The sequence below is a fragment of the Rhodococcus sp. BUPNP1 genome (assembly GCF_002215235.1).
In the GTDB taxonomy this organism is placed as follows: domain Bacteria; phylum Actinomycetota; class Actinomycetes; order Mycobacteriales; family Mycobacteriaceae; genus Rhodococcus.
Map to the genome: position 1 here is coordinate 1 of NZ_NERM01000005.1, position 56,673 is coordinate 56,673.

The window sequence follows — 56,673 nt, forward strand, 5'->3', positions numbered from 1 at the left end:
GCCGGGGACCCGGCCGGGGGGCACCGGGCTTCGGTGCGGGGGTGGGTGCAGCCTTCGCGGCTGCATCGCCTTCGGACTTACCGAACGATTCGCGGAGTCGACGCGCGACCGGCGGTTCGACCGTCGACGACGCGGACTTGACGAACTCGCCCTGTTCCTTCAGGCGTGCGAGTAGTTCCTTGCTGGTGACACCGAGTTCTTTCGCCAACTCGTGCACGCGGGCCTTGCCTGCCACTGCTCTCCTCACTGATGAGGTCGAGCGGCCGACTGCCCGCACGACCTCGGGTTATCTCCGATGGACGTTCATCGCTGGTGCTTCACGGTGTGCTCATGAGTGTTCGTGCCTGTTCTTCTCAGAGTGCGATGTCACTGTTGGTGTTCCTCGTCGTCGTTCCCACGTCCGTCTACCCGGCCGAAGCCGTTTCGATGCGTCCGTGATCACTGTTCCGTGGACCCGACCAGCTGATCCAGCGCTGCGGTGTCCGGTTGTCCGGTCACACGCAGTGCCCTGCCGAATGCTCGACGCCGAACCGCCAGGCCCAGACATTCCGGAGTGGGATGCAACCAAGCACCTCGCCCGGGAAGCCTGCGTCGGGGATCGGGAATCACGGCGAAACCTGACGGTTCCTTCTCGCGCGCCACCACCCGGAGCAGTTCGGCAGCCAGCGTTCGCTGCCGACATCCGACACAGGTTCGCACCGTAGTGGCGCGTTCCCCGCCGGTCGAGGACAGGTCATGCTGAACCATCGACCACTGTACCGCTGATTTGCCCGGAATCCCGCATCCCACTCCTACGCGCCTGTCGAGCCGCCGCGCGAATCGTCGTTCCCCGCCGGTGCCGCGTCGCTGCGGATGTCGATCCGCCAGCCCGTCAGCCGGGCCGCGAGCCGGGCGTTCTGCCCTTCCTTGCCGATCGCGAGGGACAACTGGAAGTCGGGCACGACCACCCGGGCGGCACGCGCGTCGGGGTCGACGACCGTGACCGAAACCACCTTCGACGGCGAGAGTGCGTTGCCCACGAACCTGGCGGGATCCTCGTCGTAGTCGATGATGTCGATCTTCTCCTCGCCGAGCTCACGCATGACGTTGCGCACGCGCTGCCCCATCGGACCGATGCACGCACCCTTGGCGTTGAGGCCCGGGACGGTCGAATGCACGGCGATCTTCGAGCGGTGGCCGGCCTCACGGGCGACGGCGACGATCTCCACCGATTCGTCGGCGATCTCGGGGACCTCGAGGGCGAACAGCTTGCGCACCAGGTTGGGGTGCGTCCGCGACAGGGTGATCTGCGGGCCGCGCTGTCCGCGGGAGACGCCTACGACGTAGCACTTGATGCGATCGCCGTGCTCGTAGGTCTCCCCCGGCACCTGCTCGGCCGGCGGGATCAGTCCCTCGGCGTTGTTGGTCTCGCCACCGATCTTCACGACGACCATGCCGCGGGCGTTGGCACGCGAGTCGCGCTGCACGACGCCGCTGACGATCTCGCCCTCGTGGGTCGCGAACTCACCGAAGCGCTGCTCGTGCTCGGCGTCGCGGATGCGCTGCATGATGACCTGGCGCGCGGTGGTCGCCGCGATCCGGCCGAAGTCCTCGGGAGTGTCGTCCCACTCGGCGATCAGGTTGCCGTCGGCGTCGCGCTCCTCGGCGAGGACCTGGATGGCGCCGGTCTTCGTGTCGACCACGACCCGCGCGTGCGGCTGATGTCCGTCGACGTGCCGGTACGCCGTGAGCAGGGCCGTCTCGAGCGTCGCGATCAGCTCGTCGAACGGGATGTTCTTCTCCGCCTCGAGCATGCGCAGGGCGGCGATCTCGATATTCACTTGTCCACCTTCGTTTCGTTCGTCTCGTCGTGGTCGTCGCTGCCGGTCTCGTCCTCGGGTCCTTCGGCCAGCTCCCCGGCCGCGGCCCGGCCGTCCGGAACCCCACCCGCGAGCTCGAGTTCCCGCGGCGGCGGCGGGGAGAACTCCACCTCCACCACCGCTCTGCGCACCTCCGAGAGCGGGACCGAACGCACGACCGGCCCGGACCGATCGGGCAGGACGAGCCTGATCTCGTCGCCGACGAGCTCGCCGATGCGTGCCACGAGGGTCTCGTCGGCCAGTTCCACCTTCGCCTTGCGACCCTGGGCGCGCCGCCAGTGGCGGGACTCGGTCAGGGGCCGGCCGATCCCGGGGCTGGTGACCTCCAGGACGTAGGGCGACTCGCCGAAGTCCGAGACGCCGTCGAAGGCCTCGGAGACGATCCTGCTCAGGCGGGCCGCTTCGTCGAGACCGAGACCTGCGTCGCTGTCGACGAGGAGGCGCACCGTACTGTGCTTTCCGGCGGCCGTGACCACCACGTCCTCGAGGTCGTATCCCTCTCTGGCGAGCAGATCGGAGACGAGCTCGACGATCCTCTCCGGGGGCGGCACAGGCATGGCGGGCAGGCTCCTCGTTCAGTTGTGGTCGCAGCGGACAGCGGGCCGGAACGGATGCGTACCGGCAGACATCAAGCCTAACCCGCGTTTCGTGCTGCCGTGACCAGGGCGGCGTCCTTCACCGGGCGAGGAGACTGGCAGGATGGTCCGGTGCCGATGTCACTCGACCGTCCCACCCTCTCCCGACGAACCCTCCTGCGATGGTCGTCGGTCGCCGTCGGCGGGTTCGGAATAACGACGATCACCGCGTGCGGCGCCTCCGACGAGGATGCCGCCGAACCCGATCCGCTGGCGGGCCAGGCGACCCGCGCCCGCACCGACGCCGCGATCGCGACCGTGCTGGTCGCGCGGGCGCCGGAGCTGTCCGCGGCGCTCACCACGATCGCGGCCGAACGGACCTCCCACGCCGACGCGCTCGAGGCCGAGATCGCCCGGATGGAGGGCGCCACCACGAGTTTCACTCCCCCGTCGACCACCGTCACCACCCCCACCGGGGAGCTGCCGACCGTCGAGGAGCTCCGTGAGCGGTTGAACCGGTCGCAGCGCGAAGCCGCCGACCTCGCCCGCACGCTCTCGGGCTACCGCGCGGGCCTGCTCGCCTCGATCAGTGCCTCCTGTGCCGTGCAGACGGCGGTGATGTTGCCGTGAGCTCACCCGAACTCGGTTCCGAACAGCAGGCCCTCGTCGACGCGCTCGAGGCGGAACACGCGGCGGTCTACGGATACGGCGTGATCGCGGCCTTCGCGGATCCCGCCCGCGCGGACGCCGTGGCGGAGGACACCGCCGCGCACCGCGCACGACGTGATGCGACGGTCGAGGCTCTTCGTGCCGCGAGCGTCGAGCCGCCGGTCGCGGCACCCGGTTACACCGTCCCGTTCCCGGTGGTCGACGCCGCGTCCGCCGCGCAGCTCGCCGAGCAGATCGAGAGCGACACGGCGGTCGCGTGGCGCTCGGTCGTCGAGCGGGCACGCAGCGAGGCCACCCGGGCCACGGCCGTGGGTGCACTCACCGAGGCGGCGCTGCGGGCGGCACGGTGGCGGCAGAGCCGCGGGGTCGTGCCGTCGGTGGCCTTCCCCGGTCAACCCTGATCCGGTCGGCCCCGATCCGGTCGGCCCCGAAGCACGGGTCACCCGGTCACGACCGCCAGCGCGAAGCCGTCCCAGCCCTTCGTCCCCACGGTCTGCAGCGCCGTCGCGTCGAGACGCGGCTCACGGGCGAGCAGTTCGAGCACGTCGCGCGACGCGCGCACCCGTTCGTCGTCGCTGTCCGGGTCGACGATCGCCCCGGCCCTCACCACGTTGTCGACGACGATGACGGTGCCGGGGCGTGACAACCCGAGGGCCGCGCGCACGTAGTTGCTGTTGTTCTCCTTGTCGGCGTCGATGAACACCAGGTCGAAGGGATCCTCGTCGACCAGGCCCGGCAGCGAGTCCAGGGCGGGGCCGACCCGGATGTCCACGCGGTCACCGACGCCGGCTCGGTCGAGATTGCCGCGGGCCACCTCGGCGTGCTTCGGCTCGTATTCGAGGGTGACCACCCGGCCGGACTCCCCGACCGCCCGGGCGAGCCAGATGGTCGAGTACCCGCCGAGGGTGCCGATCTCCAGGACCCGGCGGGCACCCCGGATCCGTGCGAGCAGGTGCAGGAACTTGCCCTGCGGCGCGGAGACGTCGATGGGCGGCAGTTCCGCTGCGGCGTTCGCCTCGAGCGCCGAGCTCAGCGCAGCATCGTCGCCGATCAGCGTGTCGGTGAGGTAGTTGTCGGTCGCACTCCAGTTGTCGGCCATGCACCTCATTGTGGTTCGGCGCGCAGCGCACCACGGCGTCTTCTGCCACATACGCCGGTGCCCCCGCGACGGCAGGTCGCAGGGGCACCGGAATGCGAGTGTGTCAGCGGTTGACGATGCGCTGGACGACCTCACCGATCGGCAGTTCGTCGGCCTCGCCGGAGAAGCGGTCGCGGACCTCGACCTTACCGTCGGCGAAGCCGCGGCCCACCACCACGACCAGCGGCATACCGAGCAGCTCGGAGTCCTTGAACTTCACGCCGGGCGACGCCTTGCGGTCGTCGAGGAGCACCTCGAGGCCGGCGTTCGAGAGTTCCTCGGCGAGGTTCTCGGCGCCTTCGCGGGCCTGCTCGTCCTTGTTGGCGATCACCAGGTGCACGTCGAACGGCGCGATCTCCGACGGCCAGCGCAGACCCTTCTCGTCGTGCTGCTGTTCGGCGACCACCGCGACGAGACGCGACACACCGACGCCGTAGGACCCCATGGTCGGACGGACGGGCTTGCCGTTCTCGCCGAGGACGTCCACCGCGAAGGCGTCGGTGTACTTGCGGCCGAGCTGGAAGACGTGGCCGATCTCGATGCCGCGGGCGGAGACGAGCGCGCCGGCTCCGTCGGGCGACGGATCGCCGTCGCGGACCTCGGCGGCCTCGATCGTGCCGTCCGGGGTGAAGTCGCGCCCGGCGACCAACCCGAAGACGTGCTTGCCCTGCTCGTCGGCGCCGGTGATCCAGCTCGTGCCGTCGACCACGCGGGGGTCGACGAGGTAACGGACACCGTTGGCGAGCAGCGCCTTCGGGCCGATGTACCCCTTGACGAGAAAGGGATTGGCCTCGAAGTCGGCGTCGGTGAGCAGTTCCACCTCGGCGGGTTCGAGCGACGCCTCGAGGCGCTTGTCGTCGACCTCGCGGTCGCCGGGGATGCCGATGCCGAGCAGTTCCCAGTCGCCACCGGGCTGCCGGACCTTGACCATGACGTTCTTGAGCGTCTCGGCCGCGGTGACCTCCCGGCCGAGGACCTCCGACGCCACAGCGACGAGCGAGGCGATCGTCGGGGTGTCGGGGGTGTCGTGCACGACCGCCTCGGGCTGTCCGTCGATCGGCAGCGGTTCGGGCGCGAGGGTCTTCACCGCTTCGACGTTCGCGGCGTAGCCGGACTCGAGGCACCGCACGTAGGTGTCCTCGCCGGCGGGCGAGTCGGCCAGGAACTCCTCGGAGGCGCTGCCGCCCATCGCGCCGGAGGTGGCCGAGACGATCACGTACTTCACGCCGAGGCGCGCGAAGATGCGCTCGTAGGCATCGCGGTGCGCCTTGTACGACTGGGACAGGCCCTCGTCGGTGAGGTCGAAGCTGTAGGAGTCCTTCATGACGAACTCGCGACCGCGGAGGATGCCGGCGCGGGGACGCTCCTCGTCGCGGTACTTCGTCTGGATCTGGTAGAGGGTGACCGGGAAGTCCTTGTAGGAGTTGTACTCACCCTTCACGGTGAGCGCGAAGAGCTCCTCGTGGGTGGGGCCGAGGAGGTAGTCGCCACCCTTGCGGTCCTTCAGCCGGAACAGGCTGTCGCCGTATTCCGTCCACCGGTTGGTGGCCTCGTAGGGCTCGCGCGGCAGCAACGCGGGAAGAGCGATCTCCTGCGCACCGATGGAGTTCATCTCCTCGCGCACGACCCGCTCGATCTGCCGCAGCACCCGCAGGCCCAGAGGCAGCCACGAGTACACACCCGGCGCGATACGTCGCACGTATCCGGCTCGGACCAGCAACTTGTGGCTCGCGACCTCGGCGTCGGCCGGGTCGTCTCGGAGGGTGCGGAGGAACAGGTGCGACATGCGGGTGATCACGACCCTGCAGCCTACCGTGGCCGCCTCGAGTGACGTCGGTACGGTTACCGGTTGTGCTGGTGCTTCTCCCCCCATCCGAAACCAAGTCCGACGGCGGCGACGGCGGTCCGCTCGATCTCACCGACCTGTCGATGCCGCAGTTGACGGAGACGCGGGAGATGCTCGTGCAGGCCCTCGTCGACCTCGCCGCCGACCCCGAGGAGTCGAGCCGCGCACTCGGGCTGGGCGCGAAGGGCGCCGACGAGATCGAACGCAACGCGAAGCTGTGGGTCTCCCCCACCCGCCCGGCACTCGAGCGATACACCGGCGTGCTGTACGACGCGCTCGACGCGGGAGCGTTCACGAAGGCGCAGCGCGACAAGGCCTACCGGCGCCTGGGCATCGGGTCGGCGTTGTTCGGCGCGGTGCGGGCCGTGGATCCGATCCCCGCCTACCGTCTCTCCGGAGGGTCGAAACTGCCCGGCTTCGGCACGTTGAAGTCCGTATGGCGGAACGAACTCACCGACGCGCTGGTGACCGAGGCCGACGGCGACCTCGTGGTCGATCTCCGCTCCGGTGTCTATCAGCAGCTCGGTCCCGTGCCGGGCGCGGTGACCGCGACCGTGCTCACCGAGCAGCCCGACGGCACCCGGAAGGTCGTCAGTCACTTCAACAAGCACCATAAGGGCCTGCTGGCCCGCGCGCTGGTCCTTACCCGCGCGGAGCCGAGCGACATCGGCGCACTCGCCCGGGTGGCCTCGAAGGCGGGACTGCGAGTCGAGGTGGAGTCGCCGACCGAGCTGGTCGTGCTCACCTGACCTCGAGTCCCATCGCCGCGACGATCCGGCGGGCCGTGTGCAGGACGGCGCCGAGTCGCGCGGTCAGGACCAGGTCGTCCGATTCGGTGGCGAACCGCTCGAGCTCGGTGAGGTTGCTGCGGCACGCCCCGTCGGGGTCGACCTCGCGGCCCGCCCCCACGGCGTCGACCATCTCGGCGAGGGCGTCGAGCATCGCTGCGATCCCCGTCCGCAGGCGGTCGCGGTCGGCTTCGGCGAGGTCGTCGCCGAGCACCGGGTCCAGCGCGTGCGCGAGTTCCTCGACGGCGCTGGACACCGACGAGAGGTCGTCGAGCGTCCGGTCCCAGCGACGTGCCCATTCCCCGGCCCGCGCGGCGGCGGGGCGCGGGTTCATCCGGGCACTCTCGTGCGCCCACCGCGATTCGTCGAAGGCCCGCTGCACGAGACTGTCGATGCCCCGCGCGCGCTGCACCCAGTCCCGCACCCCCGACGATCCCTCACGGCATCCGGACGCCATGTCCCGCAGCAGGTCGCGCAGCTCACCGGTGAGTTCGCCGGCCTCCTTGCCCGCCGAGTACACCGGCGGGAAGACCAGCGCCGTCACGGCCACGCCGATCGCCGCGCCGATCATCGTCTCCGCGAGTCGCTCACCGAGCAGGATCGGACTGTCCGAGGCGCCCGTCGCGATCACCAGCAGCGCGGTGATCGCCACCCAGATGCCGCTGGCCCCGAACCGCCGCCAACGACCCGCGAAGTAGCCGACCGCCACGGCGATTCCGATCGCAGCGGTCGTCGACTCCACGAGCCGTGTCACCACGACCGCGACCAGCAGACCCGCAACCACCGCCCCGACCTGCACCACCGCCTGTTGGAGCGAGCGCACGAGCGTCGCCTCGACGAGGAAGACCGCGACGTAGGGCGCGAGGAAGGCCTGCTGGAAGTGGAAGACCTCGGTCACGACCAGCCACGCGACGACCGCGGCGAGCGTGGACCGGAACGCCTGGAGGGCGACGTACCGCTCGTGTCCGGCCTCGCGTACGGCCCGGACGATCCACGATCCGACGAACCTGCCCCGTTCGAGAACACCGACCTGCATGAGTGCCGGGTACCCGGGGTTCGGGTACGGCAGGCGTGAGCAAGCTCATCCGCCGCAGCAGTCGCTTTGTCCGCCGAGCGCCGGTCCGGCGGTCAGGAGGTCTGTGCGGCCTTCTCGGCTTCCTGCGCCTGCGCGACCTCTTCGGGCGTGAAGCGGATGAACAACGCCGCGACGCCGGCGATCACCGCGCAGACCGCGCAGCCGACGAGCGCGAACATGTATCCCTCGCCCTGGGCGACGAGCTGGGCGTCGGTCATGTCGGCGACGGCTCCGGAGACACCGCCGAGCGACATCGTCCGCGAGGTGGCCATCGCGCCGATCACGCCGAGGCCGACCGGACCTCCGAGGGTCTGGGCGACCTGCGCGATCGCCGAGAGCGGTCCGATCTCGTGCGGTCCCACCCCGGAGATCGCGCACAGCGGCAGCGGAACGACGGCCAGACCGACACCGAAGCCGACGACGAGCACCAGCACGAACAGGGTCGGGAAGTAGCGGACGCTGCCGTCCATGGTCGAGCCGTAGAGCAGGCTGACAGTCATGATCGCCGAGCCGGTGACCACGAGCCAGCGCGGTTCGATCCGGGCGACCAGCTTCGACGACACCGCGGCCGCGCCACCGAGACCGAAGGCGAACGGCACGAAGGCCAGACCCGCGGCGAGCGGGCTGTAGCCGAGAATGTCCTGCACGAACAGGGCGACGAAGGCCGCGAGGCTGAACATCACGGCGCCCGCGAAGAAGATCGCCACGAAGGTCGCGACGCGGTCCTTGTTGCGGAACAGCACGAACGGCAGCAGCGGGTTCTCGGCCCGTCGCTCGACGAGCAGGAACACTCCGAGCAGCACGAAGCCGGCGACGATCGCGCCGATCACGGAGGGGCTCGCCCAGCCCAGTTCGGGACCCTCGGTGAGACCGAAGACCAGACCGGTGCAGCCGAGCGTCGCGAGAACGGCTCCGGGCACGTCGAGCGCGAGGCGTTCGGAGACTGTCTCACGCAGCGCGATCGCGGCGAGCACGACGATGAGAACGCCGATGGGGACGTTGATGAGGAAGATCCAGCGCCACGACACCTGGGTGAGCGCACCACCGAGGATCAGTCCGGCGATGGACCCGACACCGGTCATGGCGGCGAAGACCGCGATGGCGCGGTTACGTGCCGGACCTGCGGCGAAGGTCGTCGCGACGAGCGCGAGGGCGGTCGGTGACGCGACCGCGGCGCCGACACCCTGCAGCGCGCGGGCGCCGATGAGCATCGCTTCGCCGGTCGCCAGACCGCACAGCAGTGACGCCAGGGTGAACAGACCGACCCCGCCCATGAACATGCGTTTGCGCCCGTAGCTGTCGCCGAGACGACCGCCGAGGAGCATCAGCCCGCCGAAGGCGAGGGCGTAGGAGGTGAGGACCCAGTTGCGACCGGCGTCCGAGAGTCCCAGATCGCTCTGCAGCGGCGCGAGCGCGAGGTTCGCGACCGTTCCGTCGAGCACGACCATCAACTGGAGGCCGCTGAGGACCAGCATGGCCAGAGCGACCGCGCGGGTGGCCGACGGATGCGAGGTGGCTGACACGTGACCCAACGTTACCCACCGTCCGAGTCGGAGCCGGTCTGCGGATCGAGTCCGAATCCGGCCACCGGCCCGATCACGATGATCGCGGGCGGGCGCACGGCCTCGTCCCGGACGCGCTGCGCGACGGTCGACAGGTCGGCACGCACCACTCGCTGGCTGCTCAGAGTGCCCTCCTGCACGACGACCACGGGGGTGTCGGTGGGGCGCCCGCCGGCGATCAGGGCGTCGGCGAACTGCTCGATGCGTTCGACGGCCATGAGCAGGACCAGGGTGCCGCGCAGCTTGGCGAGCGCGTCCCAGTCGGTGAGCGAATCGGGGTGCCCGGGTGCGACGTGACCACTGACCACGACGAACTCGTGGGTGACCCCGCGGTGGGTGACGGGGATCCCGGCCGCGGACGGCACGGAGATCGCGCTGGTGATGCCGGGGACGACGGTCACCGGGATGCCGGCCGCAGTGCAGGCTTCGAGTTCCTCGTAGCCGCGTCCGAAGACGTACGGGTCGCCGCCCTTGAGCCGGACGACGAACTTGCCGGCCTTCGCGCGGTCGATGAGGGTGTCGTTGATGACCTGCTGGGCCATGGCCCGCCCGTACGGGAGCTTCGCCGCGTCGATCACCTCGACGTGCGAGTCGAGTTCCGCGAGCAGCTCCTGGGGGGCGAGATGGTCTGCGACGACCACGTCGGCGCGGGCGAGGAGACGGCGGCCGCGCACGGTGATCAGATCGGGATCGCCCGGTCCTCCGCCGACGAGGGCGACACCGACCGGCTTCGGCGCGGTCTCCGCGAACTCGGTGACGGCTGCTCCGGCGAGGGCGTCGCGGATCGAGGTGCGCACCGCGGCGGACCGGCGGTGGTCGCCACCGGCGAGCACGCCGACGGTCAGTCCCTCGTAGCGGGCCGTGGCGGGGGTGACGGCGCTGCCGTGGCGGGCGTTGTCGGCGCGGACGCAGAAGATCCTGTTGCGTTCGGCCTCGGCGACGACCGCGGCGTTGGTCTCGGGTTCGTCGGTGCAGGCCATGGCGTACCACGCACCGTCGAGGTCGCCGTCGCGGTAGTCGCGCAGGTCGAGGGAGATGCGGCCCTTCGTCGCCATGCTCTCGACCACGGGGGTCGCGGCCCGGGCGACGACGTGGACATCGGCACCGGACGCGACGAGCAGACCGAGACGCCGCTGCGCGACGCTGCCTCCTCCGACGATCACGACGCGGCGTCCACGAAGATCGAGTCCGACCAGGTAACTGGTCTCGTCCTCAGCGGCAGCGGACACGGGCATCTCCCCATCTCTCGTGTCGGGGCGAATCCGATCGGACCCACCTTCAGGACACCTGTGGCCCGGGCATCGCCTCGGGCCACAGGTGCAGTGATCGGATCAGACCGCGGCGGCCTCTGCGGGCGCCTCGGCGACGGTGTCGGAGACGACGTCGAGCTGCAGCGATTTCGTGCTGTGGTCCCAGACCTGGCGGAACAGGTCGGGGTTGTCGGACAGCTTCACGCCGAGCGACGGGACCATCTCGCGGAGCTTGGACTGCCAGCCCGCCCACTGCTGCGGGAAGCAGCGCTCGAGGACGTCGAGCATGGCCGGAACGGCCGTCGAGGCACCCGGTGACGCACCGAGCAGACCGGCGATCGATCCGTCGCCCGCGTTGACCACGGCGGTACCGAACTCGAGGACGCCGCCCGCACCCTTGCGGCGGATGACCTGCACGCGCTGACCGGCGACGATGAGCTCCCAGTCCTCGAGGCGCGCCTCGGGCACGAACTCGGCGAGGGTGCCGATGCGGTCGGCGGGCGACTGCATGAGCTCACCGACGAGGTACTTGACCAGGCCGAGCTCGGTGACGCCGACGCCGAGCATCGACATCAGGTTGCCGGGCTTGACCGACTTGGGCAGGTCCATGATGCCGCCCTGCTTGAGGAACTTGGGCGACCAGCCGGCGTAGGGACCGAAGAGCAGGCCCTGCTTGCCACCGATGACGCGGGTGTCGAGGTGCGGCACCGACATCGGAGGGGCACCGACTGCGGCCTTGCCGTAGACCTTGGCGCTGTGCTGCGCGATGACCTCGGGATTGGTGCAGCGCAGGAAGGCACCGGAGACGGGGAAGCCGCCGAAGCCCTTGATCTCCTTGATGCCCGACTTCTGCAGCAGGTGCAGCGCGCCACCGCCGGCGCCGACGAAGACGAACTTCGCCTGGACCTTGCGCGACTCGCCGGTGCGGCGGTTGCGGACCTTCACGATCCAGCTGCCGTCGGACTGCTTGGACACGTCGGTGACCTCGTGGCCGAAGAAGACGGTGCCGCCGGAGGCCGCGACGTGGTTGATGAGCTGCTTGGTGAGGGCGCCGAAGTCGACGTCGGTGCCGGTCTGCGTCCAGTTCAGGGCGACCGGGTCGGAGAAGTCGCGGCCCTTGCCCATCAGCGGCAGGCGCTCGGAGAAGACCTCGGGGTTCTCGGTGTACTCCATGCCCTCGAAGAGGGGGTGGCCGGCGAGGGCGTCGTAGCGGGCGCGCAGGTACTTCACGTTCTCGGCGCCGTGCACGAAGCTGACGTGCGGGACCGGGTTGATGAAGTTCTTCGGGTCGGACAGGATGCCGTTGTCGACGGCGTACGCCCAGAACTGACGCGAGACCTGGAACTGCTCGTTGACGTTGACGGCCTTCGCGATGTCGACCGAACCGTCCGGCTTCCCGGGGGTGTAGTTGAGCTCACACAGCGCGGAGTGGCCCGTACCGGCGTTGTTCCAGGGGTCGCTGCTCTCGGCGGCCGCTGCGTCGAGGCGCTCGAACGCGGTGATCGACCAGTCGGGCTGCACCTGACGCAACAACGCACCGAGGGTTGCGCTCATGATGCCCGCGCCCACGAGCACGACGTCGGTTTTCGCTACTACGTTCTCTGACACTGGGAAATCGACTTCCTTGTCTGGTTCGCACGCGCCGCCGAAGTACGGAGGTACCGTCTCGCGTGGGTGTCCCGTCAACGCGGCGCGCGAATGCGACCGACAGGTTACCCGCGCGTGGTCCGGCGTTTCATTTCACCTCATTGTGTACCCATGAGCGCTGGTCGGCGAACACACCTAGGGTGTGATAGTGACTACTTGGCGTCCTGACGTCCTCGGAGACGGCTACGAGCAGCTCGAACTGCCGCTGGGCACCGACCCCGACGGCGAAGGCGAGATCTCGGCGACCCTCGTGCGCTACCAGCCGACGACCACCGATCTCCCCGACCGTGCGGTGCTCTACGTCCACGGCTTCACCGACTACTTCTTCCAGCAGCACCTGGCCGAGCACTTCGCGGCGCGCGGCTACCGCTTCTTCGCGCTGGACCTGCGCAAGTGCGGCCGATCCCGGGCACCCGGGCACACTCCTCACTTCGTCACCGATCTCTCCCACTACGACGCCGAGCTCGACGAGGCGCTGCGCGTGGTCCGCGAGGAGGTCGGTGGCGGTGTGCTGCTGGCGGCCCACTCGACGGGCGGACTGGTCCTTCCGCTGTGGCTCGACCGGCTCCGTCGCCGTCCCGGGGGTGTGGCCGCGACGGGCATCGTGGGTCTCGTCCTGAACAGTCCGTGGTTCGACCTGCAGGGGCCGTCCTACCTGCGCAATGTCGGCACGGCAGCCATCGACGTCGTCGGCCGCCTGCGGCCCCGCGCGCTCATCCCGCTGCCGAAGACCGAGGCCTACGGACGCAGTCTGCAATCCGACGGCTGGCGCTACGACCTCGACTGGAAGCCCCTGGCCGGCTTCCCCGTCCGGTTCGGCTGGTTGCGTGCCGTGCGGCGGGGCCAGGCCGTCCTGCACCGCGGGCTCGACATCGGGGTGCCGTCGCTGATCCTGCGATCCGGTGCGTCGCGCTCCGCTCCGCGGTACGACGCGAGCGTCGACACCCTCGACGCCGTCCTCGATGTCCGCCAGATAGCCCGATGGGCGGGTTGCCTGGGCAACCGCACGACGATCGTGCCGATCGACGGTGCCCGTCACGACGTGTTCCTGTCCACACCCGGTCCCCTGGCGGAGGCCTTCCGGGAATTGGACCTGTGGCTGGAATGGTTGGACGGAGCGGACGAGGCGGACACCTCCGGTTCCCGAACCGAGACCGACGACTCCGCCGGCTCCGCCACCGTTTCCGTACTGCACCGACCCATGGGAGAGCACGCGTGACCCACTACGACCTCGCGATCATCGGCACAGGATCGGGGAACTCGATCCTCGACGAGCGGTACGACGGAAAGCGCGTCGCTCTCCTCGAAGAAGGCACCTTCGGGGGCACCTGCCTCAACGTGGGCTGCATCCCCACGAAGATGTACGTCTACGCCGCAGAGGTCGCCCACACGGTCCGCACCGCGTCGAAGTACGGTGTCGACGCGTCGATCGACGGGGTGCGGTGGAACGACATCGTCGACCGGGTGTTCGGTCGCATCGATCCCATCGCTGCGGGCGGTGAGCGCTACCGCCGCGAGGACTGCGCGAACGTCACCGTCTACGACGGTCACGCGCGGTTCGTCGGCGAACGCCGCATCGACACCGGAACCGGCGAGGTGATCACCGCGGATCAGGTGGTCGTCGCGGCCGGTTCGCGACCTGCGATCCCGCAGGACGTCCTCGATTCCGGTGTGAGATATCACACGAGTGACGACGTCATGCGGCTGCCGAAACTGCCCGAGTCCCTCGTGATCCTCGGGACGGGCTTCATCGCGATGGAGTTCGCCCACGTCTTCTCGGCGCTCGGCACGCGGGTGTCGGTGGTCGCGCGGACCGACCGGTTGCTGCGGCACCTCGACGCCGACGTCTCCGAGCGGTTCACGGCGCTCGCCGCGGCCAAGTGGGACGTCCACCTCGCCAACCCGGCCCGGGCGTTCCGTCCGGTCGGTGACGGAGTGGAGGTCGAACTCGCCGACGGCACCGTCGTGAGCGGCGACGCCCTGCTCGTCGCGACGGGCCGGCAGCCCAACGGAGACCTGCTCGACGCAGCGGCGGCCGGCATCGAACTCGATGCGAAGGGCCGGATCGTGGTCGACGAGTTCCAGCGCACGTCCGCTGCGGGCGTGTTCGCGCTCGGCGACGTGTCGTCGCCCTACCAGCTCAAGCACGTCGCCAACCACGAGGCGCGGGTCGTCCAGCACAACCTGCTGCACGACGCGTGGAGCGGCGGCACCGCGGGTCTGCAGCGGACGGATCACCGCTACGTCCCGTCCGCGGTGTTCACCGATCCGCAGATCGCGTCGGTCGGTCTCACCGAGGCCGAGGCCCGGCAGGCGGGATACGACATCTCCGTCAAGATCCAGGACTACGGGAACGTCGCCTACGGCTGGGCGATGGAGGACACCGAAGGCTTCTGCAAGCTGATCGCCGACCGGTCGACGGGTCTGTTGCTCGGCGCCCACATCATCGGGGCGCAGGCGTCGACGGTCATCCAGCCGCTCATCCAGGCGATGTCGTTCGGTCTGCCCGCGCGGGAGATGGCGACGGGCCAGTACTGGATCCACCCGGCGCTGCCCGAACTCGTCGAGAACGCCTTGCTGGGTCTCTGAACTTCGGGGTCTCCGAACTTCGGGGTCTCTGAGCACTTCCATCAGCGCCGTGTGGCCTGCTGCCCTCTCCGGGCCGCAGGCCACACCCGTCTCACCAGCTTCCGGTGCGCAGCGCGATCGCGGACGCGAAGTCGGTGGGCGCCTCGGCGGGCACGTTGGCGACACCGGCGAGTTCGACCACCCGGAACTCCCCCGTCACGTAGCGCATCGATGCGTCCGCTTCGGGTCGGCGCGATGCATCGCCCACGACGACCGTGGTGGGCACCTCCGCGGGCGGCGCCGACTCGTCGCGCACCGTGCCGTCACGATCCGGGACCGCGGGATGGCCGCGGTCGGCGACCACCAGGCTCGCGAACCGTCCGAAGCGCCCTGCGGCGACGGCCCATGCCAGCTCGGCTCCCGCGCCGCTGCCCGCCAGATGAACCCAGGGCAGGGCGAGCGCGTCCAGTAGGGCGAACACGTCGGCGGGCGCGAGCCCGTCGATCTTCTCGACCACGATCGTCCGCAGGTCGGAGGTGTGCAGCCGCTCGCACACGACGTCGTACACACCTGCGTCCTCCCCCGCGTCGGGGAAGAGCAGCACCGTGTAACGACTTTCGGGGCCGCCGATCCGAACCTGCACGTCCCCACCGGGCGTGGTCACCGTCCTCGATTCCATGGGCAAACGCTACATGGCCGCGCTACGCGCCCTGCCTCTTGCCGTATCGACGACGAGGTCCTATGGTTCATTACATGAGTAATGAACCGATGCACCCGCCCTCGGGCCCCGGGGCGTCGTGCTGAACGACGAGGGCAAGCCCCTCTTCCAACAGATCGCCGAGCTCATCGAGAACTCGATCGTCGACGGCAGCCTCGCGGAGGAATCGCAGGTTCCCTCGACGAACGAGCTCGCGGCCTTCCACCGCATCAACCCGGCCACGGCCGCGAAGGGCCTCAACGCACTGGTAGCCGACGGAATCCTCTACAAGAAGCGAGGAATCGGCATGTTCGTCACCACCGGCGCCCGCGACAAACTGATCGCCCGCCGACGGGATCGGTTCGCCCAGCAGTACGTCGTCCCGCTCGTCCTCGAGGCCGAGAAACTCGGAATCGGCATCGACGAGCTCAAGTCCATGCTCGACACACGGGAGCACGTATGACCATCACTCCGCCCGTCGTCCGCGCACGTCACCTCGGCATGCGGTTCGGGGACGTCGCCGCCCTCACCGACGCCGACTTCACACTCCGCCGGAACACGATCTACGGCCTGCTCGGCCGCAACGGCGCCGGCAAGACCACCCTGATGCAACTGCTCGCAGGCCACATGCGCCCCACGACCGGCAGCGTCGAGGTGTTCGACGCCGATCCGTACGAGAACACCGCGGTGCTCCAGCAGTTGTGCTTCGTCGCCGACACCCAGCGCTATCCCGACGACATGCGCGTCGGGCACGTGCTCGCCTCGGCGGAACTGCTTCTGCCGCTGTGGGATCGGGAATACGCGCAGCGGCTGGCCGAGAAGTTCGCGCTGCCCTGCGGACGCAAGGTCAAGAAGCTCTCCCGCGGCATGAGTTCCGCACTGGGCATCGTGGTGGGTCTCGCGTCGCGCGCACCGGTGACGATCTTCGACGAACCGTATCTCGGTCTCGACGCCGTGGCCCGGCAGATGTTCTACGACGAACTTCTGCTCGACTACGCGGAGCGGCCGCGCACGATCGTGTTGTCGACCCACCTGATCGACGAGGCCGCCGACCTGCTCGAACACATCCTCGTGCTCGACCGCGGACATCTCGTCGTCGACGAGGACACCGATACGCTGCGCACCCGCGCCGCACAGGCGACCGGCCCGGCGGACGAGGTGGCGCGAATCGTCGGCGACAGCACCGTCCTGCACGCGGAGAGCCTCGGTGGTATCGCCCGCACGGCCTTCCTCCGCAACGACGCGGACGAACTCCCCCACGCCTCCGGACGTGTGGACGTGCAACCGATCTCGCTCCAGGACCTCGTGGTCCACCTCCACCGGACACCCGAGACCGTCACGACGAACGAGGAGGCATCGCTGTGACCACCGCGATCCCGTTGCCCGCTCCGGTCGTCACCGGGTCGGCACGTGTCCTGTCCGTCGCCCGCCTGCAACTCGTCTCGTGGCCGCTGCTCGTCGCGTGGCCCGTCGGGCTGCTGATCACCTCGGCTCTCATCCCGTGGGTGATCTTCTCTCTCGTCGACACGGGTGCGGAGTACAACGTCACCGGCAGCATACTGTCGGTCTACGGCTTCGTCGTCGCGTTCTACATCCTGGCGATGACCCAGATGTTCTCGTTCGCACTGCGTCTCGGCTCCACGCGATCGCACTACATGCAGTCGATGGTCGCGATCGCGGTGGCCCAGTCGGCGGTGTTCGCGGTCGCCTTCCAGATCCTCTCGGTGCTCGAGGCCGCGACCGGGGGCTGGGGTGTGGACATGCGGATGTTCGGGATCCTGCGTTTCGTCACCGACAGTTCCGTGGTGCAGTTCCTTGGCTTCTTCGCCACGATGCTCCTGATCGTCGCGTTGTCGATGCTCACCGGCGCGATCCAGCACCGTTGGCGTGCAACGGGTCTGCTCACGGCTGCCGCGTCCGTCGTCGTGATCGGCGGTCTCGCCGCGATCCTCGTCACGTGGACCCGGTCGTGGTCGTCGCTGTGGTCGTGGATCGTCGACACGTCGCCGACGACGACCCTGGTGGTCCTTCCCCTGCTGGTCGCCGCGGTGTGGGTGGGTGCGACCTGTCAGGTCGTCCGCAACGCGGCACCCTAGGCCGGCCGCCTTCCGGAACAGGTTCGGCCCCGACCCTTTCCGGGTCGGGGCCGAACTCCGTGCTCGCTCCAGCGAGCGGAGGTCACGGCAGGGTGAGGATCTCGGCGCCGGTATCGGTGACGACGATGGTGTGCTCGAACTGCGCGGTCCACTTGCGGTCCTTGGTGACGACCGTCCAACCGTCGTCCCAGATCTCGTAGTCGGGCGTACCGAGGTTGATCATCGGTTCGATGGTGAACACCATGCCGGGCTCGATGATCGTGTCGATGTCGGGCCGGTCGTAGTGCAGGATCACCAGGCCGTTGTGGAAGGTCTCGCCGATGCCGTGGCCGGTGAAGTCGCGGACGACGCCGTAGCCGAAGCGGTTGGCGTAGGACTCGATGACCCGGCCGATGACGTTGAGGGCGCGGCCCGGCTTGACCGCCTTGATGCCGCGCATCGTCGCCTCGCGGGTGCGATCGACGAGCAGGCGGACCTCCTCGGAGACGTCGCCGGCCAGGAAGGTCGCGTTGGTGTCGCCGTGGACCCCGTCGATGTAGGCGGTGACGTCGATGTTGACGATGTCGCCGTCCTCGACGACGGTCGAGTCGGGGATGCCGTGGCAGATGACCTCGTTGAGCGAGGTGCAGCACGACTTGGTGAAGCCGCGGTAGCCGAGCGTCGACGGGTAGGCGCCGTGATCGCACATGTACTCGTGCGCGATGCGGTCGATCTCGTCGGTGGTCACGCCCGGCGCGACGGCCTTACCGGCCTCCACGAGGGCCTGCGCGGCGATCTTCGAGGCGAGTCGCATCTTCTCGATCGTCTCGGGTGTCTGCACCCACGGCTCGTTGCCTTCCTTCGCCGTGGGCTTCCACACGTACTCCGGCCGTTCGATCGATGCGGGCACCTCCCGGACGGGAGTCGGAGTGCCGGGGACGAGCGGAGCGCGGGTAGCCATGACTTCCAGATTAGCTGCCGCGCCCCGCTCCCCCGTCATCCACCGATCGGGCCGTCGTGCATCGATCAGCCGACGGCGCCCGCCTGGCGCAGCTTGAAACGCTGGACCTTGCCGCTCGGCGTCTTGGGCAGATGCGGAACGAAGTGCACCGCGCGCGGGTAGGCGTGGGCGGCGTACTTCTGCTTCACGAGCTTCTGGAGTTCCGCCTCGAGCGCGTCGTCGCCCTCGACACCTTCCCGCAGCACCACGAACGCCTCGAGGACCTCACCCCGCAGTTCGTCCGGCAGACCCACCACGGCGGCCTCGATCACGTCGGGATGCATCACGAGCACCGACTCGACGTCGAACGGACCGATGCGGTAGCCGGCCATGATGATCACATCGTCGTCGCGGGACGAGAAGAAGAAGAATCCGTTCTCGTCGACCTTGCCGGCGTCACCGGTCAGGTACCAGCGGCCGTCCTCGCTGAACCGGTCGGCGGTCTTCTCGGGTGCGTCGACGTAGCCGGTGAACCACACGAGCGGGCTCGCGTGCACGTCGATCGCGACGCGTCCGACCTCACCCGGCTCGGCGATCTCGTCGCTGTCCTCGCGCAGCACCGCGCAACTCCAGCCCGGCAGCGGCTTGCCCATCGAACGCGCCGGGGTGTCCTCGCGCAGTTCGTCCGCCCACGCGTCGACGACGAACATGCCGTGTTCGGTCTGTCCGTACTGGTCGCGCACCACGACACCGAGGGTCTCCTGCGACCACTCGAGGACGTCCGGGGTCAGCGGCTCACCGGCCGAGGAGGCACGACGCAGCCGGACCGGCGGGTGCTCGGCGGTGTCGGCCTTGAGGCTGCGGTAGACCGTCGGGGCCGCCGCGAAGTTGGTCACCCCGAAGGTGTCGAGGATCTGCCAGGTGAGCGCGGGCGAGAAACCGGCGTGCAGCAGGAGGCTGCGCCGACCGGCCGCGAGCGGCCCGAGCAGCGCGTAGTAGAGCCCGTACGCCCATCCCGGATCGGCCGCGTTCCAGAAGACGTCGTCCTCGCGCACGTCGAGGCCGAACTCCAGGTAGGCGTGGAAGGACGCCAGCGCCTTCACCGGGACGGGGACACCCTTGGGAGTGCCGGTCGTGCCGGAGGTGAACAGCTGGACCAGACGCCCCTCGGCGCCGACGGCGACGGCCTCGCCACGCGGGTCGTCGGCCGACTGCGCGGCGATCAGTTCGCCGAAGTCGCGGCCCTCACGACCGGACGCGTCTGCGTCGCCCTGGCCGGCCACGACGACCTGCCACGGCACCTCGGCTGGAAGATCCGATCCGGCGGCGAGCTTGCCGGCCTGATCCCGATCGGCCACGACCACCTTGGTGCCGCTCGCGTCGAGCCGGAAGGCGATCGCCGGCGGGGCGAAGGCGGTGAAGAGCGGCACGTGCACGGCGCCGCGACGCCAGATACCGAGAACCGCGACCACCAGGTCTGCCGACTTGCCCATGAGCGTCGCGACGTGGTCGCCGGGTTCGACACCGAGATCCGCCAGCGCCGCGGCGAAGCGGGCCGACCGTTCGCGGAGCTCACCGTAGGTGAGATCCGTCGAGCTCAGGTCGGCATCGACGACGGTGAACGCCACCGCGTCGGCGGGATGGTCGTCGCACAGCAGTCGGGCTGCGCAGGCGTCTGCCGTGTCGTACCGCTCGAGCAGTGTCCGCACGCGGCTCGCTGTGTCGCCCATTGTGGTCCTTTCGTCCGTACCGGCCAGGGTGTTCCCGATCTGGGGAGCACACCCGTTCGACGTCTATGATTCGAGTCACACCATGTTCCCCGATACCCCCGGAAAGGGGTGGCGTTCGTGTCGTCCTCCTCGTCGGCGCTGCTGCGTCCCCGCGACGGTGATGCCCTGCGCGGTGAACTCCGCCGCACCGCGGCGCAGGCCCAGCTGCCGGTGGTCTTCGCCGGCGAGGTCCAGCAGGGATCGCTGCAACTCAGCGAATTCTTCGGCACCCGCACCAACAGCCTGGCCGGGGTCGTGGTGCCTCCGCGGGCGGGTCTCGGCGGTCGCGTCCTCGCGGAGTCGCGGGTGGTGACGGTGTCGGACTACGGTCGCTCCGCGTCGATCACGCACCACTTCGACCGTCCCGTTCTGTACGAGGGATTGCGGTCCATCCTCGCGGTGCCGGTACTCGTCGAGGGCAAGGCCCGCGCGGTGTTGTACGGCGCCGCGCGCGAGTGCGCGCCCGTCGGCGATCGGGCTGTGACGGCGTTCGCGCAGGCGGCGGCTCGTCTCGCGCACGAGATCGAGGTGCGCGACGAGGTCGATCGGCGACTCGCGATGCTCGAGCGGTCGTCCGGCGACCGCGATCCCGTCGCGACTGCGCAGGTCCGCGAGGTCCATGCCGATCTGCGGGTGCTCGCGCAGGGCACGACCGATCCGGCGCTGCAGGAGAAGCTCCGCTCGTTGTCCGACCGTCTCGCCGGGGTGCTCGACGGAACGGAACCGGAACCGACGGACGTCGTGCTGTCCCCCCGCGAGACCGACGTGCTGTCCCATGTGGCGCTGGGGTGCAGCAACGCCGAGATCGCCCAGCGCCTGTCGGTCGGCGCCGAGACGGTCAAGAGCTACCTGCGCAGCGCCATGAGCAAGCTCGACGTCCATTCCCGCCACGAGGCCGTCGTCGCCGCGCGAAAATCGGGTCTGCTGCCCTGAATCCGGTCGGTCCCCGCCGGCGGTGGACAGGGTGCGCGGAAGGGGGCCTGCGGTGGCCGAGACGACCGACTCACCCCAGCTCGTCCGCGTTCTCGGGCCGGGTCTGCTCCTGCTGTTCGTCATCGGCGACATCCTGGGCACCGGCATCTACGCCCTCACCGGGGAGGTCGCGAACGAGGTCGGTGGCGTGGTGTGGCTGCCGTTCCTCGTCGCGTTCGCCGTCGCGACGGTGACGGCGTTCAGCTATCTGGAGCTGGTCACGAAGTATCCGCGGGCGGCCGGAGCGGCGCTCTACACGCACAAGGCGTTCGGCGTGCACTTCCTGACCTTCCTGGTGGCCTTCGCCGTGATGTCCTCGGGCATCACCTCTGCCGCCACGGCTGCGCGGGCGTTCGCCGCGAACTTCGCCGAGGCCTTCGGACTCGACCTGGCCGGCACGGCCGGGATCACCGTGATCGCGCTGGTCTTCGTCCTCGTCCTGGCGGTGATCAACTTCCGCGGGGTCGCCGAGAGCGTGAAGACCAATGTGGTGCTCACGATGATCGAGTTGGGCGGCCTGCTCATCATCGTCGCGATCGGCATGTGGGCGTTGGGTTTCGGCGGCGGCGATTTCTCGCGTGTGGTCGAGATCGATCCCGGCGACCGGTCCGTCTTCTCCGCGGTGGTCGCGGGGACAGCCCTGGCTTTTTTCGCGATGGTGGGATTCGAGGACTCGGTGAACATGGCCGAGGAATGCAAGGAGCCCACCCGGATCTTCCCCCGGATGCTGCTGCTCGGCCTGGGTCTCGCTGCGCTGGTGTACGTGCTCGTGTCGATCACCGCGATCGCGCTCGTCCCGCCCGACGAACTCGGGGCGGGCGAGACGCCCTTGCTGCGGGTGGTCGAGGTCGGCGCCCCGGCGTTCCCGGTCGGGATCTTCGCCTTCGTCACGATGTTCGCGGTGGCCAACACCGCGCTGATCAACATGCTGATGGCGAGCCGGCTGATCTACGGCATCGCCCGCGAGGACGTCCTGCCCGCCGTCCTGGGGCGGGTGCACCCGACCCGCCGCACGCCCTATGTCGCGATCGTGTTCACGACGCTGCTCGCGGTCGGTCTCGTCGTCTTCGTCGGCGGGGTGCCCGAACTCGGGGGTACGACGGCGCTGCTCCTGCTGGGGGTGTTCGCGATCGTCAACGTCGCGGCCCTGGTCCTGCGCCGGGACCACGTGGAGCACCGGCACTTCCGCGCGCCGACGATCCTTCCGGTGCTCGGGGCGGCCAGTTGCCTGTTCCTCGTCCTGCCGTGGGTCGACCGGCCTGCGACCCAGTACCGGACGGCCGGGGTTCTGATCGGGATCGGCGTGGTGCTGTGGCTGGTGACGCGACTCGCGGGCCGGCGCGACGGCCGGCCCGCGAGTACGACGGATCGTGAGGAGAGCTGAGGGTCCGTCAGCGGTTGCGGACCAACGCCATCGAGCCGAGGCCGAGGACGGCGGTGACGAGCATGGCGAGGGACATGGGGACCGCGGTGTCCTCACCCCAGGCGCCGACGATCGGAGCGACTACGGCCGCCAGCAGGAACTGGAGGGCGCCGAGGAGCGCCGAGCCGGTGCCGGCAGCGTGCCGGACCTGACCGAGAGCGAGGGTCGCGGCGTTGGCGAGCACCAGCCCGAGGCTCGCGACGCCGAACCACAACGCCACTATGGTCACTCCGAGGACGGGTCCCGCGAGGGCGTTGACGGTGAGCACGGCGGACCAGAAGACGAGCAGCGCCGACCCGATGCCGAGCAGCCGGTGCGGGGTCGTGCGCTGGAGCAGCTTCTGGTTCACCACATTACCGAGGCTGATGCCCACGGCGTTGAACGCGAACAGCAGGGTGAACCAGCCGGTCGACAGGCCGTGGATCTTCTGCATGACGAACGGCGACGCGGAGATGTACGCGAAGAGCACACCGAACGCGAAGGTGTGGGCCAGCAGGTAGCCGAGATAGGTGCGGTCGCGGACGACGACGGCGATCCCGCTCGCCAGGCCGCCGAGGCCACCTGCCGAGCGACGGTCGGCCGGGAGGCTCTCGGGCAGGAAGAAGACGATCGCCGCGAGCATCACGAGGCTCAGCGCGGCCAGGAACCAGAAGACGGCGCGCCAGCCGACGGACAGGATGATGCCGCCGCCGACGAGCGGCGCCGCGATGGGGGCCACTGCGCTGACGAGCACGAGCAGGCCGAACAACTTCGCCGCCGCCGCGCCCTCGGCACGGTCGGAGACGACGGCTCGACCCACGACGATGCCGGCGGCGCCGGCGAAGCCCTGAGCGAAGCGGGAGACCGCGAGCAGTTCGATGCTGGGCGCCAGGGCGCACGCGACGCTCGCGAGGGCGCACACGGCCGTGCCGATGAGCATCGACGAGCGGCGACCGAACCGGTCGGACAGCGGGCCGATGATCAGGTTGCCGAGGGCCATACCGATGAGGAAGGCCGTCAGCGTGAACTGCACCGCGGACGCGGTACTGCCGAATTCCTCGGCGATGTCGGGGAAGCCGGGCAGGTACATGTCCACGGCGAGAGGGGCCAGGGCGGCCAGCAGGCCGAGCGACGCCACGGACATGCCGGACAGCGAACGGCCGCCGGATCCGTGCTCGTCGGTCTTCACTCCGGTTGCGGCCTCGGAGGGTCGGTTCATCACACCTCGATCGATAAGTTCGAATTCATATATAAATATATATATAGATTCTAGCCTACGATCGAGGCATGTCCGAGGACCCGAGGATCAGCGACGCCGATATCGACCGCCTGGCCGACAGCGTGCGCACGCTCGTGTGGAACCTGCAGCGCGTCGGCGAACGCGAGGCGGGCCTGGTCGGGATCCCCCAGTCGGAGATCGAGGTCCTGCGGGTGCTCTCCGACCACCCCGGCGTCACCGTGTCCGATCTCGCACGCATGCTCGGACTGCAGAGCAGCAACGTCAGTGCCACGGTGCGCAGCCTCGTCGCCCGCGGCCTCGTCTCCCGCACGACCAACCCGAACGACGGGCGGTCGCACCACCTGCACCGCACTCCCCTGGCCGAGCACAACGGGAACCTCATCCGACGGATGTGGATCTCACGGATGCAGGAGGTGCTCGCAGCGATGGATCCGGCCGACGCCGCCGAACTCGTCGCGGCGGCACCGCTGCTCGAACAGCTCGCCGCCCTCGCCGAGGATCCGGCCCCGGCCTGATCTCAGGCTCCCTCGTCGTATTCCGGCGGCAGGGCGGCGAACATGTCGCGGGTGACCGCGACCGCGTTGTCGGAGCTGCCGCCGCGCACGACGAGCGTCGCGAACGCCAGATCACCGCGGTAGCCGACGAACCACGAGTGCGACCCGCCCTCGACCTCGGCCTCACCGGTCTTGCCGTAGACGTCGCCCTGGTCCCGGATGCGGTCGGCGGTACCGCTCGTGATCACCAGGCGCATCATCTCGCGCAGACCCTCCACCATCTCCGGCGTCACCGGCGGCGGCGAACCGTTCACGACCGTCTCGCGACCCGCAATGAGATAGGGCACCGGGGTACTGCCGGCGGCGACCGTCGCCGCGGTGAGCGCCATCCCGAACGGGCTCACGACGACCTTGCCCTGACCGAAGCCGTCCTCGGTCCGTTCGACGAGATCCTCCGCGGGCGGAACCGATCCGGTGAAGGTCGGCATCCCGACCACCTCGTAGTCCACACCGATACCGAACTGCGAGGCGGCGACGGTCAGCGCGTCCGGGGCCATCTCGGAGGCGAGCTTGGCGAAGGAGGTGTTGCAGGACCGGGCGAAAGCGGTGGCGAGAGAGACCGTCCCGAGCTCGAATTCGTTGTAGTTCGGCACGCTGCGCTCGCCGATCGTGATACGGCCCGGGCACGGCACCATCGTGTTCGGGGTCGCGCTCCCCTCGGCGATCGCCGCACCGGAGGTGACGATCTTGAACGTCGAGCCCGGCGGGTACTGGCCGGCCAGCGCGACCGGGCCGTCCCGGTCGGCGGCCTTGTTCTGGGCCACCGCGAGCACCGCACCCGTGGACGCCTCGATCACGACCGTCATCGCCTGCTCGGTGCGCGCGTCGACTGCCGCCTGGGCCGCGAGCTGGAGGGGACGGTCGAGGCTGACCGAGAACGATGGCACCGGTTGCGGCGGCGTCTCGGTGAGCACCCCGGTGTCCACGCCGTACTGGTTCACCACGACGACGCTCCACCCGGCCGTGCCGTCGACCTCGTCGATGACGGTCTTCTTGATCTGACCCACCAGATCGGGCGCGAAGTTGCGGTCGGTCGCGACGAGGTCGGCCTGTTCGGTCACCACGACACCGTCGATCCCGGCGAGCCGCGGGGCGACGCGCTCGTAGTCGTCCTCGCGCAGTCGCAGCACCGACCGCGGCCCGGACGACGCCGTCACCGATTCCGCGATCGCCTGGGCCGTGAGCGAGGAATCGAACTCCGACAACGTCGACGCGAGCTGTCGTGCCGCACCGGCGACGTCGGTGGTCTGCGCGGCGTCGAAGGCGATGCCGTAGACCGTGCCGGGGACGAGGATGTCGCTGCCGGCGTGCTCGTTGACCCGGGCGCGCGGCGCCGGGCTGCTGCGGAGCTGCATGGTCTGCCGTTCACCGAGCTGCGGGTGCAGTGCGGACTTCGCCCACCGCACGATCCAGTCGTTCCCGCTGCGACCCATGTTGAGCTCACCGGTGTACTGCCACACCCGTTCCTTCGGCAGGTGCCACTCGTAGCTGTATCCCACGGTCGCGGAGTCGCCGCTGATCCGGGTGGATGTCGTGGTGGCGGTGAGGGATTCGGCCTGAAGTCCGTCCAGGACCTCCTGCATCGCGACGGCCGCGTCGTCGGGACGGTCGGTGCGGTCCGCCGCCGATCCGACGTCCTGAGCGGCGAACGAGTCGAGAAACGCCTGGGCGGCGGCCTCCGGCCCGGCCGGGCGCGGCGTGCACGCGACCGCCAGGCCGAGGAGCACGACGGCCGCCGACAACGCAGCGCCGATCCGGAGTGCGCGTGCGTACGGGGATGCCGGGGTGGAACTTCGAGGTCTCATCGCCCGTCATCGTAGGCAGAGCCGACGGGAAATCAGTCGAGCAGCACCGTGGAGAACGTCGCGACCTGACGGAAACCCGCGCGGGCGTAGGCTCCGCGGGCCGGGGCGTTGAAGCTGTTGACGTAGAGGCTCGGCAGGCGGCCGCTGCGAGCGACCGCGCAGGCCACGGCGGCCGTACCGATCGTGCCGAGGCCCGAGCCGCGATGTGCGGGATCGACCCAGACGCCCTGGATCTGGCCCACCGTGGACGACTGCGAACCCACCTCCGCCTTGAACACGACCTGTCCGTCCTCGAAACGCGCCCAGGCGCGTCCCGCTGCGATCAGGCTCGCGACGCGGCGCCGGTAACCGGCACCGCCGTCGCCGGTGCGCGGGTCGATGCCGACCTCCTCGATGAACATCGAGATTGCGGCCGGCAGATAGATGTCGAGTTCGTCGGGCCGCACGGGACGGACCTGCGGATCGGGTTCGACGAGGGGCTCGCGGTCGAGAACGAGGAGGGGTTGTTCGGCCCTCACCTCGCGGGGGGCGCCCCACACCGATTCGAGCCGCTCCCACATGGGCAGCGCGTACTCGGCGCGGCCGACGATGGACGAGCACAGTCGCGGTCCGCGACTCGCGCGCTCGGCGAACGCCTGGATGTCGTCCGGGCTGCCCAGCAGCGGAATGAGGTTCGCGCCCGAGAAGCACAACGAGGTCTCGGGGCCGCCGCGGCTCCACATCTCGCCGCCGACGGCACGCCCGTCGAGTCCGTACTCCTCGACGCGGCCGGCCACCATGCACGCGGCCACGGGGTCGCGGGAGAGCACCCGGAGCACCGCGGCGGTGTCACGTCCACCCAACGACCGGACACCCAGAAGCTTGAGCACTCGCTCACCACCCGTCGACAAGCCGATACGAGATCAGAGTGCCATGTCGGACGGCGACGTGGAAACCTGAGTCCCCGAAAGTGAGAGAACGCAGTCCCGTGCGTCCCACCTGTATCAGCCGACCGACACCACGGGGCCGCCGCCCGAGGCGTTGCCTTCCATCTCGTCGGCGATGCGCATCGCTTCCTCGATGAGGGTCTCGACGATCTGCGCCTCGGGCACGGTCTTGATGACCTTGCCCTTGACGAAGATCTGACCCTTGCCGTTGCCGGAGGCCACACCGAGATCCGCTTCGCGGGCCTCACCGGGGCCGTTGACGACGCAGCCCATCACCGCGACCCGCAGCGGCACCTCCATGCCCTCGAGGCCGGCGGTGACCTCGTTGGCGAGGGAGTAGACGTCCACCTGGGCGCGCCCACAGGACGGGCAGGAGACGATCTCGAGCTTGCGGGGACGCAGGTTCAGCGACTGCAGGATCTGCGTGCCGACCTTGATCTCCTCGGCGGGCGGCGCGGACAGCGACACGCGGATGGTGTCGCCGATGCCCTCGCTCAGCAGCGCACCGAAGGCGACGGCCGACTTGATGGTGCCCTGGAAGGCGGGGCCGGCCTCGGTCACACCGAGGTGCAGCGGGTAGTCGCACTGCGCGGCGAGCTGCCGGTAGGCCTCGACCATCACGACGGGGTCGTTGTGCTTGACGGAGATCTTGATGTCGCCGAAGCCGTGTTCCTCGAACAGGCTCGCCTCCCACAGGGCGGACTCGACGAGCGCCTCCGGGGTGGCCTTGCCGTACTTGGCGAGGAGCCGGGGGTCGAGCGAGCCGGCGTTGACGCCGATGCGGATGGGGATCCCGGCGTCTCCGGCCGCCTTGGCGACCTCCTTGACGCGACCGTCGAACTCCTTGATGTTGCCGGGATTGACGCGCACGGCCGCGCAGCCGGCGTCGATCGCGGCGAAGATGTACCGCGGCTGGAAGTGGATGTCGGCGATCACCGGGATCTTGCTCTTCTTCGCGATGATCGGGAGCGCGTCGGCGTCCTCCTGACGCGGGCACGCGACACGCACGATGTCGCAGCCGGACGCCGTGAGCTCCGCGATCTGCTGGAGGGTGGCGTTCACGTCGTGCGTCTTCGTGGTGGTCATCGACTGCACGGACACCGGATGATCGCTGCCGACGCCGACATTTCCGACCATGAGCTGGCGGGTCTTGCGTCGGGGTGCGAGGACCGCAGGAATTTCGGGCATGCCCAATCCGACGGGGCTGGTCACAGTTCGCCTTCTTTCGTCGCTACTCGGCAAGTCTACCGGCGCAGATCAGAACAGCTTGATGGGGTTGACGATGTCTGCTGTGAGGGTGAGCACCATGTAGGCGCCACCGATGACCACCGCCACATAGGTCAGCGGCAGCAGTTTCACGTAGTCCACGGGCGGGCCGACCGGCAGTCCGCGCAGGCCGCGCAGCCAGTTGCGGGCCTTCTCGTAGATCGCGACGGCCATGTGCCCACCGTCGAGCGGCAGCAGCGGGAGGAGGTTGAACGCACCGAGGAAGAAGTTCAGCTGAGCGAGCAACAACACGAACGATTCCCAGATGCCGCGCTCGGCGAACTGACCGCCGATGACGCTGGCGCCCACGACGCTGACCGGGGTGTCGACCGCGCGCTCTCCCCCGGTGACGGCCGTCCACAGGTCGGCGACCTTGCTCGGCAGGCTCACGAGCGCCTCGGCGGTGCGGACCGCGAGGTAGCCGGTGAAGTCGAAGGTCGCGGGGATCGCCGAGAGCGGCGTGTACTCGATGATGCCCGGCTCTCCCCCGACACCGATCGCACCGACGGTGCGGGAGACGGGTTCGGCGTCGGGCGACTCGCTCTCGTAGACCCAGCGCTGGACCTGCTGGACCGTGACCGGCACGGTGAGGGTCTCCTCGCCGCGTTCGACGGTGAACGGCACGGTGCCCGACAGGGGCTGCGTGGCCCGGACGAGGTCGCCGAAGGTCTCGACGGACTGCCCGTCCACGGCGACGATCACGTCGCCCGGTTCGATACCGGCCTGCTCGGCCGGGCCGGGGCCCGAGCAGTCGGCCGGGGTGTAGTCGGGCGGGCCGTCCTGGGTCGGCGCGGCACAGCCGACGGTGCCGACCACCGCGCGGTTGTCGGTGTTGGGCAGCCCCGCGCTGGCGGCGAGGCCGTAGATGAGCACGATGCCGAGCAGGAAGTTCATCGCGATGCCACCCGACATCACGACGAGGCGTTTCCACGTCTTCTGCTTGTACATCGCGCGCTCGACCTCGTCGGGCGCGAGTTCGTCCAGAGCCGTCATGCCGGCGATGTCGCAGAACCCGCCGGCCGGAACCGCCTTGAGACCGTACTCGGTCTCGCCGCGGCGGAAGGCGAACACACGGGGACCGAACCCGATGTAGTAGCGCCGGACCTTCATGCCCAGCTTCTGCGCCGTCCACATGTGGCCGGCCTCGTGCAGGGCGATGGAGATGGCGATGCCGAGGGCGAACACCACCACGCCCAGTGCGAACATCATGAGTGGCCGATCCTCCTATACGAGTGTGCGCGCCCGGTCGCGGGCCCAGCCGTCGGCGGCGAGCACGTCGTCCACGGTACTGGGTTCGGCGGACCACTCGTGTGCGTCGTTCAGCACGGCCTCGACGGTCTGCACGATCCGTGGGAACGACAGCGTCCCCGCGAGGAACGCCTCGGCGGCGACCTCGTTGGCCGCGTTGTAGACGGCGGTGAGGCATCCGCCACCCACGCCCGCCTGGCGTGCGAGCCGCACGGCGGGGAAGACGTCGTCGTCGAGGGGTTCGAACTCCCAGGTGGACGCCGTCGAGAAGTCGAGTGCCGGGGCGGCATGCGGAACGCGGTGCGGCCAGCCGAGGGCCAGCGCGATCGGCAGCTTCATCGACGGCGGCGACGCCTGGGCCAGGGTCGACCCGTCGACGAAGGTGACCATCGAGTGCACGATCGACTGCGGGTGCACCGTCACGTCGATCCGGTCGTAGTCCACGCCGAAGAGCAGGTGGGTCTCGATGAGTTCGAGTCCCTTGTTGACGAGGGTCGCCGAGTTGAGGGTGTTCATCGGCCCCATCGACCAGGTGGGGTGGGCGCCGGCCTGTTCGGGCGTCACCGATTCGAGGCGATCGGCGGTCCAGCCGCGGAACGGACCGCCCGAGGCGGTGAGCACGAGGCGCGCCACCTCGTCGCCGGTGCCGCCGCGCAGGCACTGCGCGAGCGCGGAGTGCTCCGAGTCGACGGGCACGATCTGGCCCGGCGCCGCCGCCTTCGTGACGAGCGAGCCGCCCGCGACCAGCGACTCCTTGTTCGCCAACGCGAGTCGCGCGCCGGTGTCGAGCGCCGCGAGGGTCGGTTCGAGACCGAGGGAACCGACCAGGGCGTTGAGCACGACGTCGGCCTCGACCTCGCGCACGAGTTCGGTGACGGCGGTCGGGCCGCTGCGGACCGGCAGGTCGAGACGTGCGGCGGCGTCGGGGTCGGCCACGGCCACCTCGCGGACGCCGGTCGCGCGGATCTGTTCGGCGAGCAGGTCCGTCTTGCCTCCGCCCGCGGCGAGACCGACGACTTCGAAGTCGTCGGGATTGGCGGCGATCACCTCAAGTGCCTGGGTACCGATGGAACCGGTACTGCCCAGCAGGAGCACCCGGGTGCGGGAAGAAGATCGAGTGTCGGCCACGCGAGCATTGTTCCCCACGCACCTGAACAGTTCCTGAACCGCCCGGCTTCCCCCCGCGGAACGCACCACACGCATGCCCCGCTTCGTACGACGCGGGGTCGTATGTCACGATAAGCAGCAACAGCAGCATCTGGTGAGCAGGAGGAAACCGTGGCCGGTACCGAGTTGCAGTCCACTCGTGGTGATGTGGCGGCGGAAGTGCCGTCCGCCGAGTGGGGTTGGAGCGGGGAAGCCCCCAAGTTCTTCCGCGTCATGGCCCTGATCGTGGCGGTGTTCCTGCTGCTGATGCTGATCGGCAACCACGAAGGCCACGTCGAGAGCCTGTACCTCATCGGTTCGTCGGCTCTGCTGATCTTCATCGTCGCGCGCGATGCGGTGCGTCGCCGCCGGTTGCGCTAGGTCCATCGACGAAGGGCCCGTCCGGAATTCTCCGGCCGGGCCCTTCGTGTCTGTCGAGTGTGCAACGGTCGAGGGGTCGACTGGCCCTGCTGTCACATCTGTCGGCTCAGCCCTGCTGTCGCATCTCTCGGCTCAGCCTTCCGCGGCGAGCTGGCCGCAGGCCGCGGCGATCTCCTGGCCGCGGGTGTCGCGCACGGTGCACGACACACCCTGGGCCTGCACGCGCCGCACGAACTCGCGTTCGACGTCCTTCGGGCTGGCGTCCCACTCACTACCCGGCGTGGGGTTGAGCGGGATGAGGTTCACGTGCACGAGCGATCCGAGAGCCTTGTGGAGCTTCTTGCCGAGCATGTCGGCGCGCCACGGCTGGTCGTTGACGTCGCGGATGAGGGCGTACTCGATCGAGACGCGCCGGCCGGTCTTGTCGGCGTAGTACCGCGCCGCCTCGAGGACCTCGGCGACCGACCACCGGTTGTTGACCGGAACGAGGGTGTCGCGCAGTTCGTCGTCCGGGGTGTGCAGCGACACCGCGAGGGTGACGCTGAGTCCTTCGTCGGCGAGGCGACGGATGGCCGGAGCGAGTCCCACGGTGGAGACGGTGACCGAGCGCTGCGACAGACCGAGGCCTTCGGGGGCGGGTGAGGTGATGCGCCGCACCGCCGCGACCACGCGCTTGTAGTTCGCGAGCGGCTCGCCCATGCCCATGAACACGACGTTCGACAACCGTCCCGGTCCGCCGGCGACGTCGCCGTCGCGCAGGGCAGCGGCGGCCGCGCGCACCTGGTCGACGATCTCGGCGGTGGACAGGTTGCGGTCGAGACCGCCCTGGCCGGTCGCGCAGAACGGGCACGCCATGCCGCATCCGGCCTGGCTGGAGATGCACAGCGTGGCGCGGTCGGGATAGCGCATGAGGACGCTCTCGAGCAGGGTGCCGTCGTGGGCACGCCACAGGGTCTTGCGGGTCTCGCCACCGTCGCACGCGATGTGCCGGACCGCGCTGAGCAGCGGCGGGAACAACGCCTCCCCCACTTTGTCGCGGACGGCGGCGGGCAGATCGGTCATCTTCGCCGGATCGGCCTCGAGCCGCCCGTAGTACTGGCGGGCGAGCTGGTCGGCGCGGAAGGCCGGAAGCCCCAGTTCGCGCACCGCATCACGACGCTGATCTGCGTCGAGGTCGGCGAGATGGCGCGGCGGAAGACCGCGCTTGGGTGCATCGAAGACCAGGGGCAGGGAAGAAGCCATAATCACCTATTGTCCCATGATCCGGGACGGATGGGTCCGGCCGTCGCTGTGATACTCGCCCCCATTCCCGGGCCGGTGTCACCGGTCGGTCTCCCTCACGCCGAGTCGCCCGGGCGCGGAGGGGGAATACGGGAGCATGGACATCATGACCGGTCTCGTCGCTCCCGAAGTCGCACGCTCGTGGTTGCTCGTTCCGGGCCGCTCCCCCGATCTCTTCGACGCCGCCGCCGACTCACCGGCGGACGCGGTGGTGCTCGACCTCGAGGACGCCGTACCCGCCGCGGCCAAACCCGCTGCTCGCGACGATATCGTGGCGTGGCTGCGCGGGGGTGGGAAGGCCTGGGTGCGGGTCAACGACGCCACCACGTCGTTCTGGGCCGACGACCTCGCCGCGCTCGCCGGCCTCCCGGGCCTGCAGGGCGTCATGCTCGCGAAGGCGGAGAGCGGTCACCAGGTCGAGGCCACCGCCGACCTGCTGCCGGAGGGCACGCGCATCCTCGTGCTGATCGAATCGGCGATGGGCCTCGAGGCGGCTCCCGAGATCGCCCGCGCGGAAGGCACCTTCCGCCTGGTCTTCGGCAGCGGCGACTTCCGGCGCGACACCGGCATGAGCGACAGCCCGATGGCAATGGCGTACGCACGGTCGAGGTTGGTCATCACGAGCCGCGCCGCGCGCCTGCCGGGACCCATCGACGGCCCCACGCTCAGCGACGACCCCGAGGTCCTCGAACGGGAAGCCGAGCTGACCCGCTCGATGGGGATGACCGGCAAGTTGTGCATGACCGGCGAACGCGCGTCGTACGCGAACGTGGCTCTGAGCCCGAACAGCACCGACGTGGACTGGGCGGAAGGCATCATCGACAAGCTCGGTGAGGACGGGCGCAACGTCCGCGACGGCAGCGACCTGCCGAACCTCGCGAAGGCGAAGAAGATCACCGAGCTGGCGCGGATGTTCGGTATCGGCCGGTCGCGCTGACCGGTCTCAACTCAGTTCCAGCCCGAGGGGTCTGCGGCGCACGTGCAGCCGGTAGCGGACTTCGAGCGTCGTGCCGGATGTCTCCCGGATCGCCCGGGCCGCGACGCGCGGTGCGAACTCGATGCCGAGCACCCGTTCGAGGGTCGCGCGGTCCGGGAACTCCCACAGCGTGTCGATGCGGCGCAGATCGAATCCCTGCGCCTCGAAGAACGCCTCGACCGCGGTCGGGTCGTAGTGCGGCAGGTCGTCGCGCATCCAGTCGCCGTAGGGATGGGCGGTGGCGTCGAGGTCGACGACGGCGAGCGCGCCGCCCGGACGCAGCACGCGCATCGCCTCGAGGATTCCGGCGCCGCACCCGGGGCCGAAGAAGTAGGCGGTGCGGGCGTGGACGAGATCGACCGAGGCGTCGGGCAGCGGCATGTCCGCGGCGGAGCCTTCCGTCACGGTGACCGACGGAAGATCCGCCACACGGGTGCGGGCCGCGGCGACCAGCGGCGGATGCGGTTCGATCCCCGTCACCGTGCGCGCGCCGGCCGCGAACATCGGAAGGTGGAAACCCGATCCGCACCCGACGTCGACGACGTCGCGGCCGGTCCAGTCCGCGGCCTCCCGCAGCGCCGCGTACACGGCGCCGCGGGGGTCCTGCGCGCGGTTCTCCTCCTCGTACACCTCGGGCCAGTGCCAGATGTTGGGGCTGGCGATCACACCACTCCCCGACTTCGGCGTTCCGGGCTTCGGTGCACTGAACTTCGACGAACGCACCATCGGCCGATTACACGAAGGCCGTGAGGATCAGCCACGTGACGAAGGCCGACGGCAGGATCGAGTCGAGTCGATCCATGATGCCGCCGTGACCGGGCAGCAGAGTGCCCATATCCTTGATGCCGAGATCCCGCTTGACCTGCGACTCGATGAGATCGCCGGCCGTCGCCGTCACCACTAGCACGACGCCGAGCAGCAGACCCGCCCACCACGGGCCGTCCAGCAGGAACATGACCGTGAGGACACCGACCGCGATGCAGGCCACCAGCGACCCGGCGAAGCCTTCCCACGACTTCTTCGGGCTGATCGCCGGCACCATCGGGTGCTTGCCGAACAGGACACCCGAGGCGTAACCACCGATGTCCGACGCCACGCACACGAGCATCAGGCAGAACACGCGCTGGGCACCCTGATCCTCGAGGACCATGAGGGTCGCGAACGACGCCAGCAACGGCAGCCAGGCCGCAACGAAGACTGCGACCGCGGTGTCGCGCAGGTAGTTGCGTGGTTGCGCGACGAGACCGTGGTCGAACAGCCGCCACAGCATCGTCACGACGACCGTGCCCGCGAACGCACCGAGCACACCGGACGTGCCGTACGGCCAGCCGAGCCAGATCATCGCCTGGCCACCGGCCAGCAACGGCAGTCTGGGGACGAGCACGTCCGCCTCACGCAGCCGCTTGGTGACCTCCCAGGTCGCGATGCCGATGGCGATCGCGACCACGGCGAGCCACGCCTTCGGGGCGAACAGCAGAATCCCGATGACGAGCGCGCCGAGACCCCCGCCGACCGCGAAAGCGGCCGGCAGGTCGCGTCCCGCCCGTGAGGGTTTCTTCACCGGCTCCGACGCGGGGTCGGGGGCCGGTGCCGGGTCTGCAGGGGTGGCACCGGAGTCGGCTCCGGCACCGAGTGGAAGCTGCGGGTCGGAGGACCCGTCGGCTCGACCCACTGTCAGACCTCCATCAGTTCGGCTTCCTTGTGCTTCATCAACTCGTCGATCTGACCGACGTACTTGGCGGTCGTCTTGTCGAGTTCCTTCTCGGCGCGGTTCACGTCGTCCTCGCCGGCCTCGCCGTCCTTCTGGATGCGGCCGAGTTCCTCCATCGCCTTGCGGCGGACGTTGCGCACGGCGACCTTGGCGTCCTCACCCTTGGCCTTGGCCTGCTTGACGAGTTCGCGACGACGCTCCTCGGTGAGCTGCGGGACCGAGATGCGGATGATGTTGCCGTCGTTGGTGGGGTTGACGCCGAGATCCGAGTTGCGGATCGCGGTCTCGATCGCGTTCAGCTGCGAAGCCTCGTACGGCTTGACGATGACCATGCGCGCTTCGGGAACATTGATGCTGGCGATCTGCGTGATCGGCGTGGGAGCCCCGTAGTAGTCGACGACGATGCGGTTGAACATGCCCGGGTTCGCGCGACCGGTCCGGATGCCACCCAGATCGTCCCGGGCCACCGTGACGGCCTTCTCCATCTTCTCTTCGGCTTCGAAGAGGGCTTCATCGATCACGGCAGTTCCTCCATGTTCCGTTGTCCGTTCATGACCGTACGAGTGTTCCGATCTTCTCACCGGCGATGGCTCGGGCGATATTGCCCTTGGTCAGCAGATTGAAGACCATGATCGGCATGGCGTTGTCCATGCACAGGCTGAAGGCGGTCGCGTCGGCGACCTTGAGGCCCTGCTCGATGACCTCGCGATGGGTGATCTCCTCGAACAGCACCGCATCCGGGTTCGTGCGCGGATCGTCGGAGTAGACGCCGTCCACGGCCTTCGCCATGAGGACGACCTCGGCGCCGATCTCGAGGGCGCGCTGCGCGGCGGTGGTGTCGGTGGAGAAGTACGGCATGCCCATGCCCGCACCGAAGATGACCACGCGCCCCTTCTCGAGGTGGCGGCGCGCACGCAGCGGCAGGTAGGGCTCGGCGACCTGACCCATCGTGATGGCGGTCTGCACGCGGGTGTCGATGCCTTCCTTCTCCAGGAAGTCCTGCAGCGCAAGGGAGTTCATGACCGTGCCGAGCATGCCCATGTAGTCGGACCGCGCGCGTTCGAGACCGCGCTGCTGGAGTTCGGCGCCGCGGAAGAAGTTGCCGCCACCGATCACGACCGCGACCTCGGCGCCGCCGCGCACGACCTCTGCGATCTGCTGGGCCACCGTGGTCACCACGTCCGGGTCGAGTCCGACCTTGCCGCCGCCGAACATCTCGCCGCCGAGCTTGAGCAGTACCCGGCGGAATCCGGGCCGATCGTGGGCGTGGTCGGACATGACTCTCCTCTGGTTGCGCATGAATCGGCCCTTATCATCCTGCCTCATCCGCTCGAGGGAACCGAGATCGGGCGGATAGACACGCCACACCTGTCACCGCGCGGCACGCGCGGGCGCCTCCGGGCCCCGAGGCGGCGTGGCCCGACACACCTCGACCCCGCCGGTAGCAGCACCGACGGGGTCGTGGAGTGGAAGAACTAGCTGGCGCCGACCTCGAAACGCACGAAGCGAACGACGTTCGCGCCGGCCTCGTCGAGGATCGCCTTGACGGTCTTCTTCGAGTCCGTCACGGACGCCTGCTCGAGCAGGACGACGTCCTTGAAGTAGCCGTTGACGCGGCCTTCGACGATCTTCGGGAGAGCCTGCTCCGGCTTGCCCTCGGCCTTGGCGGTCTCCTCGGCGATACGACGCTCGTTGGCGACGATGTCCTCGGGAACCTCGTCACGGGTGACGTACTTGGCCTTCAGAGCGGCGATCTGCATGGCGGCAGCGCGAGCGGCCTCGGCGGCAGCGTCGCCCTCACCGGTGTACTCGACGAGCACGCCGACGGACGGCGGCAGGTCGGAAGCACGCTTGTGCAGGTAGACGGCGGTCTGACCGTCGAAAGCGGCGACGCGACGCAGCTCGAGCTTCTCGCCGATCTTCGCGGACAGCTCCTGGACGAGGGCGTCGACGGTCTTGCCGTCGGCCTCGACGGCCTTGAGTGCCTCGACGTCGTTCGCGCGTGCCTGTGCGGCAGCGGTGACGACCTTGTCGGCGAGAGCCTGGAACTCGTCGTTCTTGGCGACGAAGTCGGTCTCGGAGTTCAGCTCGACGAGCACGCCGTCCTTGGCGACGACGAGGCCCTCGGCGGTGGAGCGCTCGGCGCGCTTGCCCACGTCCTTGGCACCCTTGATGCGCAGCTGCTCGACGGCCTTGTCGAAGTCGCCGTCGTTGTCGGCGAGCGCGTTCTTGCAGTCCAGCATTCCGGAGCCGGTGAGCTCACGGAGACGCTTGACGTCGGCGGCGGTGTAGTTCGCCATGGAAGCGAGCCTCCTGTGTCTGTGGTGGAAAAGTCTCTGGGGGCGGCCCTACCGCGCGGATGGGCTCGGGCCGCGATGCGACGGCCCCGACCAGGATCTCTCGATCGGAAGGTCGGGGCCGGGCAACGAATCAGGCCTCGGGGGCTGCGTCTGCTGCGGGGGCTGCGTCCGCTGCGGGCGCCTCGGCGTCGGCGGCGGGGGTGGCCTGCGCGAGCAGTTCCTGCTCCCACTCGGCGAGAGGCTCGGCACCGGCCTCGGGCTTGGCCTCGGCGTCGCCGCTCTTGCCGGCGCGGGCCTGCAGGCCCTCGGCGACGGCAGAGGCGACGACCTTGGTCAGCAGCGCCGCGGAACGGATCGCGTCGTCGTTACCCGGGATCGGGTAGTCGACGAGGTCCGGATCGCAGTTGGTGTCGAGGATCGCGATGACCGGGATGTTCAGCTTGCGGGCCTCACCGACGGCGATGTGCTCCTTGTTGGTGTCGACGACCCAGATCGCCGACGGAACCTTCGCCATGTCGCGGATGCCGCCGAGGGTGCGCTCCAGCTTGTTCTTCTCACGCGTGAGCATGAGGATTTCCTTCTTGGTGCGTCCCTCGAAGCCGCCGGTCTGCTCCATCGACTCGAGCTCCTTCAGGCGCTGCAGGCGCTTGTGGACGGTCGAGAAGTTGGTGAGCATGCCGCCGAGCCAGCGCTGGTTCACGTAGGGCATGCCCACGCGGGTGGCCTCTTCGGCGATGGACTCCTGAGCCTGCTTCTTGGTGCCGACGAACAGCACGGTTCCACCGTGAGCGACGGTCTCCTTGACGAACTCGTACGCCTTGTCGATGTACGTCAGGGTCTGCTGCAGGTCGATGATGTAGATGCCGTTGCGGTCGGTGAAGATGAACCGCTTCATCTTCGGGTTCCAGCGACGGGTCTGGTGTCCGAAGTGGGCGCCGCTGTCGAGCAGCTGCCGCATAGTCACAACAGGCATGCCTGTTTCTCTCTTTCGTGTCGGTTTCCGCGGTGGATCTTCCGATCCCCGCCCTGGCGTCCACATGCCCGTCGAACCCTTGCGGGACCGGCCGACGGCCATTTCCGATGCGGCCCGGAGAAACGGGTCGGCATCGATGCGCGGACGCGCGAAGTCGATCTGCGTATACAGACCGCCCGACAAGTGTACGCGGAGCAGGCGCGGATCCCTAACCGGGAGTCGCCGGGCCTGTGGACGGATCCGGGGCTGTCCACAGATCGCGTCGCCCCCTGGTGCGCAGCGACTCCGATTCACGAGACTGGCGGGCATGCTCCTCGCCGCTCCCCTCCGGTCGCTCGCCGTCGTGATCGCCACGTTCGTCGTGCTCACCGCTGCGCCGGGAACCGGATCGGCCGACTCCGGACGGTTCGTGTGGCCGCTCGATCCCCGGCCGGTCGTGAGCCGGGAGTTCGACCTGCCCGAGCAGAACTGGCTCCCCGGTCACCGCGGTGTCGATCTCGACGCACACGTGGGGCAGACCGTCGTGGCCGCCGGTGACGGCGTCGTCGCGTTCGCCGGTGTCGTAGCCGGGAAGCCTGTGGTCTCCATCGATCACGAGGGCGGGCTGCGCACCACCTACGAGCCGGTGGAGGCGGCGGTCGCCGCGGGTCGCCGGGTGACGAGGGGCGATCCCATCGGCACCGTCGTCGCCGGTCACGAGGAATGCGTCTCCCCCGCATGCCTGCATTGGGGACTCCGACGCGGCCGCGACGACTATCTCGATCCGCTGCCGCTCGTCGAGCGCCCGGTGATCCGCCTGCTGCCGGTATGACGCCCTGGTGGCCCGTGCGCCCGCCTAATGCACTGCGTGTCGACCCGACAGTACGGGGAAGTCGTCGGCGACCATCGCGGCGAGTTCGACGAACGCCGTGCGTGTCGCGGGGCGGAGCCGTTCGAGATCGATCTCGGCTCCCTCCGCGAGGTGCTCGTCGAAAGGCAGCACCTTCACCGCGCGGCACCGCGCGAGGAAATGCGCGGTCAGCGCGTCCATGTCGATGCTCGCCGCACCCGGGCGCGGCGAACTGATCACCACGACCGTGCGTTCGACCAGGTCGGAGTAGCCGTGCGCCTGCAGCCAGTCGAGGGTCGCCGCCGCACTGCGCGCCGCATCGACTGCGGGCGACGCGACGAGCACGAGGGTGTTCGCCAGGTCCAGCACGCCGCGCATGACCGAATGCATGATCCCGGTGCCGCAGTCGGTGAGGATCACGTTGTAGTAGACCTGCAGGAGGTCGACGACGCGGCGGTAGTCCTCCTCGCTGAACGCTTCCGAGGCAGCGGGATCGCGTTCGCTCGCGAGCACTTCGAGCCGACTCGGCGCCTGCGAGGTGTGGGCACGCACGTCCGAGTACCGGCGGATGCCCGACGCGTTCGCGAGCAGGTCCCGCACGGTCGAGGTGGTCTGCTGCGGGATCCTCTGCCCGAGGGTGCCGAAGTCCGGATTCGCGTCGACGGCGATGACGCAGTCGCCGCGCAGTGACGCGAACGTCGACCCCAGTCCGACGGTCGTGGTGGTCTTGCCCACCCCGCCCTTCAGCGACAGCACCGCGATCCGGTAGTCGCCCGGGATCGGCTGGCGGATCCGGGCGACGAGATCCTCCCGGCGCTCGCTGCCTCCTCCGTCGAGCCTGCCGCCGGTCAGCCGGTCGACCCGCTCCCGCCACCGTCGCGTGGAACGTCGTGACCTGCGGACCAGCACTCCCGAGGCGAGGTCGACATTGGACGGCTGATGGTCGAAACGACGGGCCTCGTGTTGCAGGTCGTCGACCGTAGCGTCTGCCGTTGCCGGTAGCGGGGCCTGGACCGAGGCGGGCTCGGGGTCGACCGGATCGGGTGCGACCTCCGTGGCCTCCGGACTCGACACGTCCGACTCCGGTGCAGGTGCAGGTGCAGGTGCAGGTGCCACAGTCTCGGGCTGCATCTCCACGAGTTCGGGCACCGGATCCACGGAGACGGGCGCAGGCCCGGGTTCGGTCGCGGCTGCCGGGACCGTCACCTCGGGCACTGCGGGAAACGTCGCCTCGGGCACTGCCGGGACCGTCGCCTCCGGCACTGCCGGGACCGTCGCCTCGCGCTCCGCGGGCGGGAGAACACGCCTTTCCGGTCGCGCCGGTTCGTGCGCGAGGGCCGGTTCGGATGCCTCCGGCTCCGGGCCGTCGTCGGCGCTGATCCGGGGCCGCAACGCCATGCCGAGAGGCACGGAGGCCGTCATCTCGATCGGAGCGGAGGCAGTGGGCGGAATCGCACCGTCGCCGGGCGAAGTGGAGGGACCGGGCGTCTCGGTGCCTCTGGCCGCGCGGCGGAGGCCGCGTCGCGCGTGGTCGGTTCCGGATTCCGGTGGGTCCTGCAGCCAGGCGGGCACGGCAGGACCCGGTTCGTTGCGTCTCATCTGTTCCCCCGATTCGATGGTGCCGGCGCACGCTATCAAACCGGGACGGCTTCTCGGGCAAGCCGATCAGGCGCGGGGATGGGCCTGATCGTGCGCGGCGCGCAGACGCGCCACCGAGACGTGGGTGTAGAGCTGCGTGGTGGCCAGACTCGAATGGCCCAGCACCTCCTGGACCACCCGCAGGTCCGCTCCCCCTTCGAGCAGGTGCGTCGCAGCGCTGTGCCGCAGACCGTGCGGCGCGAGGTCGGGTGCGCCCGGCACCGACGAGACGGCGTCGTGCACCACCGACCGGACCTGCCGTTGGTCGATCCGACCACCACGCTTGCCCAGCAGCAGCGCCGCACCCGACGACGGTCGTGCGAGATGCGGGCGTCCGTGACGCAGCCACGCGTCGAGCGCCTCTGCCGCGGGACCTCCGTAGGGAACGATCCGTTCCTTGTCGCCCTTACCGAGAACCCGGACGGCCCGCCGCTCGGCGTCGACGTCGTCGATGTCGACCGCGCACAGCTCACCGACCCGGATTCCGGTCGCATACAGCAGCTCGACGATCGCCCGGTCACGCAGTGCGACGGGATCGAGTTCACGCGCACCGGATTTCGCGGCCTCCATGATCTCCAGTGCCTGGTCGTCGCGGAGCACGGCGGGCAGTGAGCGGTGCGGACGCGGTGAGACGAGACGCGTCGCCGGGTCGGCGTCGAGTCGCCGGGTGCGCACGAGCCATGCCGTGAAGACGCGTGCCGACGAGGTGCGCCGCGCGAGCGTGGTGCGGGCCGCTCCCGCCGCCACCATCCCGGCGAGCCAGGACCGCAGCAGATCGAGATCGAGGTCGGTGATGCGCGCATCGGGATTCCGGTCGGCGAGGTGCTGCAACAGCGAGCGGGTGTCGGTGCGATAGGCGCGAATCGTGTGTTCCGAGCGGTTGCCTTCGAGGCGCAGGTGGTCGACGAAGTCCCCGAGGTGCACGTCCAGCGTCGCCGGGAGCATGTCGGATTCGTTGCCTCGCATGGGTCTACCGTGCGGCACGACCGGCTCGGGTGCAACGACCCGCGCCGACTAAGGTGCTTTCGTGAACAAAACGATCCCGGTACCGATGTTGTGCGCCCTGGCGTTGCTGTCGGCGATCGCGCCGCTCGCTACGGACATGTACCTCCCGGGACTTCCCGTCATGGCGGAGAGCCTGGGCAGTTCGACCGTCGGCGTCCAGCTCACACTCACGACCTTCATGGCGGGTCTCGGGCTCGGCCAGTTGCTCGTGGGTCCCCTGTCGGATGGCTGGGGCCGTCGACGGCTGATCCTCGCCGGCACGATCGTCCTGGCGGTGAGCAGCGCGATCTGCGCGATGGCGCCCACCGTCGAGATCCTGATCGCTGCGCGTCTGGTCCAGGGCTTCAGCGGCGGCACCGGCATCGTCCTCGCCCGGGCGGTCATCGCCGACCGGGCTCGAGGCAATCAGGCTGCCAAGCTGTTCAGCCTGATGATGATCATCGGTGGCATCGCGCCCGTCGCCGCTCCTCTGCTCGGTGGTGTGCTGCTGGGTCCGATCGGATGGCGCGGCATCTTCTGGGTGCTCACGGGCCTGGCCGTCCTGATGGCCGTCGGTGCCTTCGCGTTCGTCCCGGAGACCCTGCCGCCGGAGAAGCGGCACGGTGGCGGTCTGAAGACGATGGCCGGCAACTTCGGATACGTTCTCCGGCAGCGACGCTTCGTCGGTTACGCCGCCGCGATGGCCCTGGGCTTCGGCGCGATGTTCTCGTACATCTCCGCCTCACCCTTCGTCACCCAGAACATCCTCGGTCTGAGCCCGGGCCAGTTCTCTCTGGTCTTCGCCGTGAACTCGGCCGGTCTCGTGCTGGCCAATGCCGTCAACACCCGCCTCATCGGCCGGTTCGAGGTGCGGACACTGCTGCTCTTCGGAGTGACCACCATGTTCACGGCAGGTGCGCTGCTGTTGCTGACGATGGTCGTCGTCGGCTACGTCGCGGCGCTGATCCTGCCGCTGCTGTTCGTCGCGATCAGCATGATGGGCCTGACGCTGGGCAACGCCACCGCGCTGGCCCAGTCGCAGGTCCCGAAGGCGGCCGGTACGGGCTCCGCCGTGATCGGCGCCTCCCAGTTCGGTCTCGCTGCCGTGGTCTCCCCGCTCGTCGGGCTCGGCGGCGAAGGCACCGGTATCCCGATGGCCGTCGCCATCGTGGTCTGCTCGGGACTCGCGCTCACCTCCGCCGCGGTGCTGGCGCGTGACTCCGCCGCGGTGCTGGCGCGTGACTCCGCCGCGGTGCCGGCGCGCGAGTCCGCGAGCTGACGTGAACGACCGGCCGTCAGTTGCTCTCGACGGCCGCCAGTTCGCTCTTCCACACGCGGAAACCCTCCTCGGTGCGTCCGCGACGCCAGTAACCCGAGATCGACGCGCGTGCCGGCGGCACGGCCCGTTCCTTCCGCAGGTACGGCCGGATGTGCTTCATGACGGCCTCGGCCTCACCGTGCACGAAGACCTGCACGTCGCCGCCCGGCCAGGGCAAGGCCTTCACCGCGGCGACGAGCGGCGAGTTGCCGTCGATCAGGTCGGCACCGGCGTCACCGGCCGCGACACCGCGATGGAGCCACGTGATGTCCACACCCGCCGGGGCGTCGAGTTTCAGTTCGTCGCCGGGACCGATGACCTCCAGGAAGACCGCACCCCGCGCGTCGGCGGGCAGGTCCTCGAGCGCAGCCGCGATCGCGGGGATCGCGGTCTCGTCGCCGGCGAGCAGATGGAAGTCGGCGGAGCGATCGGGCCGGTATCCGGCGCCGGGTCCTCGCACCACGACCTGCGTGCCCGGCTGTACCGAGCGGGCCCACGGCCCCGCAACGCCCTCGTCGCCGTGCACGACGAAGTCGATCCAGATCTCCCGGGCGTCCGGGTCCACACGCCGGACGGTGTAGGTGCGGACGACCGTCTCGTCCCCCGCGGGCAGCTCGATCTTCACGTAGCTGTCGGTCTCCGCGCGGGCCTGGAACTCTCCGAAGCCGTCTCCGCCGAGCACGACGCGGACGAAGTGCTCGCCGATCGTTTCGGTCCGCAGAACCGTGAGTGTCGTCCCCATGGGCGCTTTCCGTGCCACCGAACCTCCTATTAGGGTTACCTATTCTCGCGTCACCGTACTCTGTCGCGGGATGCGGCGGGGAGGTCACGATCGGCGAGGCTCTAGGCTCGAGAACATGAGCACCACCGCGGCCGACATCGCCACCTGGATGACCGACATCATCACCACCGAACGCAGGGTCACCCAGACCGACATGGTCGACGCGATCGAGGCCAAGTTCGGTTCCGAGTGGATCTACGTGAACGACAACGGCCACCCGTCGATCGACCGCGCCGTCCTCAAGGAGTTCCGGAAGGCCCACCGCGGTGCCGTGAAGTGGGACCGCGAGGACCGCGCCTGGTACGTCGAGGACGAGCCGACCGCCGACACCTCGGCCGAGTAGGCGGTCCTCCGAATTCACCCTCGCGCGTCCCGGCGAAACGTCTCGGAGTCTGTGAACATACGGTCACGACTCCTTCGCGCGACCGTCTCCGGCACCGCCGGGCGGATCGGCGCGTCGGCGGCAGGTCGGAGGGCGCCGGGTGGACATCGAGAACGTGCGGGAACCTTCCGTTCCCGCTCGCGAACTGGCGACGATCTGTGTGCTGGCGATCGTGGCCGGCGCCGTCATCGGCGTCGTCGGCGGGGCCTTCCGCTGGTGTCTGGAACGGCTCGAGCGATGGCGGATCCACACCGTCGAATGGGCGCACGAACTCCCCGGTCCGGGATGGCTCGTGCCGGTGGGAATCACGATCCTCGGCGCTCTGCTCACGGCGCTGATCGTCCGGATGGTCCCTCTTGCCTCGGGTAGCGGAATCCAGCACGTCGAAGCCGTCGACCGCGGGCAGGCCGAGCCACCACCGCTGTCGGTGCTGCCCTCCAGATTCGTCGGGGCGCTCCTGTCGATCGGGTCGGGTCTCGTCCTGGGACGGGAGGGCCCGATCGTGCACATGGGTGCCGCGGTGGGCGCCGAGACCGCACGCCGTGCCCGGCGTCCCGAGCACGAACGTCTGTTGCAGACCTCGGTGTCCGGTGCCGGACTCGCCGTCGCGTTCAATGCGCCGATCGGTGGTGCGCTGTTCGTCGTCGAGGAGGTCACCGGCAGCTTCCGGTTCCGCACCGTCGTGCCCGTCGTCCTGTCGGTGGCCGCCGCGGTCGCGTGCTCGCGGACGATCGTCGGCGACACCCCCGACTTCGCCGTGGACCCCATCGCTCCCCCGTCCATCGTCCTGCTGCCCGTCTTCGTGGTGTTCGGTCTGCTCACCGGACTGCTCGGCGCGGCCTACAACCGGATGGTCCTGGGATCGCTGAGCGTGGTGGAGTCGGTCCGGTCGCTCTCCCCGGTGACGAAGGCCGCGATCATCGGCGGGCTCATCGGGTTGTTGTCGGTGGTCGCACCGTGGGCGGGTGGGGGCGGCGACTCCCTCGTCCAGCACGTGGTGAGCGGTGGTGCGCTCGCACTGCCGGTGGTCGCCTGGTACGTCCTGCTGCGGTTCGTCGCTGGTCCGCTGTCGTACGCGGCCGGGACACCGGGCGGACTGTTCGCGCCACTTCTCGCACTGGGTGCTCTCTGGGGCCTGTTGTGCGCCGGGATCTGCACCGCGATCGTCCCCGGGATCGGGTCGTCCCTGGCCGTGCCGATGGCGATCGCGGGGATGGCCGCTCTCTTCGGTGCGTCGGTGCGGGCCCCGATCACCGGAGTCGTCCTCGTCGTGGAGATGACCGCGGCGACGGGAGTGACGGTCCCGATGCTCGCCGCGACGATCTGCGCCGTCGTCGTGGCGTATTCCACGCGGGTCCCGCCCATCTACGACAGCCTGCGCGACCGCATGTTCGGCGCCCTTCCTCACCGCGGGTAGACCGGTCCGGCGTCGGGCCACCATCACGTCCGCTGCCACCCTCCGTCAGTCGCCACCACCAGACCGTCGAGTTCGAGCAGGGGCAGCGCCGCCCGCACCCGCTCGATCGGCAGCCCCGCCGACTCGGCCACCGTCGCCGGATCACAGACGTCCGACGCCGGAAGCGCCTCGTAGACCAGCGCCATGTCGCCCGACAGTCCGTCCAGGTCGCGGCGAAACAGGCCGTCGCGGTCGTCGTCCCCGCACGCCAGGAGCGGACCGCACTCCTCGACGACGTCGCGCGCCGCACCCACCAACCGGGCCTCCCCCTCCCTGATCATGCGGTGACAACCCTGCGAGGCCGCCGAGGTCACCGGTCCGGGGACCGCCATGACCGGCCGGCCGAGTCGTCGCGCCCACGCCGCGGTGTTGCGCGCCCCGCTGCGCCAACCCGCCTCGACGACGACCGTGCCCGCGGACAACGCCGCGATCAGGCGGTTGCGGGCGAGGAACCGGTACCGCGCCGGAGTCGTGCCCGGTGGATATTCGCTGACCACGAGGCCGGATTCGGAGATCCGCCGCAGCATCGTCGCATGTGCTGCCGGATACGCCCGATCGACACCGCAGGCCAGGATCGCGACGGTGGTGCCGCCCACCCCGAGCGCCGCGCGGTGTGCGGCAGCATCGACGCCGAAGGCCGCACCGGACACGACCGTCCATCCGTCGGCGGCGAGATCCCCGGCGATCTCGGCGGTGACGTGCTCCCCGTAACCACTCGCGGCGCGAGTTCCGACGATGCCGATCGCGCGTTCGGCGAGGTCGTCGATCCGCCGGCTCCCCCACACCCACAGGGCGAGGGGTGGCCCCTCGGCGTCGGTGGCGGTGTCGAGGGCGCCGAAGCCGAGCATCTGCCAGGCGGGCCATTCGTCGTCGTCGGGGGTCACCAGTCGCCCGCCGGCCCGCCCCAGGCGGTCGAGATCCCGCGCCGCGGTGTCGAGGTGCGCCCGCACCGAGTACCGCGACGAGAGTTCGCCGAGGCCCGAACCCGACCGGATGGCGGCGGCCACCTCGAGTACACCCTCGGCCTCGACCGCCGCCGCCAACGATCGTGACGCACCCTGCGCGACAGTGGACAGATAGGCCCAGGCCAGGCGCCGTTCGTCGTCGTGTCCGTTCATGCGACACCCCGATCCCGGAAGTCGAGTGCGGCAGCGACATGGGTCGCCGACGGTGAATCGGAACCGTCGAGGTCGCTCAGCGTCCACGCGACCCGCAGTGCGCGATCCGCTCCTCGCGCGGTGATCGCGCCCTTGCGCAGCGCCCATTCGACGGGTTCGAGCGCAGCACGCGGAAGGCGGAACTTCTGCCGGAGGGCCGGTCCGGGCACCTCGGCGTTGGTGGCCCAGCCGTGGTCGGCCCACCGTTCGCGTGCCGCGGCTCTCGCCCGGGCGACGCGCGCCCGCACCTCGTCGGTGCTCTCGCCCGTCTCCCCCATCAAGGCGCTCGTCGCGACGGCCTGCATCCGGACCCGCAGGTCGACGCGGTCGAGGAGCGGACCCGACAGGCGTCCCAGATAGCGGCGACGTGCGGTCGGCGCACACACGCAGTCGGCGTCGCGTGGAGGTGCGCACGGGCACGGGTTGGCGGCGAGGATCAGCTGGAAACGGGCCGGATATCGCGCGACACCGTCCCGTCTGGCGATGCGCACTTCCCCGTCCTCGAGCGGTGTCCGCAGCGCTTCGAGTGTCTTCGTCCCCATCTCGGCGACCTCGTCGAGGAACAGCACGCCGCGGTGCGCCCGGCTCACCGCACCGGGTTTCGCCATGCCGGTGCCGCCTCCGATCAGCGAACTCACCGACGCGGTGTGGTGGGGCGCGATGAAGGGTGGTTCCGTCACGAGCGGCCGGTCGCTGGTGAGGGTGCCCGCCACCGAATGGATGGCCGTCACCTCGAGGGCATGATTTTCGCTCAGGTCCGGCAGGATCCCCGGAAGTCGCTGCGCAAGCATCGTTTTCCCGATTCCCGGCGGACCGGTCAACATCAGGTGGTGTGCACCGGCCGCAGCGACCTCGATCGCGCGTCGCGCTTCGTGCTGACCGACCACTTCGCTGAGATCGCCGCGCACCGCCCGCGGTGGCAGCGCACGCGGATCGGGCCGTTCGAGCGGACCGTCGCCCTGGAGCCAGAGCACCAACTCCCGCAGCGTCTCGGCGCCGTAGACGTCGATGCCGTCGACGAGCGCCGCTTCGGTCATCGTCGCGGTCGGCACCACCACGCGCGACCAGCCGTGTTTCTTCGCCGTGAGCACGGCGGGCAGCACCCCGCGCACCGGGCGGACGCGCCCGTCGAGCGCAAGTTCGCCGAGCAGCACCGTCCGGGAGACGGCTTCGGTCGGCACGACATCCGCCGCGTCGAGCACCGCGCACGCCAGTCCGAGATCGTAGACGCTGCCGACCTTCGGCAGCGTGGCCGGCGACAGTGCGAGCACGACCTTCGAATCCGGCCACTTGGCACCGGAATTCGACACGGCGGCGCGCACCCGGTCGCGCGACTCCTGAAGCGCGGTGTCGGGCAGCCCGACCATCGTCACACCCGGCAGACCTCGCCCGATGTCGGCTTCGATCTCGACGACCTGCCCGTCGATTCCGGAGACCGCGACCGACCAGGCGCGTCCGAGCGCCATCAGAGGACCTGCTTGCGGTGGGTGATCTCCGGAGCGTGCCCCCGTGCGAGCAGGACGGTGACCACATCGACGCGGATGTGCGACCAGCGGCGCGTCTGCTCGGACAACCACTGTCCGGCGAGGCGACGGATGCGTTCGGCCTTCGCGGGCGTCACCGCTTCGGCGGGAGTGCCGTAGCCGGTGCCGGTGCGGGTCTTGACCTCGACGAAGACGACGGACGCGCCGTCCTGTGCGATGAGATCGAGTTCGCCGTATCGACTGCGCCAGTTGCGTTCGAGCACGACCATGCCGGTCGACTCGAGGTATTCGGCGGCGAGGTCCTCGCCTCGCGCGCCCAGATCCCGGTTGTGTGATGTCCGATTCGTCCCCTGCATGCTCCCACTGTGGAGGACCGGGGCACGCGGAATCGGGGTCCGAGCACGGAGATCGGGGAATCTGTGGATGAGTACGATGCCTGTGCACAACGGCGGGCGACGAGCCACGGAGAACGGCTCGGTGTCGGCGCTCCGATTAGGATGCGGCCGCTGTGCGCAGGGTCATCCCCGAGGGCGTCAGCCCAGCTTGTCGGGCAGTCTCAGTTCGGGCTTGTCGAGCTCTTCGATGTTGACGTCCTTGAACGTGATGACACGGACGTGCTTGACGAAGCGTGCGGGGCGGTACATGTCCCACACCCAGGCGTCGGACATACGCACCTCGAAGTACACCTCGCCGTTGGCGTTGTGCGGCAGCAATTCGACCGCGTTCGCCAGGTAGAACCGGCGCTCGGTCTCCACGACGTACGCGAACTGACCGACGATGTCCCGGTACTCCCTGTACAGCGAGAGTTCCATCTCGGTTTCGTACTTCTCGAGATCCTCGGCACTCATCGGTCTCGGTGTCCTCCCAGTCTGGTGTGTCCTGCAATCATCCCGCATCCGCCTCGTCGGTGAACAATCGACGCTCCAGGTCGTCTGCATACGAGCGACGAACCAGGTCGTCGGCGAACAGCCGACGTCGCACCGCGGGCACTCCGCACACCGAGCGCACATTGGCCCACGACCGCCGGTGCTGCGGTGACGGGCCGTGCTCGGCCAACGCCGCCATGTGCGTCGGAGTGCTGTAGCCCTTGTGTACTGCGAAACCGTACTCCGGTAGCTCGCCGTCGAGGTCGACCATCATGCGATCGCGTGTGACCTTCGCGAGCACGCTGGCCGCCGCGATGCACGCGGCCGCCGCGTCGCCGCCGATCACGGGCAGGGACGGTGCGGGTAGTCCGGGCACCCGGAAGCCGTCGGTGAGCACGTAGCCGGGCGGAGTCGACAGGCCTGCCACCGCGCGTCGCATACCTTCGATGTTGGCGACGTGGATGCCGATCGCGTCGACCTCCTCCGCGGGGATCACCACCACGCTCCACGCCCGGGCGCGTTTCACGATCACCGAGTACAGCTCCTCGCGGGTGCGTTCGGTGAGTTTCTTCGAATCGTCGAGCCGGTCGAGCGACGCGTGCGGCCGGTCACCGAGCACGCACGCGGCGACGACGAGCGGCCCGGCGCAGGCACCGCGGCCGGCTTCGTCGACTCCCGCGACCGGACCGAGACCGCACCGCGCGAGCGCGGACTCCATGGTGCGCAGTCCCGAGGAGCGACGGATCACGGGTCGAGGTGGCCAAGCAGTCACGAGGGAAGGATCTCCGGTGAGTCGATCAGGCCCCATCGGCCGGGAGGCAGCACGATGAAGCGGGCTTTTCCGATGACATTGTCCAGCGGAATCGAGCCCTGATGCTCGTCCCCGACGTGGTAGCGCGAGTCGGCCGAGTTGCTGCGGTTGTCGCCCATCACCCAGACGTGGCCCTCGGGCACGGTGACGGGCCCGAAGCAACGCCCGGAGGGCACCTCGGTCTCGCACGTGACGACACCCGGGGTGAACGGGAAGTCCATGGTCACGTACGGCTCGTCGAGCGGGACACCGTCGACGAGGACACGGCCCTCGTCGTCGCAGCATTCCACCGTCTGCCCGCCGGTCGCGATCACGCGCTTGACGAGGTCGTTCTCATCCGGCGGCACGACGCCGACGAGCGAACCGATCTCCTGCAGTCCCCGCACGACGACGTTGTCGGAACGGGTCGAGGTGTAGCCGGCCGACCACGATTCGGGGCCTTCGAAGACGATGACGTCGCCGGGGCGCGGGTCGGTGAAGCGGTATCCCACCTTCTCGACGACGATGCGGTCGCCGGTGCAGCCCGGGCAGCCGTGCAGTGTCGGCTCCATCGATTCCGAGGGGATGAGGTAGACCCGCGCCACGAAGGTCTGCAGCAGGAAGCTCAGGGCCAGTGCGACGACGACCAGGATCGGCAGTTCACGCCAGAACGACTTCTGCTTCTTCGCCTTGGGGGCGGTGTCGTTCGCTGCGGGGTCCTCGCGCCGGTGGTGTGCACCGTCGGCTCGATCGCTCCGAGCCGAACCTCGAACATCGTTGCGGTTCACATCCGGTCGAGCCGGATCGTGCGGGGAATCTGCCACCTCGACAGACTAGCGTCTGCGGCACGGCGGCCCGCCGAGGACGACCGTCGACCGGACGGGTGGGCGACGGACCGCTGCCCACAACGACGACGACCCGGCCGGGACGGAAGTCCGGGCCGGGTCGTCGGATGCTGTATCGGGTGGCTCGAGAGCCGTGCCGAGCAGCCCAGGGGGCTGGTCAGCGGCCGAAGATCAGCGCTTCTCCTTGATCTTGGCAGCCTTGCCGCGCAGCTCACGCAGGTAGTAGAGCTTCGCGCGACGGACGTCGCCACGGGTCAGCACGTCGATCTTGGCGAGGTTGGGGCTGTGCACCGGGAAGGTGCGCTCCACGCCGACGCCGAAGGAAACCTTGCGGACGGTGAAGGTCTCGCGGATGCCGCCGCCCTGACGCCGGATCACGACGCCCTTGAAGACCTGCACACGCTCCTTGCTGCCCTCGATGACCTTGACGTGCACATCGAGAGTGTCGCCGGGACGGAAGTCCGGGATGTCGTCGCGCAGCGACTTGGCGTCCAGAAAGTCCAGGGTGTTCATCGGTTTTTCATCCTCTTGTTCGCTCGAGCAGAGGAACCTGGCGGCGACCGCCGTGTGGCGGGCTCGACCGGTTCGTGCCCAGGTCAGGTAGGCGTGCCCGAACGGGGCAACCCGTCCATTGTGCCAGACGGAATATCGATCGAGGAAATCGGCGGTGGCGCCGGTTTGACGCGGCGGTCCAGTTCCGCCTCGGTCGCGGTGCGCGAGTGCGCGACACTGCCCCGCACGGTCTCGAGCGTCGGTGCGCCCGCGACGAGATCCTGCACGAAGATCTTGGCGCGGATCACCGGGCGCCGCAGTCGACGTTCGCGTTCGAGCGCGCGCGCCATGCGGCGGGGCCGCTTGCCGTACCGCCAGCGAGCCCAGGGCGCCCCGGGCCGGGAGAGCCGGATCGCGCCGACCCACAGCAGCGGAACGATGAACAGCCCCACCAGGCCGGTCCAGATCTTGCCCTTCGCCAGGACGATCGCGGCGAGCAGGAGGTTCACGAGCACGGCCACGACGAGCGCGGCCCGTCCGGCCCAGTCACCGCTGTCCTCGAAATTCGTGGTGTCCCCGAGTTCGAACGGTCGCAGGCCGAGCAACCACATCCCGGTCACGGCGATCGCCACGAATACGGCGTCGACGGAGACCCGTCCCTGTTCTTCCCAGTACACGTCGTTCAGGTAGAAGATCAGGGCGAATTCGTCGAGGGTCAGGGCGGCGCCGATTCCGAAGAGCGCCGCGAGGACGCAGGCGGCGATGCGGTTGGCGTCCTCGGAGATCGCGATCAGTCCCCCACCGGCGATCACCATCGTCACGACACCGAACACCACGTGGTGCACGTGCTGACCGCCCGGGGTGATGTTGCCGGGCCACCAGCGCACCTGCGCGCGGATCAACCGCACGCTGATCCGGATGAAGACGAACGCGGCCACGAAACCGAGCAGGAAGAACAACAGCGGCAGGCGCCCCTGATCGACGATCTCGCGCTGCACCCAGTCGAGCATCACCGGATCACCCCGGCCACCGTGGATCTCATGTCCACAGCATTGCAGGAGTGACCCGGTGATTCGCGTCAGTTGTTGCCGAAACCGGCGCGTCGCAGGGCGTCGGCCATCGATCCGGAGGCGGCCGGCGCCGAACGGCGGTCGCCACCGCGGCCCTGCTGCCCACGATTGCCCTGCTGTCCACGATTGCCCTGAGCGTTGCGACCCCGTCCGCCGCCCTGGTTCCCGCCGCCCTGGTTCCCGCCGCCCTGGCCTCCGGGACGCCGGCCACCTCCGCGCGGCTGACCTCCCGACTTCTCGGCGCCCGGGGTGGGGATCTCGTCGTCGAGTCGCAGCGTCAGACCGATGCGCTGACGCGCGACGTCGACCTCGAGGACCTTCACCTTGACGACCTCCCCGGACCGGACGACGTCGTGCGGATCCTTCACGAAGCTGCGCGACATGGCGGAGACGTGCACAAGGCCGTCCTGGTGCACACCGACGTCGACGAACGCACCGAACGCCGCGACGTTGGTGACCACTCCCTCGAGGACCATGCCGGGCTTCAGGTCGGCGACCTTCTCGACACCGGCGGCGAAGGTCGCGGTCTTGAACTCCGGACGCGGGTCGCGGCCGGGCTTCTCGAGCTCGGAGATGATGTCGGTGACGGTCGGGACACCGAAGCGGTCGTCGGCGAACTCGTCCGCGCGCAGCTTCCGCAGGGTCGCGGTGTTACCGAGCAGTTCGCGGACGCTGCTGCCGGTCCGGTCGACGATCCGCCGCACCACCGGATACGCCTCGGGGTGCACCGCGGACGCGTCGAGCGGGTCGTCGCCGTTGGGGATTCGCAGGAAGCCCGCGCACTGCTCGAAGGCCTTCGGACCGAGTCTCGGGACGTCCTTGAGCGCGGTGCGCGCCCGGAACGGACCGTTCTGGTCGCGGTGGGCGACGATGCTCTCCGCGAGCGAGCCGGTGATACCCGAGACCCGCGACAGCAGCGGAACCGACGCCGTGTTGACGTCGACACCGACGGCGTTCACCGCGTCCTCGACGACCGCGCCGAGCGACCGCGCGAGCATCGTCTCGGACACGTCGTGCTGATACTGGCCGACACCGATCGACTTCGGGTCGATCTTGACCAGTTCGGCGAGCGGATCCTGCAGACGACGCGCGATGGAGACCGCACCGCGGATGGACACGTCGAGGTCCGGAAGTTCCTTGGTGGCGTACTCGGATGCCGAGTAGACGGACGCGCCCGCCTCGGACACCACGATCTTCGTCAACCCGGGCACCTTCGCCAGCGACACGAGATCGGCTGCGAGAGCGTCGGTCTCACGAGACGCCGTGCCGTTGCCGATGGCGATCAGTTCGACACCGTGCCGCGCGACCAGCGCGGCGAGCACCGCGAGGGCCTCGTCGCGCTTGTTGTGCGGCTGATGCGGATAGATGGTGGTGTGGTCGACGACCTTGCCTGTCGCGTCGACGACCGCGACCTTCGTGCCGGTGCGGAAGCCGGGATCGAGGCCCATCGTCGGGCGCGTGCCGGCCGGTGCGGCGAGCAGCAGGTCCTTGAGGTTGGCGGCGAAGACGTCGACCGCGTCCTTCTCGGCGGACTGCCGCAGCCGCATCCTGATGTCCAGCGACAGCGACATCTGCAGCTTGGTGCGCCACGCCCACCGCACGGTGTCGAGCAGCCACGTGTCGGCGGGACGTCCCTCGTCGGCGATGCCGAAGCGCGTCGCGATCCGGCCCTCGTAGTAGCTGCGCTCGCCGGGCACCGGCTCGTCGATCTCGGGATCGAACGACAGCGACAGCACCTCCTCCTTCTCGCCGCGCAGGAGGGCGAGGATGCGGTGCGAGGGCAGCTGGGTGAACGGTTCCGAGAACTCGAAGTAGTCGGAGAACTTCGCGCCGTCGTTCTCCTTGCCGGACCGAACGGTGGAGCTCACCTTGCCGCGCGTCCACATCGCCTCGCGGAGCTCGCCGACGAGGTCGGCGTCCTCGGCGAAACGTTCGACGAGGATGGCGCGCGCACCGTCGAGCTGCTCGGAGGTGTACCCGGCAGGATCGGTGGTGGGGTCGCCGATGAGCGCGTCGGCGACGGGTTCGTGACCGGCCTCGCGGGCGATCTGTGCCTTGGTGCGCCGCTTCGGCTTGAACGGCAGGTAGATGTCCTCGAGCCGCGCCTTGGTGTCGGCGAGCATGATCTGTCCGCGCAGCGTGTCGTCGAGCTTGCCCTGCGCCTCGATCGATTCGAGGATCGCGACGCGGCGCTCGTCGAGTTCGCGCAGATAGCGGAGGCGTTCCTCGAGGGTACGCAGCTGGGCATCGTCGAGACCGCCGGTCGCCTCCTTGCGGTAGCGCGCGACGAACGGCACGGTCGCGCCGCCGTCGAGCAGTCCCACGGCCGCGGCCACCTGGTCTTCGCGGACGTCGAGTTCCTGGGCGATCCGCCGGTTCACGGTGTCGAGTTCGGTCGTCACGTCGAACGACCCTACAGTTGCCGACCTCGGCACGCGCCTGTGACCGCGTAGGCGCTCGCGCCTGTGACCCCGTAGGCGCTCGCGCCTGTGACCCCGTAGGCGCTCGCGCCTGTGACCCCGTAGGCGCTCGCGCCTGTGACCGCGAGCGCTCGCACTCGGGGTCCGTGCAGGCTGTCGGGTGGACCGGCGCTATCGTCCACAGCACAATGGAATGCAGGAACCGGAAATGAAGCACGGGCGCGGACGCGCACGATCGGGCGCGATGATGCTGTGCGTGGCCACCGCACTGGCCGTATCCGGCTGCGATTCGATGGACACCCACCCGCTCCCGCACGAGGCGCTCGGTCTCGCCTCGGTCGCGGACACCGATTCCGACGAGTCGACCGTGACGCTGTCGACGGCCGAACTCCCCCGGCAGATCGACGCGGCCGTCGCACTCGCGTACAGCCGCGGAGCGCGTCTGACCATCGCCGTGCTCGACCGCGAATCAGGGGCCCGCGTGCTCGGCGGCACGGACGAGCCCTTCGAGACCGCCTCGACGGTCAAGCTCTTCATCGCCGAGGAGGTCCTGTACCGCGAGGTGACGGGCGAGGCGACGCTCGCCGACGAGGACCACGAATTGATCCGGTCGATGCTGCGCTCCTCCGACGACAACGCCGCGACGCTGCTGTGGGAGACCTACGGCGGCCCCGGGATCGTCGAGCACGTCGTGGAGCGGCACAACCTGACCGGCACGACTCCCCCGGATCCGGGGTCCTGGTGGTGGAACACGACCACGACGGCGTCGGACCTGCTGACCTGGTACGACGATCTGCTCGGCGACAGCGCATCCGGTGACGAGAGTGCGGCCCGGATCGTCGGCCATCTCGTGGAGTTCACCGACGAGGGCGTCGACGGATACGACCAGCGTTTCGGGCTTCCCGAGGGGCTCGGAGACTCCACGGAGCTGGGTGTGAAGCAGGGGTGGATGTGCTGCCTGGCCGGTGAATGGCTGCACCTGTCCACCGGGTTCTTCGGCGACGACCACCGGTACGTGGTCGTGGTCGCGGCACGGGAGACCGTCACCTACGACGAGTCGGATCCCTTCTACGACACCGGTTTCCTGCCCGACACGGCGATGTACGACGCAACGGACGACGGCAGCGCACAGCACGCGCGCGAGACCGTCACGCTGGCGGTCGAGACGACGCTCGGAAGCGCGCACCGCCCCTGAGGGCCGTCCGGCCCGGCGTCAGTCGTCGGACGGAAGCAGATCGGGTCGTCGTTCGCGGGTGCGTTCGAGCGACTGCTCGTGGCGCCAGCGAGCGACCTTCCCGTGGTCGCCGGACAACAGCACCGGCGGCACCTCGAGGTCGCGCCACACCGCCGGCCGGGTGTAGCTCGGCCCTTCGAGCAGTCCGTCGGAGAACGAATCCTCCTGGTGCGACTGCTGATTGCCGAGCACTCCGGGCAGCAGCCGGACGACGGCCTCGACCATGACGAGAACGGCGACCTCCCCACCGATGAGGACGTAGTCGCCGATGCTCACCTCCTCGACGCG

57 protein-coding genes (1 of these 57 only partly in view) are annotated in these 56,673 nt (G+C 69.4%); 18 read left to right on the top strand and 39 right to left on the bottom strand.

Annotated elements, in window-relative coordinates:
- The 4 genes from B9C99_RS06305 to rimP all read right to left on the bottom strand — a co-directional run.
- Positions 1–235 (bottom strand): translation initiation factor IF-2 N-terminal domain-containing protein (locus B9C99_RS06305; RefSeq protein ID WP_143543546.1); only part of this gene is annotated, 235 nt, incomplete at its 3' end.
- Between the two features lie 203 nt (positions 236–438).
- Positions 439–747 carry a YlxR family protein gene (locus tag B9C99_RS06310; RefSeq protein WP_080597625.1) on the bottom strand — a complete coding sequence of 103 codons (309 nt, stop codon included), beginning with the start codon at positions 745–747 and terminating at the stop codon, positions 439–441.
- A gap of 44 nt (positions 748–791) precedes the next feature.
- Positions 792–1,820 carry a transcription termination factor NusA gene (gene nusA / locus B9C99_RS06315; protein ID WP_016691199.1) on the bottom strand — a complete coding sequence of 343 codons (1,029 nt, stop codon included), beginning with the start codon at positions 1,818–1,820 and terminating at the stop codon, positions 792–794.
- Positions 1,817–2,416 (bottom strand): ribosome maturation factor RimP, encoded by a 600-nt coding sequence (gene rimP, locus B9C99_RS06320; RefSeq protein WP_172414885.1) that lies wholly within the window; start codon positions 2,414–2,416, stop codon positions 1,817–1,819. Before rimP ends, nusA begins: the two co-directional genes overlap by 4 nt.
- A gap of 156 nt (positions 2,417–2,572) precedes the next feature.
- On the opposite strand from rimP, the gene B9C99_RS06325 reads away from it, so the two are divergent.
- Positions 2,573–3,064 (top strand): hypothetical protein, encoded by a 492-nt coding sequence (locus B9C99_RS06325; protein WP_016691201.1) that lies wholly within the window; start codon positions 2,573–2,575, stop codon positions 3,062–3,064.
- Positions 3,061–3,504: a ferritin-like domain-containing protein gene (locus tag B9C99_RS06330; RefSeq protein ID WP_016691202.1), complete on the top strand. Its 444-nt coding sequence runs from the start codon at positions 3,061–3,063 to the stop codon at positions 3,502–3,504. Before B9C99_RS06325 ends, B9C99_RS06330 begins: the two co-directional genes overlap by 4 nt.
- A gap of 38 nt (positions 3,505–3,542) precedes the next feature.
- Here B9C99_RS06330 and B9C99_RS06335 read toward each other — a convergent pair whose 3' ends face one another.
- Both B9C99_RS06335 and B9C99_RS06340 read right to left on the bottom strand, forming a co-directional pair.
- The gene (locus B9C99_RS06335) at positions 3,543–4,202 is read right to left on the bottom strand and encodes an O-methyltransferase (RefSeq protein WP_088897302.1); all 660 of its coding nucleotides are present in this window, start codon (positions 4,200–4,202) and stop codon (positions 3,543–3,545) included.
- Positions 4,203–4,305: 103 nt separating this feature from the next.
- Positions 4,306–6,039 (bottom strand): proline--tRNA ligase, encoded by a 1,734-nt coding sequence (locus B9C99_RS06340; RefSeq protein ID WP_016691204.1) that lies wholly within the window; start codon positions 6,037–6,039, stop codon positions 4,306–4,308.
- A 53-nt stretch (positions 6,040–6,092) separates the two neighbouring features.
- Between B9C99_RS06340 and yaaA the strand changes: the two genes are divergently transcribed.
- Entirely contained in the window at positions 6,093–6,836 is a 744-nt protein-coding gene (gene yaaA / locus B9C99_RS06345) for a peroxide stress protein YaaA (RefSeq protein ID WP_088897303.1), read from the top strand.
- On the opposite strand, the gene B9C99_RS06350 is transcribed toward yaaA, so the two are convergent.
- From B9C99_RS06350 to mqo, 4 genes are all read right to left on the bottom strand, one after another.
- The gene (locus tag B9C99_RS06350; RefSeq protein WP_088897304.1) at positions 6,829–7,911 is read right to left on the bottom strand and encodes an aromatic acid exporter family protein; all 1,083 of its coding nucleotides are present in this window, start codon (positions 7,909–7,911) and stop codon (positions 6,829–6,831) included. The two genes, yaaA and B9C99_RS06350, sit on opposite strands and share 8 nt — an antisense overlap.
- Before the next feature lie 92 nt (positions 7,912–8,003).
- Complete coding sequence (locus tag B9C99_RS06355) at positions 8,004–9,425, bottom strand: MFS transporter (RefSeq protein WP_232622084.1); 1,422 nt, start codon at positions 9,423–9,425, stop codon at positions 8,004–8,006.
- A 59-nt stretch (positions 9,426–9,484) separates the two neighbouring features.
- Positions 9,485–10,747: a uroporphyrinogen-III C-methyltransferase gene (gene cobA, locus B9C99_RS06360; protein ID WP_088897305.1), complete on the bottom strand. Its 1,263-nt coding sequence runs from the start codon at positions 10,745–10,747 to the stop codon at positions 9,485–9,487.
- Positions 10,748–10,843: 96 nt separating this feature from the next.
- The gene (gene mqo, locus B9C99_RS06365) at positions 10,844–12,370 is read right to left on the bottom strand and encodes a malate dehydrogenase (quinone) (protein WP_026060946.1); all 1,527 of its coding nucleotides are present in this window, start codon (positions 12,368–12,370) and stop codon (positions 10,844–10,846) included.
- Between the two features lie 187 nt (positions 12,371–12,557).
- Here mqo and B9C99_RS06370 point away from each other — a divergent pair, with 187 nt between their 5' ends.
- Entirely contained in the window at positions 12,558–13,628 is a 1,071-nt protein-coding gene (locus B9C99_RS06370; protein WP_016691210.1) for an alpha/beta hydrolase, read from the top strand.
- Complete coding sequence (gene mtr, locus B9C99_RS06375; RefSeq protein WP_016691211.1) at positions 13,625–14,998, top strand: mycothione reductase; 1,374 nt, start codon at positions 13,625–13,627, stop codon at positions 14,996–14,998. The genes B9C99_RS06370 and mtr overlap by 4 nt, the downstream gene beginning before the upstream one ends.
- Before the next feature lie 91 nt (positions 14,999–15,089).
- Here the strand turns inward: mtr and B9C99_RS06380 are convergent, their stop codons facing one another.
- Positions 15,090–15,656 carry an alpha/beta fold hydrolase gene (locus B9C99_RS06380; protein ID WP_037189752.1) on the bottom strand — a complete coding sequence of 189 codons (567 nt, stop codon included), beginning with the start codon at positions 15,654–15,656 and terminating at the stop codon, positions 15,090–15,092.
- 121 nt (positions 15,657–15,777) lie between these two features.
- Here B9C99_RS06380 and B9C99_RS06385 point away from each other — a divergent pair, with 121 nt between their 5' ends.
- The 3 genes from B9C99_RS06385 to B9C99_RS06395 are packed head-to-tail and all read left to right on the top strand — an operon-like array spanning position 15,778 to position 17,770.
- Positions 15,778–16,137, top strand: coding sequence for a GntR family transcriptional regulator (locus B9C99_RS06385; RefSeq protein ID WP_026060947.1), 360 nt, complete (start codon positions 15,778–15,780; stop codon positions 16,135–16,137).
- The gene (locus tag B9C99_RS06390; RefSeq protein ID WP_016691214.1) at positions 16,134–17,039 is read left to right on the top strand and encodes an ABC transporter ATP-binding protein; all 906 of its coding nucleotides are present in this window, start codon (positions 16,134–16,136) and stop codon (positions 17,037–17,039) included. Before B9C99_RS06385 ends, B9C99_RS06390 begins: the two co-directional genes overlap by 4 nt.
- Positions 17,036–17,770 carry a hypothetical protein gene (locus tag B9C99_RS06395; protein ID WP_088897306.1) on the top strand — a complete coding sequence of 245 codons (735 nt, stop codon included), beginning with the start codon at positions 17,036–17,038 and terminating at the stop codon, positions 17,768–17,770. The genes B9C99_RS06390 and B9C99_RS06395 overlap by 4 nt, the downstream gene beginning before the upstream one ends.
- A gap of 82 nt (positions 17,771–17,852) precedes the next feature.
- Here B9C99_RS06395 and map read toward each other — a convergent pair whose 3' ends face one another.
- A complete protein-coding gene (gene map, locus B9C99_RS06400) occupies positions 17,853–18,710 on the bottom strand; it encodes a type I methionyl aminopeptidase (RefSeq protein WP_026060949.1) in 858 nt (285 codons plus the stop codon).
- Positions 18,711–18,775: 65 nt separating this feature from the next.
- On the bottom strand, positions 18,776–20,419 hold the full coding sequence (locus B9C99_RS06405; protein WP_088897307.1) for an AMP-binding protein: 1,644 nt from the start codon (positions 20,417–20,419) through the stop codon (positions 18,776–18,778).
- Between the two features lie 108 nt (positions 20,420–20,527).
- Between B9C99_RS06405 and B9C99_RS06410 the strand changes: the two genes are divergently transcribed.
- A complete protein-coding gene (locus B9C99_RS06410; RefSeq protein ID WP_088897308.1) occupies positions 20,528–21,391 on the top strand; it encodes a LuxR C-terminal-related transcriptional regulator in 864 nt (287 codons plus the stop codon).
- A gap of 52 nt (positions 21,392–21,443) precedes the next feature.
- Positions 21,444–22,814, top strand: coding sequence for an APC family permease (locus B9C99_RS06415; protein ID WP_088897309.1), 1,371 nt, complete (start codon positions 21,444–21,446; stop codon positions 22,812–22,814).
- 7 nt (positions 22,815–22,821) lie between these two features.
- Here B9C99_RS06415 and B9C99_RS06420 read toward each other — a convergent pair whose 3' ends face one another.
- Positions 22,822–24,051 (bottom strand): multidrug effflux MFS transporter, encoded by a 1,230-nt coding sequence (locus tag B9C99_RS06420; protein ID WP_088897310.1) that lies wholly within the window; start codon positions 24,049–24,051, stop codon positions 22,822–22,824.
- A 68-nt stretch (positions 24,052–24,119) separates the two neighbouring features.
- Here B9C99_RS06420 and B9C99_RS06425 point away from each other — a divergent pair, with 68 nt between their 5' ends.
- Positions 24,120–24,587 carry a MarR family winged helix-turn-helix transcriptional regulator gene (locus tag B9C99_RS06425; protein ID WP_088897311.1) on the top strand — a complete coding sequence of 156 codons (468 nt, stop codon included), beginning with the start codon at positions 24,120–24,122 and terminating at the stop codon, positions 24,585–24,587.
- Positions 24,588–24,589: 2 nt separating this feature from the next.
- Here the strand turns inward: B9C99_RS06425 and B9C99_RS06430 are convergent, their stop codons facing one another.
- From B9C99_RS06430 to dxr, 5 genes are all read right to left on the bottom strand, one after another.
- Positions 24,590–26,431 (bottom strand): penicillin-binding transpeptidase domain-containing protein, encoded by a 1,842-nt coding sequence (locus B9C99_RS06430; protein WP_253250000.1) that lies wholly within the window; start codon positions 26,429–26,431, stop codon positions 24,590–24,592.
- 32 nt (positions 26,432–26,463) lie between these two features.
- Positions 26,464–27,300 carry a GNAT family N-acetyltransferase gene (locus B9C99_RS06435; RefSeq protein WP_088897313.1) on the bottom strand — a complete coding sequence of 279 codons (837 nt, stop codon included), beginning with the start codon at positions 27,298–27,300 and terminating at the stop codon, positions 26,464–26,466.
- 114 nt (positions 27,301–27,414) lie between these two features.
- A complete protein-coding gene (gene ispG, locus B9C99_RS06440; RefSeq protein ID WP_016691224.1) occupies positions 27,415–28,569 on the bottom strand; it encodes a flavodoxin-dependent (E)-4-hydroxy-3-methylbut-2-enyl-diphosphate synthase in 1,155 nt (384 codons plus the stop codon).
- Positions 28,570–28,614: 45 nt separating this feature from the next.
- Complete coding sequence (locus tag B9C99_RS06445; protein ID WP_088897314.1) at positions 28,615–29,832, bottom strand: RIP metalloprotease; 1,218 nt, start codon at positions 29,830–29,832, stop codon at positions 28,615–28,617.
- A 15-nt stretch (positions 29,833–29,847) separates the two neighbouring features.
- Positions 29,848–30,999 (bottom strand): 1-deoxy-D-xylulose-5-phosphate reductoisomerase, encoded by a 1,152-nt coding sequence (gene dxr / locus B9C99_RS06450; RefSeq protein WP_026060952.1) that lies wholly within the window; start codon positions 30,997–30,999, stop codon positions 29,848–29,850.
- Positions 31,000–31,149: 150 nt separating this feature from the next.
- Here dxr and B9C99_RS06455 point away from each other — a divergent pair, with 150 nt between their 5' ends.
- Positions 31,150–31,398, top strand: a complete 249-nt coding sequence (locus B9C99_RS06455) for a DUF2631 domain-containing protein (RefSeq protein ID WP_088897315.1) — start codon at positions 31,150–31,152, stop codon at positions 31,396–31,398.
- Positions 31,399–31,530: 132 nt separating this feature from the next.
- Here B9C99_RS06455 and rlmN read toward each other — a convergent pair whose 3' ends face one another.
- On the bottom strand, positions 31,531–32,640 hold the full coding sequence (rlmN, locus tag B9C99_RS06460; protein ID WP_016691228.1) for a 23S rRNA (adenine(2503)-C(2))-methyltransferase RlmN: 1,110 nt from the start codon (positions 32,638–32,640) through the stop codon (positions 31,531–31,533).
- A gap of 136 nt (positions 32,641–32,776) precedes the next feature.
- Between rlmN and B9C99_RS06465 the strand changes: the two genes are divergently transcribed.
- Positions 32,777–33,616 (top strand): CoA ester lyase, encoded by an 840-nt coding sequence (locus B9C99_RS06465; protein WP_088897316.1) that lies wholly within the window; start codon positions 32,777–32,779, stop codon positions 33,614–33,616.
- Between the two features lie 6 nt (positions 33,617–33,622).
- Here the strand turns inward: B9C99_RS06465 and B9C99_RS06470 are convergent, their stop codons facing one another.
- The 6 genes from B9C99_RS06470 to rpsB form a co-directional block, all read right to left on the bottom strand.
- Complete coding sequence (locus tag B9C99_RS06470) at positions 33,623–34,321, bottom strand: class I SAM-dependent methyltransferase (RefSeq protein ID WP_088897444.1); 699 nt, start codon at positions 34,319–34,321, stop codon at positions 33,623–33,625.
- 67 nt (positions 34,322–34,388) lie between these two features.
- A complete protein-coding gene (locus B9C99_RS06475; RefSeq protein WP_016691231.1) occupies positions 34,389–35,327 on the bottom strand; it encodes a phosphatidate cytidylyltransferase in 939 nt (312 codons plus the stop codon).
- Between the two features lie 2 nt (positions 35,328–35,329).
- Positions 35,330–35,887, bottom strand: a complete 558-nt coding sequence (frr, locus tag B9C99_RS06480) for a ribosome recycling factor (RefSeq protein WP_016691232.1) — start codon at positions 35,885–35,887, stop codon at positions 35,330–35,332.
- A 28-nt stretch (positions 35,888–35,915) separates the two neighbouring features.
- The gene (pyrH, locus tag B9C99_RS06485) at positions 35,916–36,644 is read right to left on the bottom strand and encodes a UMP kinase (RefSeq protein ID WP_006550976.1); all 729 of its coding nucleotides are present in this window, start codon (positions 36,642–36,644) and stop codon (positions 35,916–35,918) included.
- 197 nt (positions 36,645–36,841) lie between these two features.
- Positions 36,842–37,666, bottom strand: coding sequence for a translation elongation factor Ts (gene tsf / locus B9C99_RS06490; RefSeq protein ID WP_006550975.1), 825 nt, complete (start codon positions 37,664–37,666; stop codon positions 36,842–36,844).
- Positions 37,667–37,796: 130 nt separating this feature from the next.
- Entirely contained in the window at positions 37,797–38,639 is an 843-nt protein-coding gene (gene rpsB / locus B9C99_RS06495; RefSeq protein WP_026003585.1) for a 30S ribosomal protein S2, read from the bottom strand.
- 307 nt (positions 38,640–38,946) lie between these two features.
- Between rpsB and B9C99_RS06500 the strand changes: the two genes are divergently transcribed.
- Positions 38,947–39,450 (top strand): M23 family metallopeptidase, encoded by a 504-nt coding sequence (locus tag B9C99_RS06500; protein WP_088897317.1) that lies wholly within the window; start codon positions 38,947–38,949, stop codon positions 39,448–39,450.
- A gap of 24 nt (positions 39,451–39,474) precedes the next feature.
- Here B9C99_RS06500 and B9C99_RS06505 read toward each other — a convergent pair whose 3' ends face one another.
- Positions 39,475–41,067 carry a MinD/ParA family protein gene (locus B9C99_RS06505; protein ID WP_088897318.1) on the bottom strand — a complete coding sequence of 531 codons (1,593 nt, stop codon included), beginning with the start codon at positions 41,065–41,067 and terminating at the stop codon, positions 39,475–39,477.
- A 66-nt stretch (positions 41,068–41,133) separates the two neighbouring features.
- Positions 41,134–42,072 carry a tyrosine recombinase XerC gene (locus tag B9C99_RS06510; protein WP_088897319.1) on the bottom strand — a complete coding sequence of 313 codons (939 nt, stop codon included), beginning with the start codon at positions 42,070–42,072 and terminating at the stop codon, positions 41,134–41,136.
- 85 nt (positions 42,073–42,157) lie between these two features.
- On the opposite strand from B9C99_RS06510, the gene B9C99_RS06515 reads away from it, so the two are divergent.
- Positions 42,158–43,369: a multidrug effflux MFS transporter gene (locus tag B9C99_RS06515; RefSeq protein ID WP_088897320.1), complete on the top strand. Its 1,212-nt coding sequence runs from the start codon at positions 42,158–42,160 to the stop codon at positions 43,367–43,369.
- A 16-nt stretch (positions 43,370–43,385) separates the two neighbouring features.
- On the opposite strand, the gene B9C99_RS06520 is transcribed toward B9C99_RS06515, so the two are convergent.
- Positions 43,386–44,150 (bottom strand): siderophore-interacting protein, encoded by a 765-nt coding sequence (locus tag B9C99_RS06520; protein ID WP_016691237.1) that lies wholly within the window; start codon positions 44,148–44,150, stop codon positions 43,386–43,388.
- Between the two features lie 115 nt (positions 44,151–44,265).
- Here B9C99_RS06520 and B9C99_RS06525 point away from each other — a divergent pair, with 115 nt between their 5' ends.
- Both B9C99_RS06525 and B9C99_RS06530 read left to right on the top strand, forming a co-directional pair.
- A complete protein-coding gene (locus tag B9C99_RS06525; protein ID WP_006550968.1) occupies positions 44,266–44,532 on the top strand; it encodes a hypothetical protein in 267 nt (88 codons plus the stop codon).
- A 139-nt stretch (positions 44,533–44,671) separates the two neighbouring features.
- Positions 44,672–45,988, top strand: coding sequence for a ClC family H(+)/Cl(-) exchange transporter (locus B9C99_RS06530; RefSeq protein ID WP_088897321.1), 1,317 nt, complete (start codon positions 44,672–44,674; stop codon positions 45,986–45,988).
- A gap of 23 nt (positions 45,989–46,011) precedes the next feature.
- Here the strand turns inward: B9C99_RS06530 and dprA are convergent, their stop codons facing one another.
- From dprA to B9C99_RS06575, 9 genes are all read right to left on the bottom strand, one after another.
- The gene (gene dprA, locus B9C99_RS06535; protein ID WP_088897322.1) at positions 46,012–47,145 is read right to left on the bottom strand and encodes a DNA-processing protein DprA; all 1,134 of its coding nucleotides are present in this window, start codon (positions 47,143–47,145) and stop codon (positions 46,012–46,014) included.
- Complete coding sequence (locus B9C99_RS06540) at positions 47,142–48,650, bottom strand: YifB family Mg chelatase-like AAA ATPase (RefSeq protein ID WP_016691240.1); 1,509 nt, start codon at positions 48,648–48,650, stop codon at positions 47,142–47,144. Before B9C99_RS06540 ends, dprA begins: the two co-directional genes overlap by 4 nt.
- Positions 48,650–49,024: a YraN family protein gene (locus tag B9C99_RS06545; protein WP_019289117.1), complete on the bottom strand. Its 375-nt coding sequence runs from the start codon at positions 49,022–49,024 to the stop codon at positions 48,650–48,652. The genes B9C99_RS06540 and B9C99_RS06545 overlap by 1 nt, the downstream gene beginning before the upstream one ends.
- A 177-nt stretch (positions 49,025–49,201) precedes the next feature.
- Positions 49,202–49,516, bottom strand: a complete 315-nt coding sequence (locus B9C99_RS06550; protein ID WP_006550963.1) for a DUF2469 domain-containing protein — start codon at positions 49,514–49,516, stop codon at positions 49,202–49,204.
- Between the two features lie 37 nt (positions 49,517–49,553).
- Positions 49,554–50,306, bottom strand: coding sequence for a ribonuclease HII (locus B9C99_RS06555; RefSeq protein WP_198430678.1), 753 nt, complete (start codon positions 50,304–50,306; stop codon positions 49,554–49,556).
- The gene (gene lepB / locus B9C99_RS06560) at positions 50,303–51,112 is read right to left on the bottom strand and encodes a signal peptidase I (protein WP_088897323.1); all 810 of its coding nucleotides are present in this window, start codon (positions 51,110–51,112) and stop codon (positions 50,303–50,305) included. Before lepB ends, B9C99_RS06555 begins: the two co-directional genes overlap by 4 nt.
- 228 nt (positions 51,113–51,340) lie before the next feature.
- Positions 51,341–51,682, bottom strand: coding sequence for a 50S ribosomal protein L19 (rplS, locus tag B9C99_RS06565; RefSeq protein ID WP_006550960.1), 342 nt, complete (start codon positions 51,680–51,682; stop codon positions 51,341–51,343).
- Positions 51,683–51,765: 83 nt separating this feature from the next.
- Entirely contained in the window at positions 51,766–52,671 is a 906-nt protein-coding gene (locus tag B9C99_RS06570) for a hypothetical protein (protein WP_088897324.1), read from the bottom strand.
- A 68-nt stretch (positions 52,672–52,739) separates the two neighbouring features.
- Entirely contained in the window at positions 52,740–55,133 is a 2,394-nt protein-coding gene (locus tag B9C99_RS06575) for a Tex family protein (RefSeq protein WP_088897325.1), read from the bottom strand.
- A gap of 226 nt (positions 55,134–55,359) precedes the next feature.
- On the opposite strand from B9C99_RS06575, the gene B9C99_RS06580 reads away from it, so the two are divergent.
- Complete coding sequence (locus B9C99_RS06580; protein ID WP_229567919.1) at positions 55,360–56,346, top strand: hypothetical protein; 987 nt, start codon at positions 55,360–55,362, stop codon at positions 56,344–56,346.
- 18 nt (positions 56,347–56,364) lie between these two features.
- Here B9C99_RS06580 and trmD read toward each other — a convergent pair whose 3' ends face one another.
- Positions 56,365–56,673, bottom strand: partial view of a tRNA (guanosine(37)-N1)-methyltransferase TrmD gene (trmD, locus tag B9C99_RS06585; RefSeq protein ID WP_088897327.1) — the final stretch only. It continues 399 nt past the right edge of the window; the window shows 309 of its 708 coding nt (coding positions 400–708); the start codon falls outside the window, past its right edge — the gene reads right to left on this strand; its stop codon occupies positions 56,365–56,367.

What these genes read in the sequence shown, in the direction of transcription:
- B9C99_RS06310 (WP_080597625.1), bottom strand. Translation starts at nt 747, where the DNA reads ATGGTTCAGCATGACCTGTCCTCGACCGGCGGGGAACGCGCCACTACG.
- rimP (WP_172414885.1), bottom strand. Translation starts at nt 2,416, where the DNA reads ATGCCTGTGCCGCCCCCGGAGAGGATCGTCGAGCTCGTCTCCGATCTG.
- B9C99_RS06325 (WP_016691201.1), top strand. Translation starts at nt 2,573, where the DNA reads ATGTCACTCGACCGTCCCACCCTCTCCCGACGAACCCTCCTGCGATGG.
- B9C99_RS06335 (WP_088897302.1), bottom strand. Translation starts at nt 4,202, where the DNA reads ATGGCCGACAACTGGAGTGCGACCGACAACTACCTCACCGACACGCTG.
- B9C99_RS06350 (WP_088897304.1), bottom strand. Translation starts at nt 7,911, where the DNA reads ATGCAGGTCGGTGTTCTCGAACGGGGCAGGTTCGTCGGATCGTGGATC.
- B9C99_RS06355 (WP_232622084.1), bottom strand. Translation starts at nt 9,425, where the DNA reads ATGCTGGTCCTCAGCGGCCTCCAGTTGATGGTCGTGCTCGACGGAACG.
- cobA (WP_088897305.1), bottom strand. Translation starts at nt 10,747, where the DNA reads ATGCCCGTGTCCGCTGCCGCTGAGGACGAGACCAGTTACCTGGTCGGA.
- B9C99_RS06380 (WP_037189752.1), bottom strand. Translation starts at nt 15,656, where the DNA reads ATGGAATCGAGGACGGTGACCACGCCCGGTGGGGACGTGCAGGTTCGG.
- B9C99_RS06390 (WP_016691214.1), top strand. Translation starts at nt 16,134, where the DNA reads ATGACCATCACTCCGCCCGTCGTCCGCGCACGTCACCTCGGCATGCGG.
- map (WP_026060949.1), bottom strand. Translation starts at nt 18,710, where the DNA reads ATGGCTACCCGCGCTCCGCTCGTCCCCGGCACTCCGACTCCCGTCCGG.
- B9C99_RS06405 (WP_088897307.1), bottom strand. Translation starts at nt 20,419, where the DNA reads ATGGGCGACACAGCGAGCCGCGTGCGGACACTGCTCGAGCGGTACGAC.
- B9C99_RS06420 (WP_088897310.1), bottom strand. Translation starts at nt 24,051, where the DNA reads ATGAACCGACCCTCCGAGGCCGCAACCGGAGTGAAGACCGACGAGCAC.
- B9C99_RS06425 (WP_088897311.1), top strand. Translation starts at nt 24,120, where the DNA reads ATGTCCGAGGACCCGAGGATCAGCGACGCCGATATCGACCGCCTGGCC.
- B9C99_RS06430 (WP_253250000.1), bottom strand. Translation starts at nt 26,431, where the DNA reads ATGAGACCTCGAAGTTCCACCCCGGCATCCCCGTACGCACGCGCACTC.
- B9C99_RS06445 (WP_088897314.1), bottom strand. Translation starts at nt 29,832, where the DNA reads ATGATGTTCGCACTGGGCGTGGTGGTGTTCGCCCTCGGCATCGCCATC.
- rlmN (WP_016691228.1), bottom strand. Translation starts at nt 32,640, where the DNA reads ATGGCTTCTTCCCTGCCCCTGGTCTTCGATGCACCCAAGCGCGGTCTT.
- B9C99_RS06465 (WP_088897316.1), top strand. Translation starts at nt 32,777, where the DNA reads ATGGACATCATGACCGGTCTCGTCGCTCCCGAAGTCGCACGCTCGTGG.
- pyrH (WP_006550976.1), bottom strand. Translation starts at nt 36,644, where the DNA reads ATGTCCGACCACGCCCACGATCGGCCCGGATTCCGCCGGGTACTGCTC.
- tsf (WP_006550975.1), bottom strand. Translation starts at nt 37,666, where the DNA reads ATGGCGAACTACACCGCCGCCGACGTCAAGCGTCTCCGTGAGCTCACC.
- rpsB (WP_026003585.1), bottom strand. Translation starts at nt 38,639, where the DNA reads ATGCCTGTTGTGACTATGCGGCAGCTGCTCGACAGCGGCGCCCACTTC.
- B9C99_RS06500 (WP_088897317.1), top strand. Translation starts at nt 38,947, where the DNA reads ATGCTCCTCGCCGCTCCCCTCCGGTCGCTCGCCGTCGTGATCGCCACG.
- B9C99_RS06505 (WP_088897318.1), bottom strand. Translation starts at nt 41,067, where the DNA reads ATGAGACGCAACGAACCGGGTCCTGCCGTGCCCGCCTGGCTGCAGGAC.
- B9C99_RS06510 (WP_088897319.1), bottom strand. Translation starts at nt 42,072, where the DNA reads ATGCGAGGCAACGAATCCGACATGCTCCCGGCGACGCTGGACGTGCAC.
- B9C99_RS06515 (WP_088897320.1), top strand. Translation starts at nt 42,158, where the DNA reads ATGTTGTGCGCCCTGGCGTTGCTGTCGGCGATCGCGCCGCTCGCTACG.
- B9C99_RS06520 (WP_016691237.1), bottom strand. Translation starts at nt 44,150, where the DNA reads ATGGGGACGACACTCACGGTTCTGCGGACCGAAACGATCGGCGAGCAC.
- B9C99_RS06525 (WP_006550968.1), top strand. Translation starts at nt 44,266, where the DNA reads ATGAGCACCACCGCGGCCGACATCGCCACCTGGATGACCGACATCATC.
- dprA (WP_088897322.1), bottom strand. Translation starts at nt 47,145, where the DNA reads ATGAACGGACACGACGACGAACGGCGCCTGGCCTGGGCCTATCTGTCC.
- B9C99_RS06540 (WP_016691240.1), bottom strand. Translation starts at nt 48,650, where the DNA reads ATGGCGCTCGGACGCGCCTGGTCGGTCGCGGTCTCCGGAATCGACGGG.
- B9C99_RS06545 (WP_019289117.1), bottom strand. Translation starts at nt 49,024, where the DNA reads ATGCAGGGGACGAATCGGACATCACACAACCGGGATCTGGGCGCGCGA.
- B9C99_RS06550 (WP_006550963.1), bottom strand. Translation starts at nt 49,516, where the DNA reads ATGAGTGCCGAGGATCTCGAGAAGTACGAAACCGAGATGGAACTCTCG.
- rplS (WP_006550960.1), bottom strand. Translation starts at nt 51,682, where the DNA reads ATGAACACCCTGGACTTTCTGGACGCCAAGTCGCTGCGCGACGACATC.
- B9C99_RS06570 (WP_088897324.1), bottom strand. Translation starts at nt 52,671, where the DNA reads ATGCTCGACTGGGTGCAGCGCGAGATCGTCGATCAGGGGCGCCTGCCG.
- B9C99_RS06580 (WP_229567919.1), top strand. Translation starts at nt 55,360, where the DNA reads ATGAAGCACGGGCGCGGACGCGCACGATCGGGCGCGATGATGCTGTGC.